General features: G+C 31.5%; 44 protein-coding genes and 1 pseudogene (1 of these 45 running past the window's edge). 26 read left to right on the forward strand and 19 right to left on the reverse strand.

Annotated elements, in window-relative coordinates:
- The 3 genes and pseudogenes from LCI24_RS08795 to LCI24_RS08805 all read right to left on the reverse strand — a co-directional run.
- A pseudogene (locus LCI24_RS08795) lies at window positions 1–3,780 on the reverse strand (hypothetical protein); the annotation flags it as partial.
- Between the two features lie 43 nt (window positions 3,781–3,823).
- Complete coding sequence (locus LCI24_RS08800; protein WP_274640047.1) at window positions 3,824–5,662, reverse strand: PorP/SprF family type IX secretion system membrane protein; 1,839 nt, start codon at window positions 5,660–5,662, stop codon at window positions 3,824–3,826.
- A 10-nt stretch (window positions 5,663–5,672) separates the two neighbouring features.
- Complete coding sequence (locus LCI24_RS08805) at window positions 5,673–7,853, reverse strand: T9SS type B sorting domain-containing protein (RefSeq protein ID WP_274640048.1); 2,181 nt, start codon at window positions 7,851–7,853, stop codon at window positions 5,673–5,675.
- Between the two features lie 255 nt (window positions 7,854–8,108).
- Between LCI24_RS08805 and cmk the strand changes: the two genes are divergently transcribed.
- On the forward strand, window positions 8,109–8,798 hold the full coding sequence (gene cmk / locus LCI24_RS08810; RefSeq protein ID WP_073183082.1) for a (d)CMP kinase: 690 nt from the start codon (window positions 8,109–8,111) through the stop codon (window positions 8,796–8,798).
- Window positions 8,799–8,888: 90 nt separating this feature from the next.
- The gene (locus LCI24_RS08815) at window positions 8,889–10,376 is read left to right on the forward strand and encodes an NAD(P)H-hydrate dehydratase (RefSeq protein ID WP_274640049.1); all 1,488 of its coding nucleotides are present in this window, start codon (window positions 8,889–8,891) and stop codon (window positions 10,374–10,376) included.
- Here the strand turns inward: LCI24_RS08815 and LCI24_RS08820 are convergent.
- The 4 genes from LCI24_RS08820 to LCI24_RS08835 all read right to left on the reverse strand — a co-directional run bounded on the left by LCI24_RS08820 (window position 10,373) and on the right by LCI24_RS08835 (window position 16,295).
- Entirely contained in the window at window positions 10,373–12,034 is a 1,662-nt protein-coding gene (locus LCI24_RS08820; RefSeq protein WP_274640050.1) for a sodium:solute symporter family protein, read from the reverse strand. The two genes, LCI24_RS08815 and LCI24_RS08820, sit on opposite strands and share 4 nt — an antisense overlap.
- Window positions 12,035–12,164: 130 nt before the next feature.
- Window positions 12,165–12,926 carry a hypothetical protein gene (locus LCI24_RS08825; protein ID WP_274640051.1) on the reverse strand — a complete coding sequence of 254 codons (762 nt, stop codon included), beginning with the start codon at window positions 12,924–12,926 and terminating at the stop codon, window positions 12,165–12,167.
- 115 nt (window positions 12,927–13,041) lie between these two features.
- On the reverse strand, window positions 13,042–14,793 hold the full coding sequence (locus LCI24_RS08830) for a cytochrome-c peroxidase (protein ID WP_274640052.1): 1,752 nt from the start codon (window positions 14,791–14,793) through the stop codon (window positions 13,042–13,044).
- 41 nt (window positions 14,794–14,834) lie between these two features.
- On the reverse strand, window positions 14,835–16,295 hold the full coding sequence (locus LCI24_RS08835) for an alkaline phosphatase PhoX (protein ID WP_274640053.1): 1,461 nt from the start codon (window positions 16,293–16,295) through the stop codon (window positions 14,835–14,837).
- Between the two features lie 1,671 nt (window positions 16,296–17,966).
- On the opposite strand from LCI24_RS08835, the gene LCI24_RS08840 reads away from it, so the two are divergent.
- The 3 genes from LCI24_RS08840 (at window position 17,967) to LCI24_RS08850 (ending at window position 20,957) form a co-directional block, all read left to right on the forward strand.
- Window positions 17,967–18,197, forward strand: a complete 231-nt coding sequence (locus LCI24_RS08840) for a hypothetical protein (protein WP_274640054.1) — start codon at window positions 17,967–17,969, stop codon at window positions 18,195–18,197.
- Between the two features lie 104 nt (window positions 18,198–18,301).
- On the forward strand, window positions 18,302–20,293 hold the full coding sequence (locus LCI24_RS08845; protein ID WP_274640055.1) for a tetratricopeptide repeat-containing sensor histidine kinase: 1,992 nt from the start codon (window positions 18,302–18,304) through the stop codon (window positions 20,291–20,293).
- Window positions 20,274–20,957, forward strand: a complete 684-nt coding sequence (locus tag LCI24_RS08850; RefSeq protein WP_274640056.1) for a response regulator — start codon at window positions 20,274–20,276, stop codon at window positions 20,955–20,957. The genes LCI24_RS08845 and LCI24_RS08850 overlap by 20 nt, the downstream gene beginning before the upstream one ends.
- An 18-nt stretch (window positions 20,958–20,975) precedes the next feature.
- On the opposite strand, the gene acs is transcribed toward LCI24_RS08850, so the two are convergent.
- The 3 genes from acs to LCI24_RS08865 form a co-directional block, all read right to left on the reverse strand.
- Window positions 20,976–22,883, reverse strand: a complete 1,908-nt coding sequence (acs, locus tag LCI24_RS08855) for an acetate--CoA ligase (protein WP_274640057.1) — start codon at window positions 22,881–22,883, stop codon at window positions 20,976–20,978.
- Window positions 22,884–22,974: 91 nt separating this feature from the next.
- On the reverse strand, window positions 22,975–23,316 hold the full coding sequence (locus LCI24_RS08860; RefSeq protein ID WP_121147497.1) for a DUF779 domain-containing protein: 342 nt from the start codon (window positions 23,314–23,316) through the stop codon (window positions 22,975–22,977).
- 53 nt (window positions 23,317–23,369) lie between these two features.
- Window positions 23,370–24,869 carry an aldehyde dehydrogenase family protein gene (locus tag LCI24_RS08865; RefSeq protein ID WP_274640058.1) on the reverse strand — a complete coding sequence of 500 codons (1,500 nt, stop codon included), beginning with the start codon at window positions 24,867–24,869 and terminating at the stop codon, window positions 23,370–23,372.
- Window positions 24,870–25,068: 199 nt separating this feature from the next.
- Between LCI24_RS08865 and LCI24_RS08870 the strand changes: the two genes are divergently transcribed.
- Window positions 25,069–25,989: an AraC family transcriptional regulator gene (locus tag LCI24_RS08870; RefSeq protein WP_121147499.1), complete on the forward strand. Its 921-nt coding sequence runs from the start codon at window positions 25,069–25,071 to the stop codon at window positions 25,987–25,989.
- 46 nt (window positions 25,990–26,035) lie between these two features.
- On the forward strand, window positions 26,036–26,815 hold the full coding sequence (locus tag LCI24_RS08875) for a sulfite exporter TauE/SafE family protein (protein WP_274640059.1): 780 nt from the start codon (window positions 26,036–26,038) through the stop codon (window positions 26,813–26,815).
- Between the two features lie 29 nt (window positions 26,816–26,844).
- Here the strand turns inward: LCI24_RS08875 and LCI24_RS08880 are convergent, their stop codons facing one another.
- Window positions 26,845–28,233, reverse strand: coding sequence for a serine hydrolase domain-containing protein (locus tag LCI24_RS08880; RefSeq protein WP_274640060.1), 1,389 nt, complete (start codon window positions 28,231–28,233; stop codon window positions 26,845–26,847).
- A 116-nt stretch (window positions 28,234–28,349) separates the two neighbouring features.
- Window positions 28,350–28,820 (reverse strand): Dps family protein, encoded by a 471-nt coding sequence (locus LCI24_RS08885; protein WP_274640061.1) that lies wholly within the window; start codon window positions 28,818–28,820, stop codon window positions 28,350–28,352.
- A 116-nt stretch (window positions 28,821–28,936) separates the two neighbouring features.
- Here LCI24_RS08885 and LCI24_RS08890 point away from each other — a divergent pair, with 116 nt between their 5' ends.
- Together LCI24_RS08890 and LCI24_RS08895 are read left to right on the forward strand one after the other, a co-directional pair.
- A complete protein-coding gene (locus LCI24_RS08890; RefSeq protein WP_099213734.1) occupies window positions 28,937–29,878 on the forward strand; it encodes a hydrogen peroxide-inducible genes activator in 942 nt (313 codons plus the stop codon).
- A gap of 39 nt (window positions 29,879–29,917) precedes the next feature.
- On the forward strand, window positions 29,918–30,664 hold the full coding sequence (locus tag LCI24_RS08895) for a DUF6928 family protein (RefSeq protein ID WP_274640062.1): 747 nt from the start codon (window positions 29,918–29,920) through the stop codon (window positions 30,662–30,664).
- Window positions 30,665–30,711: 47 nt separating this feature from the next.
- On the opposite strand, the gene LCI24_RS08900 is transcribed toward LCI24_RS08895, so the two are convergent.
- Complete coding sequence (locus LCI24_RS08900; protein ID WP_274640063.1) at window positions 30,712–32,604, reverse strand: SulP family inorganic anion transporter; 1,893 nt, start codon at window positions 32,602–32,604, stop codon at window positions 30,712–30,714.
- Window positions 32,605–32,751: 147 nt separating this feature from the next.
- Here LCI24_RS08900 and pyrR point away from each other — a divergent pair, with 147 nt between their 5' ends.
- The 5 genes from pyrR to LCI24_RS08925 are packed head-to-tail and all read left to right on the forward strand — an operon-like array spanning window position 32,752 to window position 35,904.
- Complete coding sequence (gene pyrR, locus LCI24_RS08905; RefSeq protein WP_099213736.1) at window positions 32,752–33,306, forward strand: bifunctional pyr operon transcriptional regulator/uracil phosphoribosyltransferase PyrR; 555 nt, start codon at window positions 32,752–32,754, stop codon at window positions 33,304–33,306.
- 24 nt (window positions 33,307–33,330) lie between these two features.
- Window positions 33,331–34,263 carry an aspartate carbamoyltransferase catalytic subunit gene (locus LCI24_RS08910; protein ID WP_274640064.1) on the forward strand — a complete coding sequence of 311 codons (933 nt, stop codon included), beginning with the start codon at window positions 33,331–33,333 and terminating at the stop codon, window positions 34,261–34,263.
- A 2-nt stretch (window positions 34,264–34,265) separates the two neighbouring features.
- Window positions 34,266–34,598 carry a hypothetical protein gene (locus LCI24_RS08915; protein WP_099213738.1) on the forward strand — a complete coding sequence of 111 codons (333 nt, stop codon included), beginning with the start codon at window positions 34,266–34,268 and terminating at the stop codon, window positions 34,596–34,598.
- Between the two features lie 43 nt (window positions 34,599–34,641).
- The gene (locus LCI24_RS08920; protein ID WP_121147502.1) at window positions 34,642–34,962 is read left to right on the forward strand and encodes a T9SS type A sorting domain-containing protein; all 321 of its coding nucleotides are present in this window, start codon (window positions 34,642–34,644) and stop codon (window positions 34,960–34,962) included.
- Window positions 34,963–35,904: a ribonuclease Z gene (locus tag LCI24_RS08925; protein WP_274640065.1), complete on the forward strand. Its 942-nt coding sequence runs from the start codon at window positions 34,963–34,965 to the stop codon at window positions 35,902–35,904.
- Here the strand turns inward: LCI24_RS08925 and LCI24_RS08930 are convergent.
- Window positions 35,901–36,263, reverse strand: a complete 363-nt coding sequence (locus LCI24_RS08930) for a CoA-binding protein (protein ID WP_274640066.1) — start codon at window positions 36,261–36,263, stop codon at window positions 35,901–35,903. The two genes, LCI24_RS08925 and LCI24_RS08930, sit on opposite strands and share 4 nt — an antisense overlap.
- A gap of 96 nt (window positions 36,264–36,359) precedes the next feature.
- Here LCI24_RS08930 and LCI24_RS08935 point away from each other — a divergent pair, with 96 nt between their 5' ends.
- Both LCI24_RS08935 and LCI24_RS08940 read left to right on the forward strand, forming a co-directional pair.
- On the forward strand, window positions 36,360–38,807 hold the full coding sequence (locus tag LCI24_RS08935; protein ID WP_274640067.1) for a TonB-dependent receptor domain-containing protein: 2,448 nt from the start codon (window positions 36,360–36,362) through the stop codon (window positions 38,805–38,807).
- Between the two features lie 86 nt (window positions 38,808–38,893).
- The gene (locus LCI24_RS08940) at window positions 38,894–41,263 is read left to right on the forward strand and encodes a TonB-dependent receptor domain-containing protein (protein ID WP_274640068.1); all 2,370 of its coding nucleotides are present in this window, start codon (window positions 38,894–38,896) and stop codon (window positions 41,261–41,263) included.
- A gap of 52 nt (window positions 41,264–41,315) precedes the next feature.
- Here LCI24_RS08940 and LCI24_RS08945 read toward each other — a convergent pair whose 3' ends face one another.
- Window positions 41,316–42,326, reverse strand: coding sequence for a 3-oxoacyl-ACP synthase III family protein (locus LCI24_RS08945; RefSeq protein ID WP_274640069.1), 1,011 nt, complete (start codon window positions 42,324–42,326; stop codon window positions 41,316–41,318).
- Between the two features lie 164 nt (window positions 42,327–42,490).
- On the opposite strand from LCI24_RS08945, the gene htpG reads away from it, so the two are divergent.
- The 4 genes from htpG to LCI24_RS08965 all read left to right on the forward strand — a co-directional run bounded on the left by htpG (window position 42,491) and on the right by LCI24_RS08965 (window position 47,009).
- Entirely contained in the window at window positions 42,491–44,401 is a 1,911-nt protein-coding gene (gene htpG, locus LCI24_RS08950; protein ID WP_274640070.1) for a molecular chaperone HtpG, read from the forward strand.
- A gap of 122 nt (window positions 44,402–44,523) precedes the next feature.
- Window positions 44,524–44,865 (forward strand): SGNH/GDSL hydrolase family protein, encoded by a 342-nt coding sequence (locus LCI24_RS08955; RefSeq protein WP_274640071.1) that lies wholly within the window; start codon window positions 44,524–44,526, stop codon window positions 44,863–44,865.
- Window positions 44,844–45,137 (forward strand): SGNH/GDSL hydrolase family protein, encoded by a 294-nt coding sequence (locus tag LCI24_RS08960; protein WP_274640072.1) that lies wholly within the window; start codon window positions 44,844–44,846, stop codon window positions 45,135–45,137. The genes LCI24_RS08955 and LCI24_RS08960 overlap by 22 nt, the downstream gene beginning before the upstream one ends.
- A 57-nt stretch (window positions 45,138–45,194) precedes the next feature.
- Window positions 45,195–47,009: a DUF885 domain-containing protein gene (locus LCI24_RS08965; protein ID WP_274640073.1), complete on the forward strand. Its 1,815-nt coding sequence runs from the start codon at window positions 45,195–45,197 to the stop codon at window positions 47,007–47,009.
- A gap of 57 nt (window positions 47,010–47,066) precedes the next feature.
- Here the strand turns inward: LCI24_RS08965 and LCI24_RS08970 are convergent, their stop codons facing one another.
- Both LCI24_RS08970 and LCI24_RS08975 read right to left on the reverse strand, forming a co-directional pair.
- Window positions 47,067–47,477, reverse strand: a complete 411-nt coding sequence (locus tag LCI24_RS08970; protein ID WP_274640074.1) for a hypothetical protein — start codon at window positions 47,475–47,477, stop codon at window positions 47,067–47,069.
- The gene (locus LCI24_RS08975) at window positions 47,464–48,042 is read right to left on the reverse strand and encodes an RNA polymerase sigma factor (protein ID WP_274640238.1); all 579 of its coding nucleotides are present in this window, start codon (window positions 48,040–48,042) and stop codon (window positions 47,464–47,466) included. Before LCI24_RS08975 ends, LCI24_RS08970 begins: the two co-directional genes overlap by 14 nt.
- Before the next feature lie 143 nt (window positions 48,043–48,185).
- Here LCI24_RS08975 and LCI24_RS08980 point away from each other — a divergent pair, with 143 nt between their 5' ends.
- The 6 genes from LCI24_RS08980 (at window position 48,186) to LCI24_RS09005 (ending at window position 54,746) form a co-directional block, all read left to right on the forward strand.
- Window positions 48,186–48,569: a DUF6249 domain-containing protein gene (locus LCI24_RS08980; RefSeq protein WP_274640075.1), complete on the forward strand. Its 384-nt coding sequence runs from the start codon at window positions 48,186–48,188 to the stop codon at window positions 48,567–48,569.
- A 104-nt stretch (window positions 48,570–48,673) separates the two neighbouring features.
- Complete coding sequence (locus LCI24_RS08985) at window positions 48,674–50,002, forward strand: M28 family peptidase (RefSeq protein WP_274640076.1); 1,329 nt, start codon at window positions 48,674–48,676, stop codon at window positions 50,000–50,002.
- 3 nt (window positions 50,003–50,005) lie between these two features.
- Window positions 50,006–50,572 carry a YdeI/OmpD-associated family protein gene (locus tag LCI24_RS08990; protein WP_274640077.1) on the forward strand — a complete coding sequence of 189 codons (567 nt, stop codon included), beginning with the start codon at window positions 50,006–50,008 and terminating at the stop codon, window positions 50,570–50,572.
- A 141-nt stretch (window positions 50,573–50,713) separates the two neighbouring features.
- On the forward strand, window positions 50,714–53,254 hold the full coding sequence (locus tag LCI24_RS08995; protein ID WP_274640078.1) for a zinc-dependent metalloprotease: 2,541 nt from the start codon (window positions 50,714–50,716) through the stop codon (window positions 53,252–53,254).
- Between the two features lie 167 nt (window positions 53,255–53,421).
- Window positions 53,422–53,949: an RNA polymerase sigma factor gene (locus LCI24_RS09000; RefSeq protein ID WP_274640079.1), complete on the forward strand. Its 528-nt coding sequence runs from the start codon at window positions 53,422–53,424 to the stop codon at window positions 53,947–53,949.
- The gene (locus LCI24_RS09005; protein WP_274640080.1) at window positions 53,949–54,746 is read left to right on the forward strand and encodes an anti-sigma factor; all 798 of its coding nucleotides are present in this window, start codon (window positions 53,949–53,951) and stop codon (window positions 54,744–54,746) included. Before LCI24_RS09000 ends, LCI24_RS09005 begins: the two co-directional genes overlap by 1 nt.
- Window positions 54,747–54,857: 111 nt before the next feature.
- On the opposite strand, the gene LCI24_RS09010 is transcribed toward LCI24_RS09005, so the two are convergent.
- Complete coding sequence (locus tag LCI24_RS09010; RefSeq protein ID WP_274640081.1) at window positions 54,858–57,086, reverse strand: TonB-dependent receptor; 2,229 nt, start codon at window positions 57,084–57,086, stop codon at window positions 54,858–54,860.
- Between the two features lie 15 nt (window positions 57,087–57,101).
- Window positions 57,102–57,671, reverse strand: the end of a protein-coding gene (locus LCI24_RS09015) for a tetratricopeptide repeat protein (protein WP_274640082.1). 726 nt of this gene lie beyond the right edge of the window; 570 of the gene's 1,296 nt are visible here — the last part of the coding sequence; its start codon lies off the right edge, out of view; the stop codon is at window positions 57,102–57,104.

The raw sequence follows: 57,671 nt of genomic DNA on the forward strand, positions 1-57,671 counted from the left end.
GTTTCCTGTACCGTCACAATTATAAACAACTGAACTTGTTAAAGTTGGCTCTGTTGGTAAACCATTTATAGTTACATTATTTAAATCTATTATACATCCACTTGCGTCTATTGCTCTTGTGTTGTATATTCCTGCAGGAAGTCCTGTTACTGGATTATTCGCTGCTAATGTATAAGTTGATTCACTATTTAACTTATAATAGTATGTATAATTAGGAGTACCTCCTGTAGGGGCTGTAAAAGTAATAGTTCCGTAAGTAGTTCCTCCTGAAGTATTACATTCTAAATCAGTTTTTGTTGCACTTCCTCCATTAAGTGGTGCTGGCTCATTTATTACTACATTAGGAATTTCATATAAACACTGATAAGAATTTTTTGATGCCCTTATATAAATGGTATAAGTTCCATCACCTAAACTATCAAAAGCACCTGTAGTGTTCCATGTAGCATTATCAATGCTATATTCTACTGCATATCCTAAATTATCTCCATTAACACTAACATTAATGGTTCCATCTGTTAAACCATTACAAGTTACATCTGTTTCTGAATGAGTAAAAGCTAATTCTGGCTCTACAGTAATTTCTACCGGGTCTGAAATTGTATAACAGTTATTATCATCAATAACAATAAATCGATATATTCCTTCACTACCAACAGGCACATTGTAGGTGTATGGGTTTGTTGCTGGTGTTAAAAACGCAGTATTAGGAATGTCTGATGGGTTTGTATATAAATCTGTTCCCTGACTCGTCCATACAGCAAAATTATAATTATTACCTGACGATGTGTCTAATGTTCCTCCACTTGCAGTTAACTGAATAATTCCGTCTGAACTTCCTGATTCGCAAGTTATATCTTTAGTTTTTAATGCTGTAAGTAATAACTCATCTGGTTCATTAATAACAATCGTTTCTGTAGCGGTACACTGAGGTGTTGTAACTCTCACTGTGTAAGCCCCACCATCTGTAACATTAAAAGTAAAATCGTTATTAGCAGTTGGACCTTCTATTCCTACTACACTTCCACCTTGTAATAATTCATATGTATAATCTCCAGGAACATTATTTACTTGAACTCTTATTTGTGCTGAATCATTAAAACACTGCATAGGTGTTGTAATGACGTCCATATCTATGTCATTTTCCTGAATATTAATAGGAGGAAAAGTATATGTACATGAAGCAGCAGACGCACTACTTACACGAATTGAAAGGTTATAGTTTCCTGCAGCTGTTAAATTTGAAAAAACATTACTATTTTGAAAAGGAGCATTATAACCTCCTGGACCTGTTAAACTGTATTGATAACCTGCTGGTATATTGTTTACAGTAATAGACCCATTGTTACCACATAAAATATCCTGTGTAATAAAAGTAGGATTTAAAGTTGCTTTGTACACATTGAAGTAGTAACTTTTAGGGCATCTTCCATCATATAAAACATCTAAACGATATTCTCCAGCATCTGCAAAGTTTCTAGAAAATTCTCCGCTTCCTACCTCATTCCATGTACAGCCTGTATTTATATTAGGACATCCTGATTCTGTTACATCGGTACAAGAAGATTCATCCAATTTAAACCATTGTACTGTTGTAGCTGAAGAGGTATCAAATGGTAAATTAATAGTTCTAGAACCACTATCACCACATAAGTAAACTTCAGCTAACTCTTCTCCATTACTTGCACAAGTTAATACTTGGTCTGCAAATGGTTGTAATGGATTTGGTTCTGAATTATACCCTACAACATGTATGGTTTCTTCAGCATTTATACATCCTGATGCTGCTGAGGCTATCTTATTAACTGTGTAAGTTCCTTCATTAGTTACATCAAAAGATGGTACTGTAGTAGTTCCTAATAAAGTACCTGAGGCATCTCTCCATTCGTATGATTCAAATCCTGCTCCAGCAGTTAATGTTATACTAGAACCACACATTACTTGTGTCGTTTCAAAAGAACATCCACTTGTATCAACTAAAAAGTTTGAAGTTCCAACAATACCAAAATCACAATCATCTATACCTGCATAACTTGGCTCATTATTAACTACAACTCCTCCTCTAATTCCTTCGTATCTGGCAAAAGCTTGATTTCTAACTTCATTAGAACACACATCTCTTAATTGACTACAATCTGTTACTACTTGAACGTGCATACGAATATTATAAAGGGCGCCTCCCTCTAAAACCATATTATCTGGTACTGAAATCTCTAATTCAGCTCTATTATCATTAGCTGCGCTTGGTGGATCGTATGCTGTTATAGATACTCCTGGAGGTAAATCTATATCAAAACGTGTTCCATCTGGAGCCACAGAGCCATTTGGTGCTGTAGTTGTTAATAAATCTACATTTTTTGGTAATCTATCTGTGATTATTGTATTTCTAGCATCATCTGTTCCTACATTCTGAAAACTTATATTGTAAAACAATTCACTCCCTAAACCTACAGGTGTACCTTGTATATCATTACCACTAGCATCTTCAATTGTTTTTATCAGTTGTACTTTAGGCTCTATAATTTCAACTGCTAAAGCGTTTAAAAAAGGCCAATAAGTATCTTGACTTGATGTAAATCTAACACGTGCAGATGTTTGGTTGTTTGTTATTATACTATTATTTGTATTACGTAACTGATATAAATCAACATCAAAACCTAAGGTATTTTCACTATTAGGAACACGTGTAGTTACATACTGGTCATTTCTACTAATAGAACCATTAAAGAAATTAGATATTGGATTTACGGTTGGGGTAGATTGTGCTCTATAGTTATTGTAAATATCACGAATACGAAACCTATCTCCATTAATACTTTTATCTCCTTCTAAGGCTGCAGCTAATAATGTAGCTCTAACTGGTGCTGGATTCGCTGGGTTTGGTCCCACAGGTACTGTTGTAAATCCAGAGTATGATAAATCTACATTATTCCCATTACGCACATCTGCAAAACCATCAAAAATAGATATATTTTTACTTGACTCTGTTTCATTTTCATAAATTATTACCATTGTCCAACCTCCAGAACCTCCTAAACCACTCGGATCATCTCCTCTTGTTGCTCTAATGTTAGCTGCTACATAGGTACCATTGTGCCCTTCTGGGTTTACAGTTGCTAACCCTTGAATATCTGAAGTAATGTCTTTATAACATATATAGGCAACACCATTATCATAAATCAACTCCCTCTTTGTAACATCACTTGCATCTGCTTCTATATCTTGATAGTTTCCTCCTGGTAATTTGAATTTTATTTGATATGGATTATATCTCCTACTTTCTCGTCCCCCCCAAGTTTCGTATGGATAAACACCAGCCCAATACAATCCTGCATATACTACTCTAGAACAACTTGGTAAGTTTAACTCATCTGAACTTGATGAATCTGTAGATGAATCCCCATCAATGTCAATATACTGCATATTAACATTTCCGTTTGAATTAGATCCATCATAAGGGTCATCAGAATTATAATAATTCCATCCACTATCGTATACCCAACCTTCTACACTTAATACATTATTTGATATAAATGTTATATCTCCTTTTATATTTATACCGCCATTTGTTCCATCTGGCTTAACAACTCTTTGGTCAAAATAAGGCGTTGATGGTGGTCTTAATGCCTTCTCTTTAGAAAGTCTTTCTATTAGTTTTTCATAACCTACCGTTTCATCTAAAACTACTTGTGATGGTTTTGATGTTGGTTTTTGTTTCTCCTGAGAAAAGCAAAAAAAGGTTTGTAATACAATTATTAGTAGGGTAATTATTCTCTTCATAATATCAATTGGGGAAATTAATTAATCAAGTTCTTTTATTATATTATTTAATTTGAATGATTGCTTTACGATCATAAAAAGCACCATTTAAATTTGTATTGTACATTTTAATCGCTTCCGATCTATCTGTTGTTTTAAATATATATATATGCATGTAGCCTGTTTTTGGATCTACAAAATAATCTGCATCTATGTCATCGTTTCTTAATTCATCTACATTTCTATCAGCTAATGCTTTCTGAGAATTTACGTATACTCGTAAATAATATCCGGGCTCAACTCCTTCGGCCTGCATTGGATAAACCCTCGCTGGTGGTTGAGTTTTTGGCTCTTCATAACTACTAAGCTCTCCTCCTAAGGTAATTTTAACTACGTACACAGGGTCTTTAGTAGTCTTATTAACCTTTATTGTAGAATTATCTTTTTTCTCATCATTCTTTTCAAATAAACGTGTTTTATCATTAAAATCGTCTACCTTTTCTTCTGCCTCCTCTTCTTTAGCAAACCTATCTATGTATACATAGTATAATTTTTTATTAGGTTCAAATACATACTTAGCTTCAATATCTAATCGGGCCCATTTATCTATCAAAGCTTCTGCATTTTCTTTACTTCTAAATTGGTCCGAAACCACATAATACATAGTTCCTCCTCCACCAGAGCGAGTTACAGTACTCTTACGCCATGGTTTATTTGATCTTCTTCTTAATGTGGTATCTTTTGTTTGAGCACTATCTTTAATAATTACTGTATTAGTATTGGTAATTACTTTAGGAGCCGGTTGATTTTTCAGTATTCGTAATACTTCATCTATCTTTTTATTTAGTATATCAATAGAATCCTGTGCTTGTTGAATCTCGTCAGATAAATCGTTATGTTCTGGGTTTTTATATTCTATTTCTTTTTTAGGTGTTCTTTCTGGAAGGTTAACTTTAATATTTCCTGTTCTCCTCTTAGGTCGTTCTCTTGTAAACCTTTTTTTACCAAAATTATAAATAAGTCCAACTTCATTTGTTGCTGCAAAACTACTTTTTTCGTAACTAAATCCTATCGCTAAATTTTCTGAAAGGTTTATTCCAACACCAGCTGAAATTCCATATGCTTTGTCATAACCAGCTTTAACCCAACCTGCTTTAGGTAAATCTATTATAGCGCTCCCTCCAAAGCCAAAATCATCATTCCCTGGTTTTCTAGCGGTTGCTAGGAATCTTACATCAGCTCCTTCAAAAAGCCCTGATGCGTAAGTAAATTCATGAGAGTACATTAGATGTCCCGAAAATGTTTTTTCTCCAAAAGAAGTTGCCATCTCACTTTTTTTAAGATTAAAGTCTACTAAATTCTCGAAAAAGACACCAACATCAAACTTTCCAATAGACAACGTTACTGCTGGTTGAAAATTAACCACAGGATCATCTTGATAATTACTTAAAAAAGTATCGTCATCATCAGTTACTAGAACCTTCCCCCAGTTTAAACTTCTTCTACTATATAAAAAGTTAAATCCAAAAGTTAAATCCATCGTTTCATTTAACTGTAAACGATGTGCATAATTTGCTATAGCTCCAAAATCTTTTACCGACCCTACATCTTGTTGATATACAGCCACTCCTGCTCCAACATTTTCTCTCATTTTCCCTGAATACGTAAGCACATATAAACGGGGATTATCATCAAAATCTATGTTACTATTTCTTACTATAGCTGAAAGAGATGTTTTGTTTTCTCGTAATGCAGAAAATGTTGGCACGGTTAAAAAGCGATTAAACTTCATAAAGTTACGAGAACTGAAGCTATTATATTGCTGTTCATTACCAGAAGTTTGCGCTTGTATAACAAACACATTTAATATCAATATAATAAGTAAGGTAATTTTTCTAATCATTCTAACCTTTTTAGTGTAAAACAGATATCGTTCCAGCTTTAATCAATTTGTCTTCTCTTATTATTTTATAATAAAAAACTTTTTGATTTCCTAAATCTTCTGTTGGCCAATCATTTTTGTACTCAGTTGTTTTTAAAATCTCTTTACCATTAGCATTATACAACATTACAGTTACTAGTGGCTGAAACGCATATTTGTTTGATATCTTCCATGTGTCATTTTTACCGTCTCCATTAGGAGTTAAGGTGTTGGGTACTATAATTTGATCATCTGGCTCTACAACTTCTACCGTTCTTGTTACCGAACAGGCCCCTACTTTTACTAATACTGTGTAAAAACCTAGCTCTGTTACTTCTAACTGTTCTGTTGTTGATAATGTGGTTCCTGATATACTCTCTCCTTGATACCACTCATATGACTCTCCCCCTGCTGCTGTTATAGTTGCTGAACTTCCTTCCTCCATTACCACAATCTCAGAAGGAGTTATGGTTACCGCAGAATCATCAAACATCACTACGTTTATAGGCTCTAGTTCATTATCACAACCAAAACCTGAATATTTCAACACATATTCTCCAACTTCAGTTACTATTAAGTTTTCAGGGTTAGCAGGGGTAACATCATCCGTACCATCTTTAATCCATTGATACGTATAACCTGCTACTACATTATTTATTGTATAAGTTATAGAAGACCCAGCACAAAGTGAGTTTGAAGTTGATGTGCTTCTTATTTCGGGTACTTCAGCCAACTTAACATCCAATTCATTAGACACCCCCTCTACACCATTAAAACTTACTTTTAATGTATATGTCCCATTATCTAAATACGAATTAACTTCGTATTCGCTTACTGTTCCTCCTGTTGATACATTATTTTTATACCATTCAAAACTTAGTAAAGCTATTTGATCTGATGTTAGATCATACATATCTCCATTTTCTGCCTCTGCCTTCACCCCTACTATACTTAACTCTGTACTTCTAGTATTACATTCCTCATAGCTCGTTTCTACTCTAATGATTGGCTCAAATGACGTTACATTTAACAATGTAAACTTTTCAGAATCAACTATATCATCACAAGCTGAACCTGTACTCTTTGTTACTCTTGCATAATATACCCCTGCTGTAGCTGCATCTATGCATAACTGATTTCTAACAGCAGTTCCCATAGTTACATCATCTCTATACCATTCTATAGTAACTTCTGAGGAGTCAGCATCATGTGTAATACACAATTCTTTTTTTTCACCAAATAAAATAATTCTTTCTAAGGCTCCAACATTCGTTACTGTAAAACCTGCTGTAGTTTGTTGTTGTAACACTACATCGTTTGACTTGGTAGTACAGGTTCCTGTATCAATTACCAAATGATACGTTCCAAACTGCCCTGTTGTTGGTGTTGTATAGGTTGAAGAATTAGATGATTGTACTAATTTATTGTCTAAGTACCAATTATAGGTTAAACCTGAACGATTTGTGTTAGCTTCAAAAGTATGTGACTCATCTCCACATATTTCTACGGTTGAAGGCCCTTTAATTTGTTTGGCTGTATTATCTAAGATAATTACATTAGATATTGTAGACTCTCTAAACCCACAAGCTCCATAATCAATTTTCACTTCATACTTTCCAGATAAAGTGACCTCTAGTTTAGGTTCCGTTGTAGTGGTAAATAATACATCATCTTTGTACCATTCGTAATTACCATTCTGATTAGTATTTAATATAAGTTCTGCTGATCCACTATCACAAAGTACAACATCATCATAATTATTTAAAACTAAAGTATCTGTTGAAAATTTATATGCTGCAAACGAATCTGAATCTGGACTGGTCATTACTGGTGAACTAGCAACCAAACGTATCTTGTAATTAGTTCCGTAAGTATTATCAGGCAATTGAAAAGTTCTAGAAAAAGTATATGAAGAATTTTCAGTAGTTACTGTCCCTACATTAATCGGACTTCCCCAATTTCCATCAGCATCAGATAATTCTATCGTAAATACATTATTAGAGTTAAAATCTGACCCCGAGTATTTAAAAATCACATTAAAATCTGTAGCTGCACCATTACAAGCATTAGAAAACTGAATCTCAGGCTTAAGCAGCGTCTGAGATACAGCACTTGTTGCACAAAACAGAAGTGTCGCTAAAAGTAATAAAATGCTTTTAGTGTAATTTTTCATCTAAGGGATCCTTTAAGGGGTGTCAAATTTATAGTTTTTCTTAACAAAAACGGCATTAAAATTAACAAAATTTAACGCCGAAATATATAAAATCTATGTGTAACCTACAACTAAAGTTTACAAACACAAAAAAACAACCTATAAATCACTACAATACAACACTTTAAAAAAAACAAAAAATCTTAAACTTAACCACAAAAAAGCAACCTCATTATATTAAAAATCCACCGTATATTTGCTATCTATTTTTTTATCATGACAAAGAAAATCACCATAGCCATTGACGGTTTTTCATCTACAGGAAAGAGTACTATTGCTAAACAATTAGCTAAAGAGCTTAGTTATATTTATGTTGATACTGGTGCTATGTATAGAGCTGTTACTTTATATGCTATGCAGCATAATTATATTTCTAAAAACCATTTTAACTCAGAAAATTTAGTTGCTGATTTACCTAACATTTCTCTATCTTTTACTTTTAATGAAAAACTTGGTTTTGCTGAAATGTTTTTAAACGGAACCAATGTTGAAAAAGAAATTAGAAGTATTGAAGTTTCTAAATTGGTAAGCAAAGTTGCTGAAGTTTCTGAAATTAGAAAAAAGTTAGTTCGTGAGCAGCAGGAAATGGGTAAAAACAAAGGTATTGTTATGGATGGTCGTGATATTGGAACCGTAGTTTTTCCTAATGCTGAACTAAAATTATTTATGACTGCTTCTGCCTACAAACGTGCTACTCGCCGTTATAAAGAATTAATAGATCGTGGTGACAAGGTTAAGTACGAAGAAATTTTACAAAACGTACAAGAACGTGACAGAATAGATTCTACCCGAGAAGATTCTCCTTTAGTCATGGCAGACGATGCTATTGAGTTTGATAATTCTGACATGGGACTTAAAGAACAATTTGAACGTATTATGAGTTTAGTTAATGCTAGAATTCAATAAAAACTTCATATACTATTGATTATAATAAACCCACAAAGAATTTTGTGGGTTTATTTTTGCTTTTTTTATGTAAAGTTGTAAATTTCTAACATGGAAAATCTTCAAAAAATAATCAACGTTACACAAATACGAAAAGCTGACGAACATACTATTAGTAAAAAAGGAATTACTTCTTTTGCTCTGATGGGACAAGCATCTTTAGCCTTTGTAAAAGCTATTGAACCTTTACTAAACCGTTCTCTAAAAATTGCTATTGTTAGTGGGGTTGGTAATAATGGTGGTGACGGATTTGCTATTGCTAGAATTTTAAAAAGCAAGAAATATACTGTACAACCTTTTTTAGTTCAGTTTAAAGATGTACTTAGCTCAGATTGTGATATTAATTTTCAAAAACTTGATGATACTTTCACTATAAAATCAACCAGTACAATTCCTGATTTTTTTGAATATGATGTTATTATTGACGCTATTTTTGGTTTTGGGCTTTCCAAGCCTGTTACTGGTTTTATAAAGCATGTTATTGAAAACATTAATAATGCTAAAAAAACCATATACGCTGTTGATCTTCCTTCTGGTTTATATTGCGATAAGCTTCCTGATTCTAAAACTGTTGTACATGCAGATATAGCAGTGAGCTTTCAGAGACCAAAACTTTCATTCTTTTTTCCTGAAAACGGAAACCATGTAAAAAATTGGAAAACAGTTGATATTGGTTTAGATGAAGATTTTATTCAACAGCAGAAAAGTAACTGTTTTATTTTAAACGAAAAGATTACTGAAATTTTAATACCCCGATTACGTCAATCACACAAAGGAAGTTACGGACACGCTTTATTAATTGCAGGTTCTTATGGAAAAATGGGAGCTGCGGTACTCTCTTCAAAAGCTTGCTTGCGAAGTGGTGTAGGTCTGCTAACTAGTTACATACCAAAATGCGGGTACCAAATTATGCAATCTTCCATTCCAGAAGCAATATGCCTAACCGACGAGAATGAAGAATTCGTGACCCAACTCCCAGAAATTTTCAAATACGACATTCTCGCGATAGGTCCAGGATTGGATGTTAACGAAAAAACAACACAACTTGTAAAAAAATTAGTATCGGAAAGTAGTAGCCCGTTAGTTATTGATGCCGATGCTATTAATATTATTGCTCAAAACGAAGAATTAAAATCGTTACTTCCTAAAAACTCTATCTTAACTCCACATATTAAAGAGTTTGATAGATTGGTAGGAAAGTCTGACACCTCAACCGAACGTTTTCAAAAGCAACTTGAGTTTTCTGCAAAATATCAATGTATCGTAGTTTTAAAAAATGCATATACTGTGATTTCTTCTCCTGAAGGAAATTTGTACTTCAACACTTCTGGAAACCAAGGAATGGCAACAGGGGGTAGCGGTGATGTACTCACAGGAATCATAACTGGATTATTAGCACAAAACTACACTCCTTTACACGCCGCTTTGTTAGGCGTATTTTTCCACGGAAAAGCAGGTGACGAAGCTGCTAGTAAAAAAGGATACAATGCGTTAATTACTTCTGATATTATTGATGCTTTACGAATAGAGAAAAGTTAGTTGTCTTTAGAAAGTGTTTGGAATAGTGTTGCTAATAACATTACTAATCCACAACCTAAAGCATTTAACCATAAATAAGGTAGCAAGTCAATATACCAAACTACTATAATAATTAATTGTGTAATTATTGCTGCAACAAATACCGCATTCCCTTTTACATATTTTATAAAAAAGGCTAATAAGAATATCCCTAGCACGTTTCCGTAAAAAATGGAACCTATAATATTTACGAGTTGAATTAAATTATCAAATAAATTAGCTACACAGGCGACTAAAATTGCTAAAATCCCCCAACCTAAAGTGAACCATTTTGACATTTTCACATAATGCTCTTCACTATATTCTATTTTGGTATTGCGTTTGTACAAGTCAATTGCTGTTGTACCTCCTAAAGCGTTTAATTCAGATGCTGTAGAAGACATTGCTGCTGATAAAATTACCGCTAATAGTAAACCTATTAATCCTTTGGGTAAATTATTTAGAATAAAATGAATAAACACATAATCTTTATCGTTTGTTTCTACTAAAGGATCTACTTCTGAAATAATAGTTTTCGCTTCTTCCTTTAGTACTTTATCTTGTTCATTAAACTCTTGAATCTGTGCTACATTCTCAGGAGTTAACCCTTCAAAAATCAGCGCTTTTTTTCTTCCTTCAATAAAACGATGTTGCTCTTCTAACTTCACATATTGTTCTATTGTTTCAAAGTTGGAATTTGCTATTGCTTCTCCTGATTTTGGGTTAAAATTTAATGGTGACGGATTAAACTGATAAAATACAAACACCATTACTCCTACTAACAGAATAAAAAACTGCATCGGTACTTTTAACAACCCGTTAAAAATCAATCCTAATTGACTTTCTCTTAATGATTTCCCTGACAAATAGCGCTGTACTTGGCTTTGATCAGTTCCGAAGTAAGATAGCATTAAAAATGTTCCTCCTAAAATACCTGTCCAAACAGTATAACGGTTATTTAAATCCCAAGAAAAGTCTAGCACTTTCATTTTATCGGAAGCTCCTGCAATTTCTAATGCTTTGGTAAATGTAATATCGTCTGGTAAATATTGTAATATCAAGTAAAAAGCTACAAACATTCCTGCGAAAATTACAGCCATTTGTTGTTTTTGCGTAACACTCACTGCTTTAGTTCCTCCAGAAACAGTATAAATAATTACCAAAACACCAATGATGATATTTAAAGTAATTAAATCCCAACCTAAAACTGCTGACAAAATAATAGCTGGGGCAAAAATGGTAATTCCTGCAGCTAATCCACGTTGAATTAAAAACAGAATTGCAGTTAAGGTTCGCGTTTTTTGATCGAACCTTCCTTCTAAATATTCGTAAGCTGTGTAAACTTTTAATCGGTGATAAATAGGAATAAACACCAAACAGATAATTACCATTGCTATTGGCAACCCGAAGTAAAACTGTACAAAGCCCATTCCGCTATGAAACGCTTGTCCTGGAGTAGATAAAAAAGTAATGGCACTGGCTTGTGTTGCCATAACCGACAAACCAATCGTCCACCATTTACTTTCGTTTCCTCCTTTTATATAATCTTCAACATTTTTACTTCCTCTGGTTTTCCAAGCTCCATATAAAACAATAAACAATAAGGTTATTGAAAGAACAATCCAATCTACTATTTGCATGGTTTATTTTGTATATATGTTAGTGATTATATAAAATAACACGATGTATACTAAGTTAGCCACTAAGACTAACGTGTATTCTTTTTTCCATACATACTTTTTATCCATACTTTGTTTGTTTATTAGTTGATTATTGTTTTGGTTTCTCGTAAAAACTATTAGCTAAAGATGCTTCGTTTAACAAAGGCATTTTAAACTGAATTGGTTCTCTTGCTGGTTCCGTTGGTTGCCCGTTTTCATCTTTAGCATACCAAGTTATGGATTTTGGTAACAACAAACCGTTAACATTTTCCCAATCGTTGTATCTTATAATTTTATACGCATCGGTTGGTTCTTTACTAAAAAAGGTAACCGTATACCCTAACCAAGCCATTTGTTTTGTTTCTGGGTGGTAAAATATAAAATAATTATCATCTGGTGAAGTTCCAACGTTTGCTTTGTATGAAATTTTTATTCCTGGGTAAGTTACTCCTTCATAAATTAGTGGATTTGTTTCTGAATATACAATACCATCATCTGCTAACACAAAAGGCATTGCATAAAAATAAAAATATAAGTTATAATAAAACTCAGGATTCCCTTTAAAAGCGGTTGAGTCTTGTTGTTGTAACCACACTTCTGTTCCGTCAAAGCCTAAAGAATATTCTGGTGAATTCACTACTGTTTTTCGTGAATGTAAATCTGTAGTATGCTCTTCATTTTTTAATGTGAATGACAATGTTTTCATTTTCTTCCATTGTTCAATTCCCCCATGTTCTTTTAAAACTTCTTCTAAAGCTTTTGGGTATTTTGATACTGCTACCTCTTCTTTGTTACTTGTTTCCTTTTTAATTTCTTTTTTACACGCTATTGAAACAAGAGCTATAGTTATTAGTAGTACTATTTTTTTCATGATAATTGATTTATTCTGATTGGTCGAAACTGCCGCTAAAAATTACAGTAAAAATAAAAAAACTCTCTAAAATACATTTAGAGAGTTTTATGTTAACTTATAAAAATTGAATGAATTATTCATCCGTTAAGGCTTCCATAAAAGCTATTAGGTCTTTAATTTCTTTTTCTGACAAATTCAATTTATCTAATGGTAACGTTTGATTTGGAACTTTATATCCTAATCCTTGTCCACCACCTTTATTATAAAAATCAACTACTTGTTCTAAGGTTTCATATACCCCATTATGCATATAGGGAGCCGTTTTGGATACATTACGAACGGTAGAAGTTTTGAAAAAGTATTTTCGTTCTTCAGTTTTAAATATATCATAAGCACCTAGGTCATCATCTAACCCTGTTTCTTCTAAATTTGGAACTCCTATAGACTCTACCTCAGTCTCAGTAAAATTAGGAGGAACTGTTCCGTTAAACACAGGTGGAAAGTGGCAGGTCGCGCATTTTGCTTTTCCCATAAAAAGATTAAAACCGTTGATTTCAGATGTTGTTAAGGTGTTTTCTTTATTATTGATGTTTTTATCAAACTTTGAGCTAAAGTCTCCTAAACTTCTAATGTAATTTGCCATCGCGTTTCTGATATTAAAATCAGTTACTTTTCCATATAAATCAGTAAATGATTTCGTATACACACTATCACTTTTTACAGTTTCTGTCAAATTTTCTAAATTAGTATGAAACTCATTTTTATTTTCAACAACTCCAACAATTTGTCCTTCTAAACTTCCTGCTCTTCCATCATGAAAAAAAGTTTGTTGATACGCAGCATACGGTAGTGTTGGTGTATTTCTTTTTTGCTTCGGAAAAGTTGCTAATCCATCTGTAAAAGCTTTGTCTTTAATATGACAAGTAGCACAGCTCATAACACCGTCTTTTGATAAGCTTTTATCGTTGAATAATTTTTTTCCTAAAGCTATTTTTTCATCTGACATTGCGTTTTCTAACTGATGATAGTCATTAAAGAAATTAATATTAAATGTTTCTTTAGAAAATAACGAAGTGATATTGTTATTAAATGCCATAGTTAATGGAAACTCCACTTTCCAATCTTCCGAAGTTTTCGCTAATAGCTCCAATTGCTTATGCGCATGGTTTTTTATAAAATCATAGCGGTTAAACGACTCAAAATCGCCTTTTTGTAATACTTTTTGAGCTATTTGTAGCTCATTTAAAAAATCGCTATATAAACTGTCTTTTGAAAACTCACTTTTATACGTATTTATAATAAAAAATAAGGTTTCGTAATTTGTTTTTGCTTCTATTAATGATTGTTCTAATACTGGTGAGTCAAAACCTGTAATTCCCACCAAAGCTATACGAGCAATTTGATCGCGTAACAACCACAAAATATGATGCTTTTTTAAATACAATGTATTGTTTGCCGCTATTAGTTTTAGTCTATTTTTGGTTATATTTACAGTATCTTTTAAAGCAACAACCTCAACTTCATTTTCATGCAACAACTCTTCTATAACCTGAAATCCAAAAGGGTTTCTTATGTTTATGTTTGTAGCATCTTCTTCATCTATTCTTAAAAGATTAGGACTATTTAAGCTCTTATAATTTTCTTTATCAACGAATGATAAAATAGGCTCTATTAACTTAAACTCTCTTCTTGCTAATTTGTATTTTTTCAGTTTTTCTGAGACCTCTTCAACAGCATTAATTTCTTCTAAATTTGAAATACAGCTGTCAAGATGTTTTGAATAGTATTCCTGAACTCTAGCTACTAAAGCTTGATTATCAACTTTTGTATAACTCGCTGTTTTTTCTTGTTTACAACTAATTATAGATACTAGAAAAAGACACATGATAATATGTGCCTTTTTTATTTTTTTAAAATTGTTTGTCATTATCTATCTAATCCTTGAACTACATATAATTGACTTCCTTCCTTTCTTGTTTCTGCTGCATCATTTGCCATAGGATCAGTAAACGCTCCTCCATCAGCAGGTTCCCAACCATGATTTTGAGTAATTAATAAAAAAGTATTACTTACACCAATAGTTTCAGAAATATCAATCATACCAGTGATTTCCCATGCACTATCTTGATAAGATGCTCCATAACCTTTAGCTGATGCTGTAACCTGATCACACTCTAACACCTTCTTTAACTCTCCTGTTTTTAAATTATACTGATATAAACTTGTAGCATGATTTTTTTCTCCATCAAAATATCCGTTTGGATCTTCTTGAATGTACGCATAGTTTTCAGTTACTACAATATTATCAGGACTATGGAAAAGCCTTGCTTTACCTTCTAATTTATCACCATCTAATACACAAGTAATTTTTGCTACTCCTGTAGGGTCGTTTTCATTTAACTCTACTTTATAAACACGTCCATAGATACTTCCTTTTCCTACTAAACCATCTTTTTTACGTCCTGTTACACAAAAATAGATTTCACGGTTGTTTTTAGCTGAACCTCTTCTCCAGTCAATATCCTCTAAGCGAGAGAATCCCATTACTCCTTTTTCTTTAGCTTCCGCATCTAATAAATCGATATTCTTTTCGGTTAACTCAACAAAAGAGGCATTGTAAGTTGTACCTTCTTTCATATCTACCTCATAAGTAATACCTTCATCCGTTACTTTTAAACCATATAATTTACCACCTTCTAAATCTCCTCTATCACCTACATACATTCCTAATTGACCTGAAGGAACTTCATTATCTGAATGATCATCTCCAATAAATACAACAGTTTTATCTGCGTACGCATCTTTACCAATTGCCACTGCATTTTCTGTAGACCATTGCCCCATAGCTGTTAACATTCTTGGAGTACTTGCTGCTGAAGCATTTTTTAAAGGATCAGTTGCAAAAACCCCTTTAGAAGCTCCTCCCCATTCTCCTCCAGATAAGTATAATGGACCAAAACCATGTTCTGCTTCAGTAATTAATGAACCTGAACACTGAGCTGTACTTGCTGTTGCATTCGCATTTAAAATATATTCACCATGTACAGGCTTAAATGTTTTATCTAATTTAATACGAGCAATTGAATAATCTGCCTCTATATTATTAATTAAAGTATAAGTACCGTCTGAATTTCTCATTAAACCAGCTCCATCTGCCATAGAACCGTATACAAAGTTTGGAGCATCTTCTAATTTATCTTCAGATGATAATAAAGGAAAGATGTTTACTCCAGAAAACTCTGATTCTAATTTTAAAAAGTTTGGAGTTATAGAATGTGCTTTTAATTCAATTGAATCTCCTTGGTTAGGTGTACTATCAGAATCACAAGATGTTAAAGCAATTGCACCACAAACACCAAAGAATCCTAATTTAAGTAAGTTTTTCATTATTCTGTTAATTTTTGTTTTATGTCCGCAAATCAACAACACTTACTTTAAGAAGTTCTTAGCTGTAGTTTAAATCTACCTCATCAAAAGGTTACCAACTTTAACTAAACTTAAACAGTTCTATACATCTACTTTTCATAACTTTCTGTAAACACTAGTTATTACCGATATAGTATTTAACCATCTCTTAACTTACCTACCCCATATTACTTCGGAGCATATATCTTTTTTCTAAAAAAAAAGAGCACCTTAAAAGGCACTCTTAGTTTGCATCAAGTTTTTACTTTGGTTAGAGTAAAAAATCATTTTGTTTTTCTTTTTCTTCATAGAACTTTCCCTACGACGTGATATAATTCCCCATTTTATATCTTAACCTTATTGAAGGCTTAAATTTTAACCGAGACAAAAATAAACCGTCTAATTTTCTTTTTGGTAAGTCACTGACTTACTTTTAGTAAGTCAGTGACTTACTTTTTCACCAAAATGGACCAAAAAAGACCCTAAAAGCTAAAAATATTGTTAAAACAATAATTATTTAAAATTTTATATATTTGCTTTTCATGAAAAAAATGAATTTACATATAGCACAAGAGCTTGTTAGCTTAACATGTGGTTTTCGCGGGAATCCTGATGAAGGAATCTTTCGAAACAGGACGTTGTATGTTAATTATAATGAAAACTCAAATATGATTTGATTATAATAACTAATAATATATAAAGCGTCCAATTAATTTTGGACGCTTTTTTTTATTTTTTTTTTGAAAAATGGAATTTTAATTTAAAACATATTAAAAACTCTTAATTGAACTCTAAGAAACTAACGTACAAAACGTTACAAAAACACTACTTATCTGGATATTATCCGGACAGCCCCCTTTTACTTTAAAAACAACATAAAACACTGATTAACAATGTTTTAAATACTTAAAACACTTGTTTTATTGTAAAATTTTCGTATATTTGTACCATACTTAATTAAGGTATACTTAATTAGTATTATTAATAAATAATAATTTAAAACTATGGTATTAACTAACATAAACAAAAGTATCAGCTTAGCTTACATAAAAGGGGCTGGTTACAGAACAAAAAAAGACAAGGATGTTTATTGTGGAGCAAAATATTTAATGAGGAATTAGCAATTATTCTACACTTATATATAACACAAAAGCGTCTTTTTTAAAAAAGACGCTTTTTTTATTAAAAAAACACATTTTCAACAAGTTAAAACTTGTATAATTCGTTTTTTTTCACTATATTAAGAAGACAAAATAAATGCTATGAAAACATTAAAATTGCACATACTAAATGAAAAAGGACGTTTACTCATTAAACAAGAACGCTTACTAAAATCATCTTCATTATTAATAATGTTGTCACTATTTTAGAATCAGAAATCAACTAGCGTTCATTAAAAAAAATTGCAAACGCTTCCTTTATGACAAAGTAGAGTTTCCTGAAGTCTGTTGTACTCAATAGGCCTTAGTAGTAACGCATCTTCATGAATTGATGTTTCTATCAATTTAATTCTACCTACTACCCAAACACTTGGGTTAGATGACTATTGCCTCATTTAAAAAATGATGTAATACACACGAAAATTTATTTCGATGCTATACGAGCTGCACATGCGGCTAGGAAAACTATTGTCAAAATTTAAAAATTGAAATTATGAGAACTTTAAAATTTACACTACTAATAAGCATGTTATTTTTGTTAACTACAAGTTGTACAGACTTAACAGAAGATATTGTACCAAACAACACTGTTAACCAAACAGAATTAGTTACAAGTACTAATGTACCTACCGATGGTACCAGCGATGACGGTACTGGTGGAACTACCGACCTTGACACAGGTGGTAGTGATGGTAGCGGTAATGATGGTGGTAAAGGAAACTAACCTTTATTAATAAACCAAGCCTTTAACTCTTGTTAAAGGCTTTTTTTTTTAGATTTGCTTCCCTACATAAAATTAAGATGGTAAAAAAAAGCACTCTATTTTTTTTGTTTATTATATTCTCTAAAAATTGTTTTGGCTACAACTTAAATACTACCCTTATTCAAAGTGATAGTATTGATATTTGGATTAATGAATCCAAAAATCAAAAACTAGATATTGATAATAGAAAAAAACTACTTTTTAAATCATATCAATATATTTTAAACAACAACTTGAAAAGATCTCTAGATTTAAGTTCTATTGCTTATGAATATTATAAACTAAAAGATACTTCTTCATTTAAAAAAGTAAATAATAAAGCTATAGAGATCTCTCAGGCTCAAAAAGACTATTATGCTTTAGGTGATGCTTATTGGAATTTTGCTACGTATTATGTAAGAAAGCAAGATTACCCTAAAGCTTATTATCATTTCAATAAAGGTTATGAAGCTTTTGATAAAGGAAAGTTTAAATATGAAAGAGGAAAGATGCTATACGGAATGGCTCATATCAAGGGTAGATATAGAGACTTTTATGGCAGTGAAATATCTATTATAAAAGCCATTGAAATTTTTAAGAATTTAAACAAAAATAAAGACCTTTACTTTTCTTACAATCAACTTGCTTTACTGCAAGCTGATATCAGAGAGTATGATAAGGCTTTATTTTATTATAATAAATCACTTGAATACCTTTCTAAGTTAAAAAACAAAGAAAATGTTTATTTAGGCACCTATAATAACATCGCCAATATACACAAGATAAAGAAAGATTATAAATCTGCTTTAAAATATTATAATATTGACTTAAAGAAAAGTATTAATATTACCAATAAGGTAAGAGCACTTAGTAATAGAGCTCATTGTAAACTTTTAATTAATGACACTTCTAATATTAAGAAAGATTTCTTTAAAGCTTTGACTATAAGAGATAGCCTAGGTGATAAAACTGATATTTTAACTTCAAAAATTCATATTTCAGATTATTATAAATACATCAAAGATACTACTAAGGCTATACAATACGCTAAAGAAGCCAATTTACTTGCCAAAAAGTTAAAAAATGGGGGAGATTATTTAACTACTTTAAAACAACTTGCCAACTTAGACAAACAAAATTCTAAAAAATACTTAGATCGTTATATAGTGTTTAACGATAGTTTAATTAGTGCTGAGCGAAGAATACAAAATAAGTTTACTCGTATTGAGTTTGAAACAGATGAATATATTGAGGAAACCGAGCGTTTAAGTCAACAACGTATATGGATTATAGTAACTAGTTTCGCTGGTCTGTTAGTTCTTAGCCTACTTTATTTTTTACGTGTACAAAAAGTAAGAAATGAGAAATTAAAACTAGAGGCGGAACAACAAAAAGCTAATGAAGAAGTGTATGTATTAACACTACAACAACAGGCTAAATTAGAAGAAGAGCGTGTTAACGAACGTAACCGTATTTCGGCAGAACTTCATGATGGGGTTTTAGGGAAACTTTTTGGTACTCGTGTAAATCTTGGTTTTTTAGCCATGCAAATGAAACCTGAAACTCAAGAAAAACACCAAGCTTTTTTAGACGAACTACAAGAGATAGAAAAGGAAATTAGAGATGTTTCTCACAGATTAAGCGATAATTTTGATAGCGCTAATATTAACTTTACAACAATTTTAACACAGCTTTTAAAAGACAGGAGTGCCATTGGTAACTTTAGTTATCAATTTGATTTTGATAAAACTATTCCTTGGAGTGAAATTAATGAGGTTACAAAAGCTAATGTTTATCGTATAATACAAGAAGCTTTACAAAACATAATTAAGCATGCTAAGGCAAAAAACGTTACCTTAGACGTCTCATTTAATAAAAAAGAGCTTATTATTTCGTTAAAAGATGACGGAGTTGGTTTTAATACTGAGAAAAAGAAAAAGGGAATTGGTATAAAAAATATTACAGCAAGAGTAAAAAAACTAGGTGGTGATTTAGAGTTTATTTCTAAAGAAAACCAAGGAACTACGCTTGTCATTATAACCCCTTTTAATGCAACAAATGGAAAACAAAAAGTATAACGCTTTAATAATTGACGATCACCCCTTAATATCAGAAGCTTATAAAAGTGCTTTTACTTATATTGAAAGCCAAGGTGAAAACATCTCTTTTCAGGTACAAATAGCAAATAATTGTGGTGCTGCCGATGAAATTATAGAGGCATACTCCTCTTCTAATCGACCAATTGAAATTATCTTTTTAGATATTAGCCTCCCTCCTATGGAAGAAAAAGGCATTTTATCTGGTGAAGATTTAGGTTTGATTATTAATGAAAAACTACCTGAATCTAAAATTATCATTTCTACTACTTTTAACGACAATTACCGTGTACACAGTATTTTAAAAAATGTAAATCCTGATGGTTTTTTAGTTAAAAACGACATTACTCCTGTAGAATTGGTTCACGCCATTAAAGAAGTTCTTAGCGACCCTCCATATTACAGTAAAACTGTAATGAAAATGCTGAGAAGTCAAGTTTCTAATGAGTACTTTTTAGATGATTTAGATAGAAAAATCTTGTACGAATTATCTATTGGTAATCGTGTAAATAAATTACCTAATATTCTTCCATTATCATTAGCTGCTGTTCAAAAAAGAAAAAGACAAATGGCTAAAGTGTTTGGGGTTGACAATTCTGATGATCGTGATTTAATTTTAATAGCAAAAGAAAAAGGATTCTTATAAGAACCCTTTTTCACTATTTTACAATCTATTATCAATTATACTTTGTACAACTTCAGGGTTTAGAAGTGTAGAAACATCTCCTAAATTATCTAATTCGTTGTGTGCAATTTTTCTAAGAATACGACGCATAATCTTTCCTGAACGTGTTTTAGGCAATCCTTCTGTAAACTGAATTTTATCCAACTTCGCTATCGGACCAATATGTTCTGTAATAATTTGATTTATCTCTTTGTATAAATTGTCTTGGTTTCTTGTTTCTCCAGTTTCTTTTAAAATAACATAACCATATAAGGCATTTCCTTTTACATCATGAGGAAAACCTACAATAGCACTTTCAGCTACGGCTGGATGTTCATTTACTGCATCTTCAATAGGTGCGGTTCCTAAGTTATGACCTGAAACTATAATTACATCATCTACCCTACCTGTAATTCGGTAATATCCCACCTCATCACGAAGCGCTCCATCACCTGTAAAATACATATCATCGAATGCTGAGAAATACGTTTCTTTATAACGCTGATGGTTTCCCCATATAGTTCTTGCCATAGATGGCCAAGGATATTTTATGCACAATCTTCCGTCAACTTGATTTCCTTTTACTTCTTTTCCGTTTTCATCCATTAACGCTATTTGAATCCCTGGTAAAGGCAATGTTGCATAAGTTGGTTTTGTTGGAGTAATGTATGGTAATGGTGAAATCATGATTCCTCCTGTTTCAGTTTGCCACCAAGTATCTACAATTGGGCTTTTCTTTTTTCCCACATTATCGTTATACCAGTGCCACGCTTCTTCGTTAATAGGCTCTCCAACTGTTCCTAAAACTTTTATTGAGGATAAATCGTGACTATCTACAAAATCCAAATTTTCTTTTGCTAATGCTCTAATTGCTGTTGGCGCTGTATAAAATTGATTTATGTTGTGTTTTTCAACAATTTCCCAAAAACGACCAAAGTCTGGATAACTAGGAACGCCTTCAAACATTACAGTTGTTGCTCCGTTAGCCAAGGGACCGTATACAATGTAGCTGTGCCCCGTAATCCAGCCAATATCTGCTGTACACCAATACACATCATTTTCTTTATAATTGAAAACATTTTTAAACGTATATGCTGTGTATACCATATAACCAGCTGTAGTATGTAACATTCCTTTTGGACTTCCTGTTGAACCTGAAGTATATAAAATGAATAATGGATCTTCAGCATCCATAATCTCAGGAACACAGTCTTGATAAGCTTCTTCTAGCAGAGGTTCTAACCACTTATCACGTCCTTCTTTTAACTGAATATCTGAATTAATTCTTTTGGCTACTAATACATTTTCTATAGTAGGACAATTTTCTAATGCCTCATCAACAATACTTTTTAAATCAATTGTTTTAGCTCCTCTGTATGAACCATCTGAAGTAATTACCATTTTTGCTTCGCAATCATTTATTCTCGTAGCTAATGCTGTTGACGAAAATCCTGCAAAAACAACTGAATGCACTGCTCCAATTCGAGCACAAGCTAAAACTGAAATAGCCAATTCTGGAATCATTGGTAAGTAGATACAAACTCTATCTCCTTTTTTAATTCCATGGTCTTTTAACACATTAGCGAATTTACAAACACGCTTGTGTAATTCTTTATAAGATATATGTTCGGCTTCTTCATTTGGGTTGTTTGGTTCAAATAAAATGGCAGTTTTATCTCCTCTAATATGCAAATGACGGTCTATACAGTTTTCTGTAATATTTAGTTTTGCTCCTTCAAACCATTTAAACTCAGTTTTCTCAAAATCATAGTCTAAAACGGTATCCCATTTTTTTCTCCAAACAAAGTGTTCTTCTGCTATTTCTTCCCAAAATAACTCTGGATTTCTTACGGACTTTCTATATACTTGAAAATATTCTTCTAGGTTTTTTACGTGGTAATTACTCATTCTTATACTTCTTTTATTTTAGCTTAAGCTACTAAAATAAATCATTTTTAATTGTTTATCAACTTATTAGTTCTTCTTCTTAAAACACATACTAATCTTCATCTTCTTGTTGCAATAATCGTGAATGTACGATAAAGCGAACTCCTAAAGGAATCTCTAATGAAAAACTTGATCCTCTTCCTTCAGTTATATCAATCGTTAAGTGCGTATGCTTCCAATATTCATATTGATCTTTATTCATATAAAAAGGAACTTCATCTAACACACCTAACAGAATATCACTTTCATCTAAATACATTTCATCTTTAGGAAAAATCATTGGAGACGAACCATCACAACACCCTCCACTTTGATGAAAAATCAATGCTCCATGCTGTTTTTTTAGTTTTTCAACTATTTCTTTTGCCGCTTCTGTTATTGCTACTCTTTGCATATTCTTTTTTAAAATTATAAAATACTGGGCTGATGCCCAGTATTTACAAACAACTAAAAGAACCCTAACTTGTTTTTATCATACGATATCAACATGTTCTTAGTTTGACGATAGTGGTCCATCATCATTAAGTGGGTTTCTCTACCAAATCCTGATTTTTTATATCCTCCAAATGGCGCATGTGCTGGGTATGAGTGGTAACAGTTCACCCAAACTCTACCTGCTTTAATAGCTCTTGGAATTTGATATAACTGATGTGCATCACGCGTCCAAACTCCTGCTCCTAATCCATACATCGTATCATTTGCTATTTCTAATGCTTCAGCTTCATCTTTGAATTTTGTTACACATACTACTGGACCAAAAATTTCTTCTTGGAATACACGCATTTTGTTATGTCCTTCTAGAATAGTTGGTTTAATATAGAATCCATTCGCTAACTCTCCTTCTAATTTATTAGCTTCTCCCCCACATAACACTTTCGCTCCTTCTTCTTTTCCTATATTAATATAGGCTTGTATTTTTTCATATTGATCGTTTGATGCTTGCGCACCTACCATCGTATTTACATCGTATGGACTATCTTGAACAATAGCTTTTGTTCTTGCTACTACTCGCTCCATAAACTTATCATAAATATCCTCTTGTACTAAGATACGCGAAGGGCAGGTACATACTTCTCCTTGATTAAAAGCAAACAACACTGCACCTTCAACTGCTTTGTCTAAAAATGCATCGTCTTCATCCATTACGCTATTAAAGAAGATATTTGGAGACTTACCTCCTAACTCCATCGTTACTGGATTTAAGTTTTTAGAGGCATATTGCATAATTAACTGTCCTGTAGTAGTTTCTCCTGTAAATGCTACTTTATCTATTCTAGGGCTTGATGCTAATGGTTTACCAGCTTCTGGTCCAAAACCATGTATCACATTAATAACTCCTGGAGGAAAAACACCTGCTATTTTTTCCATTAAAAGTGTTGCTGATGATGGAGTTTGTTCAGCTGGTTTTAATATTACACAGTTACCTGTCGCTAGTGCTGGAGGTAACTTCCATGACAACATTAAAAGAGGAAAATTCCAAGGAATAATTTGTCCAACAACCCCTAAAGGCTCTTTAATGTTCATTGATAAGGTATTTTGGTCAAGCTCGGTAGCACTACCCTCTTCTGCTCTAATTGCTGCAGCAAAATAACGCCAATGATCTGCCGCTAGAGGAACATCTGCATTTAATGTTTCTCGTATTGGTTTTCCATTATCACACGTTTCTACTAATGCAAACTCTTCTAAATTTGCCTCAATAATATCTGCTACTTTATTTAATAAAGATGCTCGTTCTGCTGCTGAAGTGTTTCCCCAGCTTTCTTTGGCTGCATTTGCTGCGTCTAATGCTAATTCAACATCTTCTTTTTGTGATCTTGGATATTTTGCTATAATGCTATTATCAATTGGAGATGTATTTTCAAAATATTCTCCTCCTAATGGAGACACAAACTTTCCATTGATAAAATTTGCATAAGTGTCTTTAAATTTTGGTTTCGTGTAACTCATAAAACTTTGTATTTTTGTTTTTTACTTAAATCAACTATCGAAATATCACTTCCTTAATCAACATGTGTTAAAAATGAATATTTCGTAATTTTTGTAAAATTAAAATATCATATAGTCAATATATTGAACGTATTTATTAAATTGTAACACATATCTATTATCTTAAAAAATACATAGATAGAATTTTGTACTATTGATTATGAACCATTTATTAAGTCGACATAAAGAAAGTAGAAAACTCACTACTTTAATTGAGAACAGAACTACGTATAATGCTGAATATGCTGAGTTGAATATTTTTGAGACTCATAAAAGTGCAGAGCAGATATCTTTAACTTTTGATTTTCCTGTTATTGCAAGTATGCTTACCGGAAAAAAAGTAATGCATTTAGAAGGTATGGAACCTTTTGATTTCTTTCCTGGTGAATCTGTAGTAATGCCGACTAACAAAGAAATGATTATCGATTTTCCTTTAGCTGAAAAGAATAATCCTACTCAGTGTTTGGCTTTAGGCATTGATTCTAATAAGATTGATGAGATAGTAGAAAAGTTTAATCATAACGTAGCTATTGAACGTGAAAACAATAATTGGAAGCTAAATGAAACTTCTTCTCACCTAGTACACAATACAGATATTAATCATTTAGTAGGACGTTTGGTACACACTTTTACTGACCAAAATAAGTCTAAAGACATTCTTCTTGATTTAATGATTCAAGAACTTATTGTGAGATTATTACAAACTAAGGCTAAAGCTTTTATCTTAAATGATCCTTCTGGCACGCTTACAGATACACGTATAGGAATGGTTATTAAGTTTATAAAAAACAATCTTACTAATAAAGATATTACTGTTGAATTATTAGCTAAGAAAGCTTGTATGAGTACATCTCATTTTCATAAAAAGTTTAAAAACACCTTAGGAATTTCTCCTATTGACTATATAAACTCTGAAAAGATTAAATTTTCTAAGAAACTTATAAAACAATCTAAAAACCTACGAATCTCTGAAATAGCCTACAAATCTGGTTTTAACAATATTAGCTATTTCAACAGACAATTTAAAAAAATGGAAATGATTACTCCTCAGCAGTTTAAAAAGTCTTTTCTAAAAGAGTAAATCATCAGCTTTTTTCAAAAAACTTTTATAGTTACATTTGTTTAATATGATGATATCTCTTTTTTTAGATGTTTTAAGTACTAATTGGTACATAATTTTACTTTTCTTTATCGTAGCTGTTCTATACTCCTCTGTCGGATTTGGTGGAGGTTCTAGTTACTTAGCTGTCTTAGCACTTACTGGGTTACTTTTTACACAAATTAGAGCTACAGCTATACTATGTAATGTAATGGTTGTTACGGGTAATGTTTTACTGTATATGCAACAAAAACAATATAACTGGAAAAAGGTTATTCCGCTTACTTTATTTAGCATTCCTATGGCTTTTTTAGGTGGCTATTTAAGAATAAGTCAAACTTTTTTCTTTATTCTCTTAGGTTTCACACTACTCTTTGCTGCTATTACCATGTGGATTTCTAACAAAGTAGTTACCAATAACAGTAAGACTAAAGATTTAAACTTGTCAAAAAATGCTGGTTATGGCGGAATCATTGGCTTTATTTCTGGGATGGTTGGTATTGGTGGTGGTATCTTCTTAGCTCCATTGCTTCATTTAACCAATTGGGACACTCCAAAGAAAATAGCAGCTACAGCAAGCTTTTTTATTTTGGTAAACTCTATATCTGGGTTGATAGGTCAGTATACAAATCCTGAGTTTTCTATTAATTGGACACTAACTTCTAGTTTATTAATTACCGTTTTTATTGGTGGGCAAATTGGTAGTAGAATGAGTAATCAATTCTTTACTCCTACACAACTAAAAAAGGCAACCGCTATTTTGATTGCCTTTGTAAGTGTTCGTATTTTAATTAAGTATTTATTCTAATTTCGCTTTTTTGCCCCTTTTTATTGCCTTTAGCCTTGGTTAGCTGTAAACATACCTTTTTCTTTTTTTATTCTGTTTTGAAAGATTGCTATTTTCTTTCCTTTTTTTTCTAAAAACTTATACGTGTAAAATCCATCTTCAAAAGAAAATTCATTAGATGAAGTTGGATAAATCTTAAATTTACTTGAACTTCCTTCTCTCTGACTATATAATTGACCATTTTCCATCGTGATAATACGAATTCCTCCATCTTCAAACTTATAAGCACCTACCCACTTTTGCGACTCTTCTTTTGATAAAGAAACGGCATTATTACCTGAAGAAAAAGGTTTATTAATAGCCAAAGCTGCTATTTTTATAGTCAAAGCTGTTGGTGATTTACAACCACAATTAGAAAATACAATTACATACACATCTTCACTAGGTACATATACTCCCATAGATTTATATCCAGGAATTGAGCCACCGTGTTCCAAAGTTGGCACTCCATTTATTTCGTTTAGACTCCAACCATATCCATAGTTTATTTTCTTACCATTATTCAGTGTGTAATTGGTAAACGCTTTATCAATTGTTTCTTTTTTTACTAATGTATTATTACGAATGGCTGTTTGCCACTTTAACATATCATCTACATTAGACATGATTGAACCTGCTGCATAAGGTAATGTCATACTTATATATTGAGCATTTGAATATTCTCCATTTCTCTTTCGATAACCTGCTGCTCTGTTTTTAATTAATTTTGTATGGCTTCCGTAATAAGAAGAATTCATATTTAGCTTCTTAAAAATTTGTTCTTCAACAAATTTCGGATAACTCATTCCACTTACTTTTTCAACAATATATCCTAAAATAAAATATCCAGAATTATTGTATTTATACTTTTCTCCGGGTTCAAAATCCATTGGCTCATTCTTAAAGAAATCAATAAATTTTAAAGGTTCTACATCTTTAGTTGTCACCTCTCCAAACTTTTGCATTGATGTATAACTTTTAATTCCCGATGTATGTGTTAATAAGTGATGAACAGTAATTTGTTTTCCATTCGTTGGATAATCAGGTATAAACTTAGTTATATCATCTTCTAAACTTAGCTTACCTTCTTCTAACAACATTAATATTGAAACTGATGTAAATTGTTTTGTTATTGAACCTACTTCAAAAACATTTTCTGCTACCATATCCACATCAAGCTCTAAATTAGCTTTTCCAAAAGCTTTTCTATAAATAACATTTCCTTTTTTAGCAACCAAAGCTACTGCTCCGGTTTCATTATTTTTGAATTGCGTTTGTAAAATTTCATCAACCTTTGATGTCAAATTTTGAGCAGACACTAAATTTGTTAATAAAAAGCAAAAAGAGAAGAGTAATATTTGTTTTAGTTGAATTCGGTTTTTCATTTGATTTGTTTTCATGATTATTACACTTAGGACGACATAAGAGAAAATAGGTTACATCATTTTTTACTAAAAACAAAAAAAGCAACGTAAATACGTTGCTCTTTCATCCCCAAAACATAGATAACTATTTCTTAGCCTAACCAAGCATTCATCATCCACAATGTTTTTTCTTGTTCTGCTATAAAGTCACTCATCATTGAGTTTGTACCCTCATCTTCAGCTTTATCAGACAAATCAAGAATTGTACGTTCTATTTTTAATAATTCTGATAGTGAGTCAATAATTAACTTTACCGCTTCAACATCATTTGATATATTTTTTCCTACTGGTACTCTTGATACACTAGTGTAATCTTCAAAAGTATGTAATGGCGTTCCTTGTAATGTTAAAATACGTTCTGCAATTAAGTCTACTTTTTCTTGTGCATCTGTATAAAATTCTTCAAACTTCATATGCAACTCAAAGAAGTTTTTCCCTTTAATATTCCAGTGTAACCCTCTTACATTTTGGTAATACACTTGAAAATTTGCTAGTAATGTATTTAACTCATTTACTAAGTTTTCGGTTTTTTGTTTATCTAATCCTAAAATTGTGGTTGACATATTGTTTTGATTTTAAGTTTTTTACTTTTTCTACTACAAATTTAGGGTAAGTTTTAACAGTTTTACTATAAAGGTAATCGATTGTTTTAATATCTTTATCGAAAATTATTATTGAAATGACTATAACACAATTAAAATATACACTAGCTGTTGCTGAATATAAAAACTTCACCATAGCGGCAGAACATTGCTTTGTTACACAACCAACGTTGAGTATGCAAATTCAGAAATTAGAAGAAGAATTAGATGCTAAGATTTTTAACCGCTCTAAAAAACCCATTGAGTTAACTGAAGTTGGTAAGCGTATTGTAGAGCAAGCCAAAGTTATTGTTGATGAAAGTAATCGTATTATAGATATTGTACACCAACAAAAAGGTTATGTTGGTGGTGAGTTCAGACTAGGTATTATCCCTACAATTATGCCTACGTTGCTTCCTATGTTTTTAAAAACTTTTAGTAAGAACTATCCAAAAGTTCAATTAGTTATTGAAGAGTTAACTACAGAGGAAATTGTTAGAAAATTAATGGATGGTTATATCGACGCTGCTATTGCTGCAACTCCATTAGAAAATGAAGCTATAAAAGAGCGCGTTCTATATTATGAACCTTTTGTTGGTTTGGTTCCTAGCGAACATCGTTTGTTTAAACAAAAGAAATTAAAAGTTGATGATTTAGAGGTTGATGACATTTTATTGTTAGAAGACGGACATTGTTTTAAAGACAGTGTAATTAATCTTTGCAGAACAAATAAAAGAAGTTCAACACATCACTTTCAATTAGAAAGTGGAAGTTTTGACACACTGATAAAGTTATCTAAAGACGGTTTAGGAATGACATTACTTCCTTACTTAAATACTTTGGACTTAAATGAGCGAGACAAAACTCATTTAAGAGAATTTGAAACACCTTCTCCTGCACGTGAGGTTAGCTTAATTTATCATAAATCTCAATTGAAAATGCAATTGATAGAAGCTTTAAAAACTACAATTGATAGTGTTATTAGAGGTGCTATTGCTTTTAGTGATGTAGAAATTATAAGTCCACTTCAGAAAAAATAAACTTCATTAAGCTAACATTTTAAAATAACTGACCTAGCTATGGGATGGAAAACATCATGCGTAATTATTAACTCTAACAAAGAAGTAGAGAAAGAAAAACTCTTAAATAGTATCGGTTTTCATAATCTAAAAAAAATAGTTCCTAAAACGTTTGAAGAGGTTATGTTACCTCCAGATAATACCGTTTATATTACAAAATACAAAGGTAATTGGATAATATGTGAACAAGAGTTGCCCATAAAATCATTTGAAGAAAACACTTCCAATGAGGAAAATACATTATCTGATTTTTTCCCTGATACTGAAATATGTTCTATTGCTCTTCAAAGCACTGTTAATTTTTGGGGGTATTCTGTTACTAAAAATAATCAAAAATTAAGAGTTAAAGGAGGAACATCAGAACTAGGTACCTTTATTGATTTCGGTGAACCTCTTAAAGAGGAAGAAAAACTATTATCTAAGTCAAAAATAGATGAAAATGGGAATAGACTTTATAATTTCGATGATTTTACTGAAGGAGAATTTACTGAAGACCAAGTAGGTGAAAATTTTGTATTTGAGTTATGTACAAGGTATTTTGGAAAGCAATTGGATTCAGATGATGAGTTATTATTTGATACTAACTTCGAAGGATATAGTTTTTCAAAAACACCTACTAACATAAGAAAAGTTTCTTCTCCTCTTGATAACTTAAATAAAAACACTCAACTAAGTACAAAATTTCTAAAGTATCTATTATTTATAGTTGCAATAATCATTATACGCCTAATTCTAAAAAACACATAAAAAATCCCGCTAATAGCGGGATTTTTTATTTTTTATCGTTAAGCGATTTAAAAACTATATTCTGATAATGGCTTTGGAAAATCTTCTGGATTTGCTGCTAAATGATAACGAGGATCATCTACCGCCTCTTCAATAACATCTGCAAAAATCGGGCTTGCTTTATAAAGCAATACTTTACAATCTTCACTTAAATGTTTTAAGGTTACCTTTTTCCCTGCCTTTTGATATTTTTCTACTAATATAAAAATAGCTTCAATAGCTGAGTGATCAGAAATACGTGATTCTACAAAATCAATCTCCACATTATCTGGGTCATTCTTAATATCAAACTTTTCGTTAAAAGCAGTAATACTTCCGAAGAATAAAGGACCCCAAATTTCGTAAACCTTAGTTCCATCTTGTTTAAAACGTTTTCTCGCTCTAATTTTTTTAGCATTTTCCCAAGCAAAAACTAATGCTGAAATAATTACTCCAACAAATACAGCAATTGCTAAATCAAAAATCACGGTTACCGCAGATACTATAATTAACACAATCGCATCTGATTTTGGTATCTTGTTCATAATTCTAAAGCTCGACCATGCAAATGTGTCAATTACCATCATAAACATTACTCCTACTAAAGCTGCAATAGGTACTTGTTCTATATATTTATCTGCAAAAAGGATAAAAATTAATAAAGTAACCGCCATCATAACTCCTGATAAACGACCTCTACCACCTGCGTTAATGTTAATTACTGTTTGACCAATCATACCACAACCACCAGTTCCTCCAAACAAACCACTTAACATATTTCCAGCTCCTTGTGCTACACATTCTTTATTACCATCACCTCTTGAATCTGTTAACTCATCTACTAAATTCATCGTCATCAACGTTTCAATCAATCCAACTGAAGCAGCTAAAAAGGCATACGGTGCTATAAACTTTAAAGTATCTAAGTTAAATGGTAAATTACTCCAAAGTTCTGCTAAATTCATTTTTTTAGAAATTTCATCAAAACCATTTAAACCTGCTCCTCCACCATCTCTAATAAAATCTCCAACATTGATAGACTCTAATCCTCCAAAAATAGACACAAACGTAACAATTAAAATAGCTGTTAACGCTGCTGGTACTTTTGTTGTTAATTTAGGAAGCAACCATATAATTAGCATTGTTAACAATACTAACCCAATCATAGTATATAGTTTTGTTCCTTGTAAAGTAGACTTTACCACTCCACTATCTTTTACTGAATAGAATCCGTCATTTTCTATATTAAAAACAACCTTTTTTGTTTTAGCATCAAAAACTTGTGTATCTGATTTTACAAAAACTTCTTGATTTGTTTGATTGTTAATTACTGAATTTCCTTTGATTGAAAATAATGCTGCATTTGATACTAGGTCTTGTACTTCATTATCTGCTATTTTATAAACTAGTTCTTTCGATTCGGTTTTACGCATGTTTTGCCCGAAAATATCTTTCTTATTTTCTTTAAACATTCCTAGTTGTGCAATAAAAATAACTACAGCTAAACCGTTTACAAATCCCATCATTACTGGATGTGGAATTAGTCTAACTAATTTTCCAAGTTTAAATACTCCTGCTAATACTTGAATTAACCCCATTAAAACTACAGCTGCTAGTAAATAGAAGTACCCCATATTTTCTACAGGTGTATCAAACAACAATCCTTTTGCGTGCCCTTCTTGTATCATGTTTACAAAAATTACAGCCACAGCTCCTGCTGCTCCTGAAATTAAACCTGGTCTTCCTCCAAAAATTGCTGAAACAATTCCCACAACGAAAGCTCCAAACAGTGCTACAATAGGACTAATTTGAGCCACAAAAGCAAAAGCTACCACTTCTGGTATCATCGCTAACGATACTGTAATACCTGCTAAAGAATCGTCTTTTATGTTAATCTTCTTACTTTTAATGTATTTCATCATAATTTCTAAGAGTCTTTTGTAAAAGTGCGCAAATGTAAAGATAATTTTATAGACCTAGTTTTACGTTTCATTAAGTTTAATTTTGTCAGCGTAAATTTTTGCCTTAATTTTGAACGTTGAACTATCAAACCAATTTGGTAGCAACAAATGAGCAGAAAAACACTACTTACTTCGAAAGAAATTGAAATCATTCTGCATCGATTAGCGTGCCAGTTAATCGAGAATCACAACGATTTTTCTAACACCGTTTTAATAGGATTACAACCTAGAGGTTCTTATTTAGCAAATCGATTGGCTAAGTTATTAAGAGAGGAATATCATATTAAAGACTTAAAATTAGGTTTGTTAGATATTACTTTTTATCGTGATGATTTTCGCAGAAGAGAAGAACCATTAGAAGCCACTTCCACACAAATTGACTTTTTAATTGAAGGAAAACAGGTGGTTATTATTGATGATGTATTATTTTCAGGAAGAAGCGTTAGAAGTGCTTTAACAGCACTACAATCCTACGGAAGACCTGATAATATTGAGTTATTAGTATTAATTGATCGTCGTTTTAGCCGTCATTTACCAATTCAACCTAATTACAGAGGAAGACAAGTAGATGCCATCAATGAAGAAAAAGTAGTTGTTAACTGGCAAGAAACTCATAAAGAAGATACAATTTACCTTGAACCCAAGCCCTCAAAGCTTGATTAGTTATGATTAAAAAAACAAACTAAAATGAAGCAGTTAAGTGTTGAACATTTATTAGGAATCAAATACCTTAACAAAAATGACCTTGAGCTTATTTTTGAAACTGCTGCTCATTTTAAAGAAGTCATTAACCGACCTATAAAAAAGGTTCCTTCATTACGTGATATTACAATTGCTAATTTATTTTTTGAAAATAGCACACGTACAAAACTTTCTTTTGAATTAGCTGAAAAGCGTTTATCTGCAGATGTTATTAATTTTTCTGCAGGACAATCTTCAGTAAAAAAAGGAGAAACTTTAATTGATACTGTAAACAACATTTTATCAATGAAAGTTGATATTGTTGTAATGCGTCATTCAAATGTAGGAGCAGGAATTTTCTTATCGAACCATGTGGATGCTAAAATTATTAATGCTGGTGATGGTACACACGAACATCCTACACAAGCATTATTAGATAGTTTTTCTATGAGAGAAGCTTTAAACAGCGACTTAAAAGGAAAGAAAATTGTAATTGTTGGTGATGTCTTACATTCGCGTGTAGCTTTATCAAACATATTCGCTTTACAACTACAAGGCGCTAAGGTAAAAGTTTGTGGACCAAGTACTTTAATTCCTAGATACATTTCTAGTTTAGGTGTTGAAGTAGAAACAAACCTTAAAAAAGCTTTAGAGTGGTGTGATGTTGCTAATGTATTACGTGTACAACATGAACGTATGGATATTAAATATTTTCCATCAACTAGAGAATACACACAACTTTTTGGTATTAACAAAGAAATATTAGACAATCTTGGTAAAAAAATTGTCATTATGCACCCTGGACCTATTAATAGAGGTGTAGAACTAACAAGTAATGTTGCCGACAGTGATCAATCAATTATTCTAAATCAAGTAGAAAATGGAGTTGCTGTTCGTATGGCAGTTATTTATTTGTTAGCACAACAAATAAAAAGATAGTCATGAACATAGTAGATAAAACTGATTACACTTTAATTACTTCTGATGAGAAAACATTTTCTAGTTTCTTAGAAAACTTTGATAATGAATATGTAAACCTTACAGGAAAAAACCTGATTATTGTAATTTCAGAAGAATTTAATGCCCCTAACAAAAATATTTTGCTATTTTTGAGATACGCGGAACAACATCAGAACAATGGCACATCTTTTGTAGTTGTGTCTAAAGATGTTACTATTGATGATTTTCCTGATACCTTTAACATTGTTCCTACATTAGTAGAGGCAGAAGATGTTATAGAAATGGAAAACATTCAACGTGATTTAGGTTTTTAACCTTATATTTTTAAATAATTATCCATCCCCTAAATGATAATTTATGGTAAAAAAAATACTATTTATAACTTTTTTCTTAGCTATTTCCGTTGGTTTTTCTCAAGAAAAATCAATTGAGAAGTTAGTAGCATCCCCTAACCCTTTTACGAATAATACTACTATTTATTTTAATGCAAAACACGATCAAACAGTTATCTTAACTGTTAGAAATGTATTAGGTAAAACTGTTTATAATAAAGAGCTTAAAGTGGTTAAGGGACGTAACTCTTTTCCATTTCAACGCAACGACTTAAAGTCTGGAATGTACATTTATGCAATACAAAGTAATAAAGAGATAATTTCAAAACGCTTTGTAATTAAATAAATGAGTTTACACTTAACTGTTTTAGGTTGTCATTCTGCTACACCAAGAGCTAATGCCTACCCAACCTCTCAATACTTAGAAATTAACAATCGTCATTTTTTAATTGATTGCGGTGAGGGCACACAACGTCAAATGAGAAAGTATAAAGTTGGTTTTTCAAAAATCAACCATATTTTCATTTCTCATTTACATGGTGATCACTTTTTTGGTTTGGTTGGACTTATTGCCACTTTTGGCATTCTAAACAGAGAGAAAGAACTGCATATTTACGGACCAAAAGGCATTAAAGAAGTTACTACACTTCAGTTAAAGGTTTCTAAATCATGGACTAAATATCCTATTATTTTTCACGAATTAGAATCTAAAGAAAGTGAACTTATTTTTGAAGATGATAAGGTTTCTGTTAGAACTATCCCTTTAAATCATAGAGTGTATACTAATGGTTTTTTATTTACCGAAAAACCAAAACTTAGAAAATTACATATTGAAAATATTCAGCAATACAATGAAATAGAGACTTGTGATTTTCATAATATTAAAGCTGGTAAAGACTTTATACTCTCTACAGGAGAAGTGATTCCTAATAAAGAATTAACTATTGATCCGCCTAAGCCTTTAAGTTTTGCCTTTTGTAGTGATACTGCCTATAAGCCAGATATTATTCCTATAATTAAAGAGGTAGACTTATTATATCATGAAGCTACATTTTTAAAAGATAGAGAAGATTTGTGCGATAAAACAAAACACTCTACTGCAGAACAAGCTGCTTCTATTGCCAACCAAGCAAATGTAAATAAGTTAATTATTGGACATTATTCTAGCAGATATAAAAACATTAATGATTTTAAAACTGAAGCTCAAACAGTTTTCAAAAACACTGAATTAGCAGAGGCAGGAAAAAGATATAGCACTAATTCTTTTCCTGTTGAAGTTCTAAATTAATACTGCTTTGTTGATAGGAGTACTAAAGTACAGGCTATTTCGCTCTCAATCCCATTTTCTTTTAACAACTCTATAAACTCAATATTTTCAGTTCCTGGATTAAAAATTACTCTGCGAGGTTGTAGATTAATTATATACTCATAATACAATTTCTGACGCTCTGGATTTAAGTATAATGTTACAGTATCAATATTTTTAAAAAAAATATTTTCTGTTTCAATGACTACATCTCCAACATTTCCTTTTTGTAACCCAATTGCTACAGTTTCTATATCATTGTCTCTTAACTTTTTAATAGCAATATTAGAGTATCTAGAAGGCTTTAAAGAGGCTCCTAGTACCAAAGTACGTTTTTTCATTTTCTGTTAATAATACGTTAAACTCTCTTAAACTGAGTAACAAAGTTAGACAATTAAGAGTCTATTAAGCACCAAAACAATTCAAAAACAACAAAAATGAAAAACATATTACTAATACTTTTAGCTGTATTTACTACAAGTATTTATGCACAAATGCCTAAAAGTAGCCTACCTAAACCAGGAGTTATTACTGGTAAAGTAGTCGATCAAACGACCAAACAACCTCTTCCCTATGTTAATATAATAATCAAAGATGCTGCCAAAAAAATTATTACTGGTGGAATTACTGATGATAACGGATTATTTTCCATAAAAAATATACCTGAAGGAAATAGTATTGTTGAGGTTCAGTTTATAGGATATAAAACTTTTTCAAAGCCAGTTTCTGTAAGCCGTAAATCAAGTAAAGTTAATTTAGGTACTATTCCTCTTAAAGAAGACAGTACTACTTTAGATGAAGTAGAAATTCGTGCAGAAACCTCTTCAGTTACTCAAAAAGTAGACAGAAAAGTAATTAACGTTGGTAAAGATTTAACCTCAGCAGGTGCTACTGCTTCTGAGTTATTAAATAATGTACAATCTGTAAGTGTTGATAGCCAATCTGGAAACATTAGCTTACGTGGTAATGAGAACGTACGTGTATTAGTTGACGGAAAACCTACAAACATTCCTGCTTCTGAATTATTAAAACAAATCCCTTCTTCATCTATTAAAAGTGTTGAGTTAATTACGAATCCTTCTGCTAAATACAACCCTGAAGGAATGAGTGGTATTATTAATATCATTCTTAATAAAAATGCCAACATGGGATTCAATGGCTCTATAAATACTGGAATTGAAGCTGGTCATTATGTTCGTTACAATGCTTCTACAAACATGAACTATAAAACAGGTAAAGTAAACTTTTTTGGTAACTATGGATTTAGAGGAGGTGATAATTATAATTATGGATACATTAATAGACCTGGTGAAAACTATCAAGACTTTGTTTTTCAGAATGATGATGAGTCACACTTATTTAAAATTGGAGCAGACATCTATTTAGATGATAAAAACACCCTTTCGCTTTATACAACCCAAAACTGGTTTAATGTTTTTGCTAAAGGACGCGCTATAATTACAGATAATAATGGTGATTTAATAGAGTACTCTCCTAACACCCAAAACAATGAAAGTCATAATCAAGCTTACAATGTAAATTATAAACACGATTTTGCTAAAGAAGGTCACTCTATTGAGTTTGAAGCTAACTATTCTATAAACGATGCGCCAAACTATTTAAATAACTATTTCTTAGAAGGTACTCAGCCTGATTACTTCAATGATATTAATAATGATAGAAAAAGTACATTATTAAATTTAGATTATACAAATCCTATCTCTAAAAACGGCAAACTTGAATTAGGTTTAGAGTATCGAGTAAACAGTACAGACAACATTAATCTTACAAACCAACAAATTGTATTAGAAGATATTAATGGTAATAAAACATTTAGAGATGTAGGAGACTCATATTTTAGCTATGACAGAGATATCTATTCAGCTTATGTAAACTATGGCCATCAGTTTGGTAAACTATCTATGCAATTAGGAGCTCGTCTTGAGCAATATGAAATTGAAGGTAACTTTACAGGACTAGACGTAAATGGTGATGTGAAAAACGATAAAGTTACTGATGACATTTTCAGTGTATATCCTTCAGCTTTTTTCACTTATAATCCTAATGAAGCAGATCAATTTCAATTAAGCTATAGCAAAAGAGTAGACAGACCAAGTATACAACAAGTTAACCCTATTAGAGAGTGGAGTACTCCTTTAATCACATCAGTTGGTAACCCCGAGCTTGTTCCTCAATTTACAAACTCTGTTGAATTCAACTATACTAGAAAAGTAAAAGGAGGATCTATAACATTAGGTAGTTTTTACAGAAATATTACTGATGTAATCAATAGAGCTACTTACATGGATTCTTTAGATGAAACCAACACTAAACAAATATTAACTTTTGCTAATTTCGATGACACAGATGCTTATGGTGTAGAATTCTCTGTAAACTATAAAATAGCTAAATGGTGGAGAGCTAACGCTAGTATGGACTACTATTCTCAAAAACAATTTGGAACTACAGATTTAAGTGACCCTAATGCTCCTACTACCGAAGTTAAAACAGATATTTTTAACGCACGTATAAGTAATAGTTTTACAGTATCTAAAAAGTTACGTTTACAATTATTTGCAATGTACAGAGGTCCAAGAGAAGACATTCAATGGAACGTAGACCCTATGAAAATGGTTAACATCGGTGCTAACTATAGTATTCTTAAAGGGAAAGGAAATATTAACCTTAGAGTAAATGATATCTTTAACGATATGAGATTTAAATTTAACTCTGAAAGACCTTTTGTTCAAAATGGACGTTTTAAATGGGAAAGTAGAACTGCTTATATTGGATTTAACTACAGGTTTGGTGGAGGAAAAAACAAAGCCCGCTCTCGTAAACAACGTGATAACAATGAAAGACAAGGAGGCGGAGGTTTCCTATAAAATTAATTTTTAATTAATTATTTAAAAAAACGAAGTATTTAACTTCGTTTTTTTTATTTTTAGCGCAATTTCATTCCCTTCAATTTATGAAAAGATTGCTAATATTAATTTTATTACTAAGTACTACTTTTTGTCAAGCACAAAACTTACGACTTACCGGAACTATTTTAGATAAAAAAAATAATCAACCATTACCTTTTGTTACAATTACTTGTAAAAACACTTCTAACCAAATACTAACAGGTAGCATTTCTGATGAAAAAGGTAATTTTAAAATTGAAAAACTTCCTAAAGAAAGTTTGCTCTTAACTTTTCAATTTATTGGTTATAAAACCTTCGAAAAGAAGGTTGACTTAAAAGAGCATAGTAAAATAGAAACAGTTTTCCTTGAAGAAAATACTACTCAATTAGATGAAGTTGAAATACAAGGAGAAACTTCAATTATTATTCAAAAAATTGATAGAAAAGTTATTAATGTAGGTAATGACTTAACTGCTGCTGGAGCTAACTCCCTAGAAATGCTTGAAAACATTCCTTCAGTAGACGTTAATCAACTCTCTGGAACCATAAGTTTGCGAGGAAATGAAAATGTTATGGTTTTGGTAAACGGAAAACCTTCCAATATAAATACAGCTCAATTATTAAAACAAATACCTTCTAACTCAGTTAAAAGCGTTGAAATAATCACTAATCCTTCAGCTAAACACACACCTGAAGGCATGAGTGGTATTATCAATTTAATTCTTAAAAAGAATACAAAAATTGGTTTTAACGGAAATTTATCAGCTGGAGCAACTCAAAGTAGAAATCTAAGACCCGAACTTTCCTTAAACACAAACTATAAAACAGGTATAACTAATTTTTACCTTAACTATAATACAAGTTGGGGTGACTATGAAACCTTCAACGATTTAAAAAGAACCGACATCAACTTAACTCAAGATTTTGACTTTTTAAGTAACTCAAAGAATCACAACATTAAGTTTGGTGTTGATATAGATATTACTTCAAAAAGTATATTATCTATGTATACTTCTCTAAATTTTGATAATAATAGTTTAGCTACCAATACTCTTGTCCATGAAAACAATTCTTTAGTTTTCAACAACAAAAGTTTTTCTGATTATGACCAAAAGGACGAAACTTACAACATTGATTATCTTTATAACTTTGATGATAATGGTCAAAGCTTAGAAGTTGAATTCAATCATTCTATCACAAAAAACCCTGAAAAAACTATTAATGAGGAATTAGTTAATCCAAATTCAAAGGAGTATAATTATACAAACAACATTAAAGATACACGAAAGTTATGGTTATTAAATATTGACTATGTAAAACCTATAAAATCTGGAAAACTAGAATTTGGAGTTGAATACAGAAAGCAAGATTTTTACAATCAAATACTCACAGATAGAGAAGCAATAAATAGTTCAGCTACACTACAACCTGTAGGTAATACTACTTTAAACTACAATCGCTCAATTTACTCAGGATATATCAACTTCAATAAAAAATTCAACAAGTTTGCAGTTCAAACAGGAATTAGAATAGAACAATTTAATTTAGATGCTCTTTTTTCAAATACTGAACAAGGAAGTACTCCTTTAAAAGACAATATTTTTAGCTTATACCCATCATTATCAATCACCTATAACTTTTCGAAAAAAGATAATTTACAGTTTGCATATAGTAGAAGAGTTGATAGACCTTCAGCTTATCAAGTAACTCCTATTCAAGAATGGTTCTCCCCACTAACTATATCAAAAGGGAACCTAAACTTACAACCACAATTTACAAACTCATTAGAGCTTAATTATACCAAAACAATTACAAAGGGCTATATATCATTCGGTACATTTTACAGAAGAACAAATGACAAAATTGGTCGTTTACTACAACAAGACAATCAAAACTCTAATAAAACTATTAGTTCTTTTACTAATTATAACTTTGCAGATAGTTATGGTTTTGAGCTATCTGCCAGTTTTAAACCTAAAAAATGGTGGACACTTAGACCTGCTTTTGAAACTTACATTCAAGACTCTCAAGGTGTTTTAAACGATAACTTTGAAACGGTAAAAAACACTTTAGTAAAAGGACGTATAAGTAACTCTTTTAAAGCTTCAAAAAAATTGAGTTTCCAATTATCAGGTATTTTTAGAGGTGAAAGTAAAAACATTCAATATACTATTCAACCATATACTATGATTAATGCAGGGGCTAGATTAAAAGTATTAAATGGTAAAGGAAACATTACCTTAAGAGGTACTGATATTTTTAATAATGTAAATTTTGATTATAACTCAAATACACCGTTTATACAAAAAGGAAAGTATACATTGGAAAGTAATTCAGTTTATCTAGGATTTTCCTATAATTTTGGAAGCGGTAAAAACAAAAGTAAAGGTAGAAAATACAGAGACAGTAATGAAGCTCAAGGAGGCATGTTTTAATAAAAAAGTCCGAAGCTAATGCTTCGGACTTTTTATTTTACACACAGTAAAACTACCAACGAATCACTACCGATCCCCAAGTAAATCCACTACCAAAAGCAGCCAACACTACTAAATCACCTTCATTTATTTTTCCTTTTTCCCAAGCTTCTGTCAATGCTATGATAACTGAAGCAGCAGTAGTATTACCATACTTCATAATATTATTATATACTTTATCATCAGACAACTGGAATTTCTTCTGAATAAATTGTGCAATACGTAAGTTTGCTTGATGAGGAATTAACATATCAATGTCTTCTTTTTGCAAACCGTTAGCTTGTAAACCTTCCATAATAGCTTCTGAAAAACGAACTACTGCATGTTTAAATACAAATTGTCCATTCATATATGGATAATATGAAGTATCATCAGGGTCGTTTTCTTCAATAATAGTATCAACCCATCTTCCTGTTGATGGTCCTATTAATGCCAACTCTTTAGCATGCTTTCCTTCCGAATGTAAATGAGAAGATAAAATCCCTTTCCCCTCTTCTTCACTACGAGATAAAACTGCTGCTCCAGCACCATCACCAAAAATTACAGTCACTCCCCTACCTCTAGTAGATTTTTCTAAACCTCCAGAATGGTTTTCAGATCCAATTACTAAGATATTCTTATACATTCCAGTTTTAATAAACTGATCAGCAACAGACATTGCATAAATAAACCCAGAACATTGATTACGTACATCTAATGCTCCAATAGTAGGCATATCTAACAAATCTTGAATTTGTACTCCTCCTCCAGGGAAATATAATTCAGGACTCAACGTAGCAAAAACGATAAAATCTATATCATCTTTTGTTAAACCAGCACGCTCTATAGCTATTTTAGCTGCTTTAGCCCCCATAACTGATGTAGAATCATCAGATGTTTTTGGATCAATCCAACGACGCTCTTTAATACCAGTTCTTTCTTGAATCCATTCATCACTCGTCTCCATGAACTGAGTCAAGTCATCGTTAGTCACTACGTTCTCAGGAACATAATAACCTAATCCTGTAATTTTTGAGTTATACATATTTTTTTATGTTGATTATTCTGTTGTTAACAAATTAAAAGCCTGTAAAAGTATGAATTTTATATAATTCGTACAAAAAGTGTCATCTTGTCACTATTTTTCATTTGGTATTTTTTTTGACTATTCATTCAACAGAAAATAATATCAATTAAAAATATATACTTATGAGTAAAGGAAACATTAATGTATCGGTAGAAAATATATTTCCACTGATTAAAAAATTCTTGTATTCTGATCACGAAATCTTCTTACGTGAGTTAATTTCTAACGGAACAGATGCTACTACTAAATTAAAACACCTTATTTCAATTGGTGAAGCAAAAACTGAATTAGGTGATGCTAAAATTGAAATTAGTATTGATAAAGAAGCAAAAACCTTAACTATAAAAGACCAAGGTATTGGTATGACAATAGATGAGGTTGAAAAATATATTAATCAAATTGCCTTTTCTGGAGCTGAAGAATTCTTAGAAAAGTATAAAGATGATAAAAACGAGACGGGCGTTATTGGTCATTTCGGGTTAGGTTTCTACTCTGCATTTATGGTTGCTGATAAAGTAGAAATCTTTACCAAATCATTCAAAGATGAGCCTGCTGCTCACTGGATTTGTGATGGTTCTCCTGAATATACTTTAGTTGAACATGACAAAGCTGACAGAGGTACTGAAATCGTATTACACATTGCTGAAGATTCTACAGAGTTTTTAGAAGAAGGTAAAATTCGTGGATTACTAACTAAGTACAATCGTTTTAACCAAGTGCCAATTAAGTTTGGAACCAAGAAAATAAACGATCCTGACTTCACTCCTCAAACTACAAAAGACGAAGATGGTAAAGAAGTAACGGAACCTCACAAACAAATTGAAGTAGATGATATCATCAATAACACAGAACCTGCATGGACTAAAAAGCCAACAGATTTAGAAGATGAGGATTATAAAAACTTCTACCGTGAGTTATATCCAATGCAATTTGAAGAGTCTTTATTCCATATTCATTTAAATGTAGATTATCCATTCAACTTAACAGGAATTTTATACTTCCCTAAGTTGACACAGAATTTGGATATGCAAAAAGACAAAATTCAATTATACCAAAACCAAGTATTTGTAACGGATAATGTAGAAGGAATTGTTCCTGATTTCTTACAAATGTTAAAAGGTGTAATTGACTCACCGGATATTCCTTTAAATGTTTCTCGTTCTTATTTACAAGCGGATGGAGCGGTTAAGAAAATCTCTGGGTATATTACTAAAAAAGTAGCGGATAAGCTTTCTTCTTTATTCAAAAACAACCGTGAAGACTTTGAACAAAAATGGAACGATATCAAGGTTATTATTGAATACGGAATGTTATCAGAAGAAAAATTCTTTGATAAAGCAAAGAAGTTTGCCTTATATCCAACTGTTGATGGTAAATTCTTTACGTTTGATGAATTAGTTGAAAAAACTAAAGATACTCAAACAGATAAAGACGGAAATCACGTTGTTTTATATGCTGCACACAAAGATGCTCAACACAGTTATATTGAAGAAGCAAAAGCTAAAGGGTATGAAGTATTATTATTAGATTCTCCTATTGTTCCGCATTTAATGCAGAAGTTAGAAACTGAATCTGGTGATGCCAAAGTACAGTTTAAACGTGTAGATGCTGACCATGTTGATAATTTAATTAAGAAAGACGACACTGTAATTTCTAAACTTTCTGACGAAGAAAAAGAGAAATTAAAACCAGTTATCGAAGGCGCTGTAAACAACTCTAGCTATACAGTACAATTAGAAGCTATGGATTCTAGTGCTTCTCCTTTCTTAATTACCGTACCAGAATTTATGCGTCGTATGAAAGAAATGAGTGCTACTGGTGGTGGAATGATGGGAATGGGTAACATGCCAGAAATGTATAACTTGGTAGTTAATACCAACCACGAGTTAGTATCAGAAATTTTAAATGCTGATGAAGACAAGCAAAAACAATTAGTTTCGCAAGCTTTTGATTTAGCTAAATTATCTCAAAACCTATTACATGGTGAAGAGTTAACCAACTTTATCAAACGTTCTTACGAATTAATTAAATAATGATGAATCGTCATAGATAAATTAAAAAAACCTCTTTGTGAAAACAGAGAGGTTTTTCTTTTTCGTTTATCTACAAAATTATTAGCTTCGTTTCACTTAGAAAATAACATCAATTTAAAACTATGAAACATATTATTTGTTTTGGAGACAGTATTACCAGAGGTGAAAATGATAGTGAAAAAGGAGGTTGGACAGATCGTTTGAAAGCTTACTGCATGAAGCTTTTTCTAAAAAATAGAAAAGATGAAATTTGTGTTTTTAACATGGGAATTGGCGGAGAAACAACAGAAGGCCTGATTAAACGATTTGCAAACGAATTCAACACAAGACTTTTAAAAGACGGAAACAATATTGTTACCATAGCTTATGGTGCCAATGATATAGCTTCTTTAAATGGTAAAAACGCTGTTTCGATAGAAAAGTTTCGTAATAATCTCAACTTGTGTGTATTGAACATGCCTTAAAACACAATGCTACGGTATATTTAATCAATATACTTCCAGTCATAGAAAACGATTACAATACTAAAAAAAGGTCTCCAAAAGACATTTTAAGATACAACGATATATTGTTATCAATAGCACAAAAACAAAACATTAATCTTGTTGATGTACATAGCAAATTTGACTTTGATAAAGAGGAACTACTCACCTACGATGGTGTTCATCCTAATGCAAAAGGACATGAAAAAATATTCAACATAGTTAAAGAGGTTATTTTACCAAATCACGATTAACAATCTAATTCTCTCTTTTTCTTTTTGGTATATTTGTTCACATTCAAAAATATAACCATGAAGAAAATCCTCTTAACTGTAGTAGCCACAGCTACTTTCCTAGTTTCTTGTAAACAAGAAAAAAAGGAAGCAGTAAGCACTCCTACTCCAGAAAATACTGAATTCAATCAGTTATTAAAAGATTACAACGAAGGTAAGCTACAATTGAATCCTGTAAATGCAACTTTTGCAGGTGATAATCGTTTTAACGACCAATTCCCAAATACCTTATCTGATGAATATCAAGCAAAAAGCAATGAGTTTTTCAAAAATTATAAAGAAAAACTTAACAGCTTTAAAGACGCTGACTTAACCGAAAGTCAACAAATGAGTAAAGCTGTATTAGCTTGGGACTGTGATATGGCATTGGCGCAAGCTAGTTATAAAAATGACTTATTAATGCCAATCAACCAAATGTGGACAATTAACCTTACCATGGGGCAATTGGCAAGTGGTAGTAGTGCACAACCTTTTAAAACAGTTGAAGATTACGACAATTGGTTAAGCAGATTAGACAAATACAATACTTGGTTACAATCGGCTAAAGAACATATGCAGCAAGGAATCGAAGAAGGATATGTATTACCAAAATCATTAATCCAAAAAGTAATTCCGCAGTTTGAAAGCTTAACGGTTGTAAAAACTTCTCCTGAAGGAATTACTGATTTTTCAGAGCATTTATTTTATTCTCCAATAAATGCTTTACCAACAGACTTTTCTGATGCTGATAAAACACGTTTAACAGAAGCGTATACCAATATGTTGAATGATAAATTAATTCCGTCATTCAAAGCAATGTATGAATTTTTAAACTCTGACTATTTAGCTGCTGGTAGAGAAAGTAGTGGTGTTTCTGATATTCCTAACGGAACAGCATACTACCAACACGCTATTAAAAACTACACTACTACCAACATGACCGCTGATGAAATTCATGAGTTAGGACTAAAAGAAGTTGCTCGAATTTTATCAGAAATGGAAAAGGTAAAAGCACAAGTTGGTTTTGAAGGAAGCTTAAAAGAATTCTTTGATTTTGTTCGTAACAACAAAGAATTAATGCCGTATACTGAGCCACAACAAATCATTGATAATTTTAATGCTATTCACGAAAAAATGAAGCCTCAATTAGAAAAGTTATTTGGTAACAAGCCAAAAACTCCTTTTGTGGTAAAACAAACTGAAAAATTCAGAGAGGCTTCTGCTAGTGCTGAATACAACCCAGGTTCGTTAGACGGAACTCGTCCTGGAGTTTTCTATACACCAATTCCTGATGCAACTAAATACAATGTATTTTCTGATGAAGCATTGTTTTTACACGAAGCTATTCCCGGTCATCACTATCAAATTTCATTAACACAAGAAAATGAAGAGTTACCAGACTTTAGAAAAACCTTATGGTACAGTGCCTACGGTGAAGGTTGGGCATTATATACTGAGAATTTAGGTAAAGAATTGGGTTTATATACTGACCCTTATCAATACTTCGGAATGTTAGGTATGGAAATGCACCGAGCTATTCGTTTGGTAGTTGATACAGGAATCCATGCTAAAGGTTGGAGTCGTGAAAAAGCAATTCAATATTCATTAGATAACGAAGCTGAAGGTGAAGCTAGTATTATCTCTGAAATTGAGCGTTATATGGCGAATCCTGGACAAGCGTTATCTTATAAAATAGGACAATTGAAAATCCGTGAATTACGTGCAAAAGCCAAAAAGGAATTAGGCGATAAATTCGACATTAAAGAATTCCATAATCAGGTTTTAGAAACTGGATGTATTCCTTTAGCGTTATTAGAAAACAAAATTGACAAGTGGATTGCTTCTCAAAAATAATATCATCACTTTATTAAAAGTAAAATCCGCTTTGAAAATTCAAAGCGGATTTTTTTATCAGTTCAGGTTTCTAGTAAAATGGTTTTTCAAATAATAGATTTGTACAAATACCATTACGGTAAAAAAGAAGCAAGCACTTAGCATTAAATTTGATACTGTGATATTTTCAAATAAATTTGGCAATTGAATATTCGATAAATAATCCATTTTTATCTCGGGTATTTGAAGCCAACTTGATGAAGCTCCTTTCGATACAAACAAAATACTAACAGCTAATATACCCGCTAATACAAACCATACTCTTTTGGATATTAATGGTGTTGCTTTATAAATAGAAGATTGCTCTTCTTTTAAAATCGCATCCATAATATTTGCTGTAAAATCAATAGATGGTGTCTCTGCTTCTATTTCGTTGATATACTTTTTTGTAAAAGCGTCCAACTCTTTAATATCTTTATTTTCTCCCATAATGATTAATCAATTCAGGTTCTACTTTTTTCTCTACTATACTCAGTAAACTCTTTCTAGCTCTATGTAATTTTACTTTAACATTCGCTTCAGAAAAATCGGTTACTTCTACTATTTCCTTCAAACTTAATTCTTCAAAATAAAACATCCATAAAATTGTACGTTCTTCTTCAGGTAAACTTAACAAACACTTATTAATTACTTGTGCTCGTTCTTTTCGTTCAATTCCTTCTAAAATACTATCAGCAGATTTAATTCTATTAATTGTAATCTCGTCAATTGTATCGGTATTATATCTTTCCCTATTCTTTTTTAAACTGTCTAAACAAGTTCTATATGTTATTTTATACAACCAAGTAGAAAACTTCGACTCTCCTTTAAACTTGCTCAAATTCTTATAAGCTTTTATAAAAGTATCTTGTGATATTTCTTCAGCCTCTTCTCTACTCTTTACCATTTTTAACGCCAACGAAAACACCATTACTTTATACTTTTCAACTAAAAAAGCATAAGCATTAGCATCTCCTCTAAGGATCTTATCTATATAAGTTTGATCGTTAATAATGGTCGTTTTATACTATGACTGTACTTAGTTAAAAAAGGTTACAACTATTCATTAAAAAAATTAAAAATATTTTGTAACCTTTTTTTAAATGTAGCTGTCATACTTGTAAACACATTAAAAATAATCATTTTAAACTCAAAAATATGGAAGTAGCAATTGTATTTATGTTCTTATTCGCAGTAATCTTCGGAATCTTTTACTTGTTTTATTCAACAAGAAATAAGGAACGTTTAGCTTTAATTGAAAAAGGTGTAGATGCCAAAATTTTTATGCAGGGAGAAAAAAAGCATTCAACTTTAACAGGTAGAGTAATTATCTTAAATTTAGCTTTATTAGCTATGGGAATTGGCTTTGGTGTTTTATTAGGTGCTATTTTGAGTTCTTTCTTTGGTTATAATGGTCCGTGGGAAACACGTCCAGCAGATGCCATTGATTCTGAAGTTTTCTTTATTGCATCTATCTTTTTATGCGCCGGAGGAGCCTTATTAATTGGATTTAATCAAACTAAAAAATTAGACAACGAATAACGTTTGTTTAAATAATAAATTATTTTACTAAATATGTTAAAAGAGAATAATGCTAATTTTATTCTCTTTTTTGTTTTGTAATTTAGTAAGCTAAATTCCTTAACATGAGAAAATTTACAGTACTATTCTTACTAATTTCTACAACAATATTAGCGCAAACCGACACTAAAATATACGATATTATTAATGCTGTTTCAGCAGATAGAATCAAAACTGATATTACTACTCTAACAAATTTCGGAACACGTCATACACTAAGCGATACTATTTCAAATACTCGTGGAATTGGGGCGGCACGTCGTTGGATTAAATCTGAGTTTGATAAAATATCTTCTGACTGCAACAACTGTTTAGAGGTATTTTACCAAAAAGACTTTGTAAAAAAAGGAACCAATAGCAGAATCACCAAAGATGTTTGGGTTGTTAATGTTGTTGCTATTCAAAAAGGAACAAAATATCCTAACAATTACATTGTAATGAGTGGTGATATTGACTCAAGAATTTCTGACCCTAATAATTATACCGATGATGCTCCTGGAGCTAATGATAATGCTTCCGGAATAGCAGGAACAATTGAATCTGCTCGTGTTTTAAGTAATTACAACTTTGAAAACAGTATTATTTATGTTGGATTGTCTGGTGAAGAACAAGGTCTATTTGGCGGAAAAGGACTAGCTACATATGCTAAAGAAAAAAACTGGAACATTATTGGTGTAATGAATAATGACATGATAGGAAATATTAAAGGTGTTGACGGCGTAATTGATAATCGTACGTTTAGAATCTTTTCTGAACCTGTTCCTCCAACAGAAACAGAACGCCAACGAAAAGCACGTCGTTTTTATGGTGGTGAGGTCGATGGTATTTCACGACAGCTTGCACGTTATATATACAAAACTACCAAAACGTATATGCCAGAAATGAATCCGAAAATGATTTATCGCTTAGATAGATTTGGTCGTGGTGGACATCATAGACCTTTTAACGATGCTGGTTTTGCTGGTATTAGAATCATGGAAGCTCATGAGAATTACACACAACAACACCAAGATATTAGAACAGAAAACGGAATTGAATATGGTGATAGACTTAAGTTTGTAAACTTCGATTATGCTAAAAAATTAACCGCTGTGAACGCTATTAACTTAGCGAGTATTGCTGCTGCACCACCTTCTCCTAAAAATGTAGGAATTGGTGGTATTGTTGAAGCTTCTGCTAAACTTCAATGGGATAAAGTTGATGGTGCTAAAGGATATAAAATCTACTGGAGAGACACTACTTCTCCTACTTGGGATAACTTTAAATATGTGGAAAATACTACTGAGTTTACTTTAGACGGAATTGTTTTAGATAATTACTTCTTCGGAGTAAGTGCTGTTGGTAAAAATGGACATGAAAGTATAGTTTCATTCCCTTCAAAAATTATACGTTAATTAATGAATAATAAACCTCATCTATATTTTAAAACTCATATTGAATGGCGAGCTTGGTTATTAGACAACCATAATGAAAGTGATGGTGTTCATCTAATTTTATACAAAGTTGATGTTGACATACCTAGCATGCGATGGGAAGAAGCCGTAAAAGTTGCTTTATGCTTTGGTTGGATTGATAGCACTGTAAAAAGTTTAGGAGATGGGAAAAGGAGGCAATATTTCTGCCCTAGAAAACCTAAAAGTGTTTGGAGTGCACTCAATAAAAAATATATTGAAGAACTAACTGCTTCCGAATTAATGCATCCATCCGGAATTGCTTCTGTTAAAATTGCTAAAAAAAATGGTTCTTGGAATGCTTTAGATGCTGTAGAAAACTTAATAGTTCCAGAAGACCTACAAATTAAATTTGATAAAAACCCTACTGCTTTTAATAACTATCAAAACTTTGCACCATCTTACCGTAAGAGTTACTTGTACTGGATACATCAGGCTAAAAGAGAAGCTACAAGAACAAAACGGATTAATGAAATTATTCGTTTGTGTGAGGCCAATATAAAGTCTAAATAAACTGTTAAATTTTATAATATAATTAACAATAATAAACAATAATAAAAGTAATTTGGGAACCTTATTTATCAACTCAAACAATTTATTATGTTTACAAAACAATTAAAATTAGTTTGTTTACTTTTTTTAACAATTTCAATAATGGGCATTCAAGACATAAATGCTCAAAAAAAGAAAAAGAGAAAGAACAAAGCTAAAACAGAAGTTTCTTCCAAACCTAAAAAAAAGAAACCTAAGAAAACAATTAAGAGCTTAACTAAAAGCAGTAAAAAATTAGACGGTTTATTTACCATCTTCCAAGACACTGTTACTGGAGACGTTAAGTTATTATTAAAAAAGGATCAACTAGACAAAGATTTTATCTATTTCTCGCAAATAGCTGATGGTGTTCTAGAAGCTGGTGCATTTAGAGGATCTTATAGAGGCTCTAGTGTTTTCAATATAAAAAAGCACTTTAATAATATTGAATTTGTAGCTCCAAATACTTCTTTTTATTTCGATGAAAATAACGCTATTTCTAAATCAGCAAAAGCAAATATTAGTGATGCTATAATAGCAAGTACTAAAATTTTAGCCTCAGATGAAAAAAAAGGAGAATATTTAATAGATGCTAATCCTTTATTTATTTCTGAAGCTTTTACTAGAATTAAAGCTCCAAACTTTCCTAAAAGCTCACCTTTTGCTTTCAAGCTAGGTAGGTTTGACAAGAAAAAGTCAAAAATAAATACCATAAAAAACTATCCTGAAAATACTAATATTAAAACTGAGTATGTATATAACAATCCTTCAGTTTTAAACCAAGGATCTAATGCTATTAAAGATGGTAGATATGTTTCTATAAAGGTTTTCCATACGTTTATGAATCTTCCTGAAAACAACTATCAAACTAGGATGGATGACCCGAGAGTAGGTTATTTCTTAACCAATACTAACGACATGACCTCTACAAGTACAGTAAATTATAGAGATTTTATACATCGTTGGAAACTTGTAAAGAAAAATCCTGAGTTAGCAATTTCAGAACCTGTAAAACCAATTACTTGGTGGATTGAAAACTCAACACCTAAAGAGTTTATTGAAACTATAAAAGAAGGTGTTCTAGCCTGGAACGAGGCTTTTGAAAAAGCTGGGTTTAAAAATGCAATGGTTGTAAAAGTTCAACCAGATGATGCTACATGGGATGCTGGTGATGTTCGTTACAACGTATTACGATGGACTTCTTCTCCTAACCCTCCTTTTGGTGGTTACGGACCAAGTTTTGTTAACCCGAAAACAGGAGAAATCTTAGGTGCTGATATAATGCTTGAATATGTTCACTTTACCAATCGTGTGATATATAATAAAATTTTTGGTGATGTTTCAAAAGCATCTTCAGAAGAAGAGACTCGTGCTATTTTAAACAATGAAAATAACCATATGTATTGTTCAGCTGGTCATTTGATGCATGAAAACACAATGTTTGGTAAAACAGTATTAGCAGCGACAGGTGCATCTGATTTAGAAATGGAAGGCATGAAAAGAGAAGCTATGAAATCATTAATCATGCACGAAGTTGGTCATACATTAGGTTTAAATCACAATATGAAAGCAAGTCAGTTATTTTCACCTGAACAATTAGCTGATTCTGATTTTATAAAAGGAAAATGTTTAACTGGTTCTGTAATGGATTATGCTGCTATTAACCTAACTCTTGATAGAAGTAAACAAGGTCAATATTACGATACTGCTGTAGGACCTTATGATATTTGGGCTATTCAATTTGGTTATACTCCTTTTAAAAATAGAGCTGAAATAGATGCTTTATTATCACAATCAACAAAACCAGAATTAATTTTTGGTAACGATGCTGATGATATGCGTTCTCCTGGTAAAGCAATTGACCCTCGTGTTATGACAGGTGACTTATCAAACGATCAAATAAAGTATTCTGTTGACAGAATTAAGTTAGCTAACAATATGATGAAAAACATTAAACAGCGTTTTTCAAAAGATGGAGAAACCTATGAAGAACTTAGAAATGCTTATTATATCTTAAATGGTCAAGCTGCTAGAGCTGGTGATGTAATTTCTAGGTTTATAGGTGGTGTTTATGTAGACAGAGCTGTATCTGGTCAAGAAGGAGCTACAAAACCCTACACTCCAGTTAGTTTAGCTGATCAAAAAAGAGCTATGGAAGCTTTAAAAACTTATGTTTTTGCTCCTAATGCTTTTAAAGCACCTAAAGATTTGTATAATTATCTAGCCAGACAAAGACGTGGCTATAACTTTTTCTCAGGTCCAGAAGATCCAAAAATCCACGCGCAAGTTTTAAGTTACCAAAAAAGGGTCTTAAACCATATTTTACATAGAAATACTTTACAAAGAATTTCTGATTCTGAATTATATGGAAACCAATATAAACTGTCTACTTTTATGACAGATCTTAATAACGCAATTTTTAGAGCTGATGTAAATACCAATATAAATTCTTTCCGTCAGAACTTACAAACTGAGTATACTAAGATGTTATTAAAAATGGTTAATGGTAAAAGTAAATATACAAATGCCTCTAAAGCTATGGCTTTATACAACTTGAACAGGATTAAATCATGGGTAAGTAATGGTGTTGGTAATATTTCTACAAAAGCTCATAAGAGTCAATTAAAACTCTTAATTAATAATACTCTTAAAGACGTAAAGTAATAAATAGTATTAATAATTTAACACAACCCCATCATTTTGTAATGATGGGGTTTCTTTTTCATTATAAGTCTATAACTTTTAATTCCAAAGCTATAAACCTAATAGAAAAGATATATCATTAGATTCTAAATGATTTTTAGTATTTTGTACTCCAATCAATTAACTATATGCAACTAGAATCCCTCGTTAAAAATTTTAAAAACAAAGATGTAAAGGCTTTTGAAAGCCTCTACGAAATGTACAAACAAAGCGTTACTGGAGTAGTTTACAATATTGTTAGAGACCAAACAATAGCCGAAGAAATAACACAAGATGTTTTTATAAAAGCTTGGAATAATGCAAGCACATATTCTGAAAAAAAAGGACGTTTTTTCACATGGATTATCAATATTGCTAGAAATGCTGCTATTGATAAAACAAGATCTAAAAATTTTAAGAACAGTTCTAAAAACCTTGATGCCGAAATTTTCGTAGATATATTAGAGAACCACGACAATTTAGACTCTAAAACTGATGCAATTGGTATAAAAAACTTTGTAAACAAGTTAAAAGATACTTGTATTAAGGTTATAGAGCTTCTTTACTTTAAAGGCTTTACACAAAAAGAAGTTTCTGAAAGTTTAAAAATGCCTCTTGGCACTGTAAAAACTAGAAGCCGAAATTGTATTAACGAATTAAGACTTATGCTAAAATAATGGCTACAAATAAACACATAGAATCTGGAATATTAGAACTATACATAGCTGGCGCTCTTTCTGATAAAGAAAATGAGCAAGTATATAGTTTGATGATGGAACATCCTGAAATTTTAGAAGAAGTAAAAGAGATTGAAAAGTCTATTTTTATTCTTACTTCTCATGTTGCTCCTAAAGATGCTAAAAATTCTTTTAAAGACGTTTTAATAAAAATGTTACAAGAAAAAGAAGATTCAGCAAAGACAATTCCTTTACGAACATCAAAAAATAATTGGGTAACTTATACTGGATGGGCTGCAGCCTTAGTTGTTGGTAGTTCCTTAATTTTATCTTTAAATAAAAGTGCTAATTTACAAGGTCAAATAGACACTATTAATGAGGCTAAAGAGCAATATGAAATTCAGTTAGACAAAACAAATACCGATTTAGCTGAAAACAAAAAGCTTTTAGCAGTAATAAGAAGTAAAGAGATAGTTACTGTTCCACTGCAGGGGCAAAAAGTATCTCCTGAGGCATATGCAAAAGTATACTGGAATAAAAACTCTAAAAATATTTACTTAGATGTTCAAGGTTTACCTGATCCACCAGAAGGAAAGGTATACCAAGTATGGTCTTTAAAACTTGATCCGTTATCTCCAACTAGTTTAGGAACTATAGATAACTTTACAGCTAGTGATAGTAAAATATTTACTATTAATAATCCTAATGATTCACAAGCTTTCGGTATTACTTTAGAGCCTGCAGGTGGAAGCGAAACACCTACTTTAGAACAATTATATACTCTAGGTGCAGTATAAATAATAATTACTTATAAATTAATATAGCCGCTTAAAGCGGCTATATTTTTGTTGCCATTAATCCTTCTAAAAAAATGACAACTTATCAAGTCCCCCCGGACTATCGTTATTTTAAAAAGAATATCGTATTGTGGCTTTTGCAGAAAACGGAGTTCCTGGTGTAAAGTGAATTTCTTCTACAGAATTTGGTTCATTTTGCAACCTTGATTCTGTAGCAAACTGTGTTTCATTCCAAGCTACATCAAAAATATTTTCTAACGCTACACCTAGTGTTATATTGTTTATTTTATAACTAATATTTGCATCGGTAACAAAATAACCTTCTGCTATTATTGAATTATCTTCATTTGCTGCTCTGTCACCTATATATCTGTAATTTACCCCTCCTGAAAAGTTCTTATAATTATTTACAGATAATCCTCCTGTTATAGTCACTTTAGGAGCTAACGGAATATTGTTTTCTCCAGACGGATCGTCAACACTTTCCGCTTTTGTAAAAGTAGCGTCACTATCAAAGTATAACCAATCTGTTAATTGATATCTAAGACCTAAATCGATACCATAACGTTGTGCTTCTCCTGAAGGCTCTACAATACCAGCATCTCCAACATATACTAATTCATCTTCTGAAAGTAAATACCATAATGCTGTATTTATAGCTATTTTTGAAGTAGGCTTCCAAACAGTTCCTAAGTCAACACCATAAGCTCTTGGTAATGTTTTCCTATTAGGTTGTGTAGCCACTACCCTAGTATCGTTTGAATGAAAACCTATTCCTGATTTTAAAAACCATTGAATTTTAGCATTTGGAGTATAGGTTACATTTATTTTAGGATTTACTACTACTTGTGATTTAGAAAATGTTTTGTACTCATCTAATAAGTAATCATTGTAGTTAAATTTTAAATAATCTAAACGTAACGCCGGTGCTACCATAAACTTTCCAAACTCAAATTCACTATTTGCAAAAGCATAGTAATTCGTTTGATTTACCTTTCCTAATTGAATTTGATCTAGTACTTCTTTTCTTTGAAGTGTATGCGACAACTCTAAGTTATCTACAATATCAGCACGTAAACCTGTTCCAAAAGTTAACTCTACAGGTGTATTTGATAATTGTGTTTTCTTTTTAAACTGTGTGTTAAACCCGAAAACATCTCTGTTTTCAGTTTGCTTTATTTGATCTCCATTTACAGGATCTTCTAAGAAGAAAGTAAAGTTTGAAAATAAATTAAAATTATAATTTGAATAAAAAACATTTGAAGTTACGCTAACATCGTTCTTTAAAACTTTTGAGTGTTCTAAGTTTATGTTCGTTCGTGAAGTTGTTCCTCCTTCAGTATCATCAATTGAACCAAAACGAGTAATATTTCCATTGTCTACTTCTCTTTGTGGTATTTGTCCTGAAGCATCCCACTTACTCGTAAAATGCGAAGCTGATACTGACAAGCTGCTATTATCTTTTAAAAAGGTTCTATACTTCGTAAAAATATTAATTCGACTAAAATTTTGTGGAGACTCTACAAAACCATCTGTTTCTAAATATTCAATAGCAACATAAGCATTATCTGTACTGTTATTATCTAACAAATTAAACATACCTAATGTTCTAAATGTATTGAATTGTCCAATACCTACTTCTACTCTACTGTTTTCTAAATATGTTTTTGTTTTAAAATCTACATATCCAGCTGTATTAAAATCTCCTTTACTAGCATAATAAGGTCCTTTTCCGAAGTTAATTTTTTCGATGGTTTCAGGAATTATAAAGTGTAAATCACTATACCCTTGTCCGTGTGCATGAGAAACCATATTTACTGGTGTTCCGTCTACCGACAACGCTATATCTGTACCGTGATCAATATCAAAACCTCTTAAAAATATTTGTTCAGCTTTTCCTCCTCCAGCATGTTGACCTATAAAAAGTCCTGGTACTCGTTGTAATATTTGTTGAGATGAGTTTACTGGTTTTTTATCTAAATCAACTCTAACAATTGTTTGTAATGGATCTCTTTTATTAGATAATACCATTTCATCTAACAAAAAACTTTTCATTTCTAAAATAATTGTTTTTGGAGAGCTTAGGTCATCACTATCTAATTCTAAGTTAATTTTTTTATATCCTAGAATTCCGAATTCAATAATATCTCCTACTTTTGAGTTGTCTAAGATAAATTCTCCATTAACTTTCGTATGTGTGTGGCTATTACTGGTAGTATTATATACATACACATTCTCTAAAGGCATTTTATTGGTATTAAATACCTTTCCTTTAAATTGTTGCGAAAATACATGGCAACTACCTAGAAATAATGCTAAAAATAAAATCTTTGTTTTCAAAATACAGGGGTTTAATTATATACTTAAAATTTTTTCTGTCATCAACGGACCTAATTCAAAAGAGCTTTCTAACAACTCATCTTTTAAAGCCATAGCTTTATCATTAATTCCATTTGCTTTGTAAATTTCAGCTATATGATACTGTATTTCGGGCTCGAAAGTTTTATCTACTACATGTGTGTTAATTACTTCTAAAGCTTTTTTAAACTCTTTATTTTTGTAATAATACCAAGCTAGTAAATCGTAAGACTGTGGCGTAGGCCTACTCTCAATTTCTTTTTCGATGTATGATAATGCACTAGGTGTGTCATTAAGTTCTTCTAAATATAATTTAGCTAGATGCTGATTATACATTACACCATATGAGCTATTTTTTACAGCCGATAAATATACCTCTATATTACTTTCTTTCATTGTTAAATTATTCTTAAACTCGGCTATTTCTGCCTTTAACAAATAGTAATCTGGAGAAGAGTGTTCGTTACTTATAATATCTAAAATTCGTAATGCTTCATCTGCATTTTTATCATGAGAATATACAATCCAAGCAATACCTTTTTTTGCATACGCATTACTATTATCTAG

Source organism: Tenacibaculum larymnensis (genome assembly GCF_028829235.1).
GTDB classification, from domain to species: domain Bacteria; phylum Bacteroidota; class Bacteroidia; order Flavobacteriales; family Flavobacteriaceae; genus Polaribacter; species Polaribacter larymnensis.

Coding starts and splice junctions, on each gene's coding strand:
- acs (WP_274640057.1), bottom strand. CDS start 22,883: ATGAGTAATTACCACGTAAAAAACCTAGAAGAATATTTTCAAGTATAT.
- LCI24_RS08985 (WP_274640076.1), top strand. CDS start 48,674: ATGAGAAAATTTACAGTACTATTCTTACTAATTTCTACAACAATATTA.
- LCI24_RS08970 (WP_274640074.1), bottom strand. CDS start 47,477: ATGGGAGAAAATAAAGATATTAAAGAGTTGGACGCTTTTACAAAAAAG.
- LCI24_RS08875 (WP_274640059.1), top strand. CDS start 26,036: ATGATGATATCTCTTTTTTTAGATGTTTTAAGTACTAATTGGTACATA.
- LCI24_RS08880 (WP_274640060.1), bottom strand. CDS start 28,233: ATGAAAACAAATCAAATGAAAAACCGAATTCAACTAAAACAAATATTA.
- LCI24_RS08830 (WP_274640052.1), bottom strand. CDS start 14,793: ATGTGTCTTTTTCTAGTATCTATAATTAGTTGTAAACAAGAAAAAACA.
- LCI24_RS08930 (WP_274640066.1), bottom strand. CDS start 36,263: ATGAAAAAACGTACTTTGGTACTAGGAGCCTCTTTAAAGCCTTCTAGA.
- LCI24_RS08835 (WP_274640053.1), bottom strand. CDS start 16,295: ATGAAAAACTTACTTAAATTAGGATTCTTTGGTGTTTGTGGTGCAATT.
- LCI24_RS08860 (WP_121147497.1), bottom strand. CDS start 23,316: ATGCAAAGAGTAGCAATAACAGAAGCGGCAAAAGAAATAGTTGAAAAA.
- LCI24_RS09005 (WP_274640080.1), top strand. CDS start 53,949: ATGGCTACAAATAAACACATAGAATCTGGAATATTAGAACTATACATA.
- LCI24_RS08980 (WP_274640075.1), top strand. CDS start 48,186: ATGGAAGTAGCAATTGTATTTATGTTCTTATTCGCAGTAATCTTCGGA.
- pyrR (WP_099213736.1), top strand. CDS start 32,752: ATGAGCAGAAAAACACTACTTACTTCGAAAGAAATTGAAATCATTCTG.
- LCI24_RS08955 (WP_274640071.1), top strand. CDS start 44,524: ATGAAACATATTATTTGTTTTGGAGACAGTATTACCAGAGGTGAAAAT.
- LCI24_RS08870 (WP_121147499.1), top strand. CDS start 25,069: ATGAACCATTTATTAAGTCGACATAAAGAAAGTAGAAAACTCACTACT.
- LCI24_RS08940 (WP_274640068.1), top strand. CDS start 38,894: ATGAAAAGATTGCTAATATTAATTTTATTACTAAGTACTACTTTTTGT.
- LCI24_RS08805 (WP_274640048.1), bottom strand. CDS start 7,853: ATGAAAAATTACACTAAAAGCATTTTATTACTTTTAGCGACACTTCTG.
- LCI24_RS08995 (WP_274640078.1), top strand. CDS start 50,714: ATGGGCATTCAAGACATAAATGCTCAAAAAAAGAAAAAGAGAAAGAAC.
- LCI24_RS08885 (WP_274640061.1), bottom strand. CDS start 28,820: ATGTCAACCACAATTTTAGGATTAGATAAACAAAAAACCGAAAACTTA.
- LCI24_RS09000 (WP_274640079.1), top strand. CDS start 53,422: ATGCAACTAGAATCCCTCGTTAAAAATTTTAAAAACAAAGATGTAAAG.
- LCI24_RS08890 (WP_099213734.1), top strand. CDS start 28,937: ATGACTATAACACAATTAAAATATACACTAGCTGTTGCTGAATATAAA.
- LCI24_RS08945 (WP_274640069.1), bottom strand. CDS start 42,326: ATGTATAACTCAAAAATTACAGGATTAGGTTATTATGTTCCTGAGAAC.
- htpG (WP_274640070.1), top strand. CDS start 42,491: ATGAGTAAAGGAAACATTAATGTATCGGTAGAAAATATATTTCCACTG.
- LCI24_RS08840 (WP_274640054.1), top strand. CDS start 17,967: ATGAGAACTTTAAAATTTACACTACTAATAAGCATGTTATTTTTGTTA.
- LCI24_RS08815 (WP_274640049.1), top strand. CDS start 8,889: ATGGAAAATCTTCAAAAAATAATCAACGTTACACAAATACGAAAAGCT.
- LCI24_RS08965 (WP_274640073.1), top strand. CDS start 45,195: ATGAAGAAAATCCTCTTAACTGTAGTAGCCACAGCTACTTTCCTAGTT.
- LCI24_RS08895 (WP_274640062.1), top strand. CDS start 29,918: ATGGGATGGAAAACATCATGCGTAATTATTAACTCTAACAAAGAAGTA.
- LCI24_RS08920 (WP_121147502.1), top strand. CDS start 34,642: ATGGTAAAAAAAATACTATTTATAACTTTTTTCTTAGCTATTTCCGTT.
- LCI24_RS08850 (WP_274640056.1), top strand. CDS start 20,274: ATGGAAAACAAAAAGTATAACGCTTTAATAATTGACGATCACCCCTTA.
- LCI24_RS08825 (WP_274640051.1), bottom strand. CDS start 12,926: ATGAAAAAAATAGTACTACTAATAACTATAGCTCTTGTTTCAATAGCG.
- LCI24_RS08990 (WP_274640077.1), top strand. CDS start 50,006: ATGAATAATAAACCTCATCTATATTTTAAAACTCATATTGAATGGCGA.
- LCI24_RS08910 (WP_274640064.1), top strand. CDS start 33,331: ATGAAGCAGTTAAGTGTTGAACATTTATTAGGAATCAAATACCTTAAC.
- LCI24_RS08820 (WP_274640050.1), bottom strand. CDS start 12,034: ATGCAAATAGTAGATTGGATTGTTCTTTCAATAACCTTATTGTTTATT.
- LCI24_RS08915 (WP_099213738.1), top strand. CDS start 34,266: ATGAACATAGTAGATAAAACTGATTACACTTTAATTACTTCTGATGAG.
- LCI24_RS08900 (WP_274640063.1), bottom strand. CDS start 32,604: ATGATGAAATACATTAAAAGTAAGAAGATTAACATAAAAGACGATTCT.
- cmk (WP_073183082.1), top strand. CDS start 8,109: ATGACAAAGAAAATCACCATAGCCATTGACGGTTTTTCATCTACAGGA.
- LCI24_RS08925 (WP_274640065.1), top strand. CDS start 34,963: ATGAGTTTACACTTAACTGTTTTAGGTTGTCATTCTGCTACACCAAGA.
- LCI24_RS08865 (WP_274640058.1), bottom strand. CDS start 24,869: ATGAGTTACACGAAACCAAAATTTAAAGACACTTATGCAAATTTTATC.
- LCI24_RS08800 (WP_274640047.1), bottom strand. CDS start 5,662: ATGATTAGAAAAATTACCTTACTTATTATATTGATATTAAATGTGTTT.
- LCI24_RS08935 (WP_274640067.1), top strand. CDS start 36,360: ATGAAAAACATATTACTAATACTTTTAGCTGTATTTACTACAAGTATT.